The 57,671-nt window shown below is 68.8% G+C and carries 46 protein-coding genes (2 of these 46 running past the window's edge); 16 read left to right on the forward strand and 30 right to left on the reverse strand.

Features of this window, described 5'->3' with window-relative positions; genetic code table 11:
- From PGN16_RS18400 to PGN16_RS18410, 3 genes are all read right to left on the reverse strand, one after another.
- Positions 1-1,939 carry the 5' portion of a beta-mannosidase gene (locus tag PGN16_RS18400; RefSeq protein ID WP_335310804.1) on the reverse strand. Its footprint begins 647 nt before the window's first position, so 1,939 of the gene's 2,586 nt are visible here — the first part of the coding sequence; the start codon lies at positions 1,937-1,939; the stop codon falls past the left edge of the window.
- The gene (locus PGN16_RS18405; protein WP_335310805.1) at positions 1,939-4,254 is read right to left on the reverse strand and encodes a beta-N-acetylhexosaminidase; all 2,316 of its coding nucleotides are present in this window, start codon (positions 4,252-4,254) and stop codon (positions 1,939-1,941) included. The genes PGN16_RS18400 and PGN16_RS18405 overlap by 1 nt, the downstream gene beginning before the upstream one ends.
- A gap of 136 nt (positions 4,255-4,390) precedes the next feature.
- Entirely contained in the window at positions 4,391-7,150 is a 2,760-nt protein-coding gene (locus PGN16_RS18410; RefSeq protein WP_335310806.1) for a TonB-dependent receptor, read from the reverse strand.
- Positions 7,151-7,492: 342 nt separating this feature from the next.
- Between PGN16_RS18410 and PGN16_RS18415 the strand changes: the two genes are divergently transcribed.
- On the forward strand, positions 7,493-8,230 hold the full coding sequence (locus PGN16_RS18415; RefSeq protein WP_184034612.1) for a GntR family transcriptional regulator: 738 nt from the start codon (positions 7,493-7,495) through the stop codon (positions 8,228-8,230).
- A gap of 91 nt (positions 8,231-8,321) precedes the next feature.
- Here the strand turns inward: PGN16_RS18415 and nagE are convergent, their stop codons facing one another.
- From nagE to PGN16_RS18445, 6 genes are all read right to left on the reverse strand, one after another.
- Entirely contained in the window at positions 8,322-10,022 is a 1,701-nt protein-coding gene (gene nagE / locus PGN16_RS18420; RefSeq protein WP_335310807.1) for an N-acetylglucosamine-specific PTS transporter subunit IIBC, read from the reverse strand.
- The gene (gene ptsP / locus PGN16_RS18425) at positions 10,019-12,496 is read right to left on the reverse strand and encodes a phosphoenolpyruvate--protein phosphotransferase (RefSeq protein ID WP_335310808.1); all 2,478 of its coding nucleotides are present in this window, start codon (positions 12,494-12,496) and stop codon (positions 10,019-10,021) included. The genes nagE and ptsP overlap by 4 nt, the downstream gene beginning before the upstream one ends.
- A gap of 24 nt (positions 12,497-12,520) precedes the next feature.
- On the reverse strand, positions 12,521-13,651 hold the full coding sequence (nagA, locus tag PGN16_RS18430) for an N-acetylglucosamine-6-phosphate deacetylase (protein ID WP_335310809.1): 1,131 nt from the start codon (positions 13,649-13,651) through the stop codon (positions 12,521-12,523).
- Positions 13,648-14,682, reverse strand: a complete 1,035-nt coding sequence (locus PGN16_RS18435) for an SIS domain-containing protein (RefSeq protein WP_335310810.1) — start codon at positions 14,680-14,682, stop codon at positions 13,648-13,650. Before PGN16_RS18435 ends, nagA begins: the two co-directional genes overlap by 4 nt.
- An 84-nt stretch (positions 14,683-14,766) precedes the next feature.
- Positions 14,767-15,519, reverse strand: coding sequence for a copper homeostasis protein CutC (locus tag PGN16_RS18440; protein ID WP_335310811.1), 753 nt, complete (start codon positions 15,517-15,519; stop codon positions 14,767-14,769).
- Positions 15,516-16,517 (reverse strand): N(4)-(beta-N-acetylglucosaminyl)-L-asparaginase, encoded by a 1,002-nt coding sequence (locus tag PGN16_RS18445; protein ID WP_443019682.1) that lies wholly within the window; start codon positions 16,515-16,517, stop codon positions 15,516-15,518. The genes PGN16_RS18440 and PGN16_RS18445 overlap by 4 nt, the downstream gene beginning before the upstream one ends.
- Positions 16,518-16,751: 234 nt before the next feature.
- Here PGN16_RS18445 and PGN16_RS18450 point away from each other — a divergent pair, with 234 nt between their 5' ends.
- Positions 16,752-17,009, forward strand: coding sequence for a hypothetical protein (locus PGN16_RS18450; RefSeq protein ID WP_335310813.1), 258 nt, complete (start codon positions 16,752-16,754; stop codon positions 17,007-17,009).
- Here the strand turns inward: PGN16_RS18450 and PGN16_RS18455 are convergent.
- Positions 16,987-17,259 (reverse strand): DUF1488 family protein, encoded by a 273-nt coding sequence (locus tag PGN16_RS18455; RefSeq protein WP_335310814.1) that lies wholly within the window; start codon positions 17,257-17,259, stop codon positions 16,987-16,989. The genes PGN16_RS18450 and PGN16_RS18455 overlap by 23 nt on opposite strands.
- 213 nt (positions 17,260-17,472) lie before the next feature.
- Between PGN16_RS18455 and PGN16_RS18460 the strand changes: the two genes are divergently transcribed.
- Together PGN16_RS18460 and PGN16_RS18465 are read left to right on the forward strand one after the other, a co-directional pair.
- Positions 17,473-17,724, forward strand: coding sequence for a hypothetical protein (locus tag PGN16_RS18460; RefSeq protein WP_335310815.1), 252 nt, complete (start codon positions 17,473-17,475; stop codon positions 17,722-17,724).
- Between the two features lie 56 nt (positions 17,725-17,780).
- On the forward strand, positions 17,781-19,127 hold the full coding sequence (locus PGN16_RS18465; protein ID WP_335310816.1) for a L,D-transpeptidase family protein: 1,347 nt from the start codon (positions 17,781-17,783) through the stop codon (positions 19,125-19,127).
- 132 nt (positions 19,128-19,259) lie between these two features.
- On the opposite strand, the gene PGN16_RS18470 is transcribed toward PGN16_RS18465, so the two are convergent.
- Together PGN16_RS18470 and PGN16_RS18475 are read right to left on the reverse strand one after the other, a co-directional pair.
- Positions 19,260-19,805 (reverse strand): (2Fe-2S)-binding protein, encoded by a 546-nt coding sequence (locus tag PGN16_RS18470; protein WP_335310817.1) that lies wholly within the window; start codon positions 19,803-19,805, stop codon positions 19,260-19,262.
- An 85-nt stretch (positions 19,806-19,890) separates the two neighbouring features.
- The gene (locus PGN16_RS18475) at positions 19,891-20,247 is read right to left on the reverse strand and encodes a PilZ domain-containing protein (RefSeq protein WP_335310818.1); all 357 of its coding nucleotides are present in this window, start codon (positions 20,245-20,247) and stop codon (positions 19,891-19,893) included.
- A 127-nt stretch (positions 20,248-20,374) separates the two neighbouring features.
- Between PGN16_RS18475 and PGN16_RS18480 the strand changes: the two genes are divergently transcribed.
- Positions 20,375-22,507 (forward strand): histidine kinase dimerization/phosphoacceptor domain -containing protein, encoded by a 2,133-nt coding sequence (locus PGN16_RS18480; RefSeq protein ID WP_335310819.1) that lies wholly within the window; start codon positions 20,375-20,377, stop codon positions 22,505-22,507.
- 98 nt (positions 22,508-22,605) lie between these two features.
- On the opposite strand, the gene PGN16_RS18485 is transcribed toward PGN16_RS18480, so the two are convergent.
- The 4 genes from PGN16_RS18485 to PGN16_RS18500 are packed head-to-tail and all read right to left on the reverse strand — an operon-like array spanning position 22,606 to position 25,553.
- The gene (locus tag PGN16_RS18485; protein WP_335310820.1) at positions 22,606-23,124 is read right to left on the reverse strand and encodes a biliverdin-producing heme oxygenase; all 519 of its coding nucleotides are present in this window, start codon (positions 23,122-23,124) and stop codon (positions 22,606-22,608) included.
- 5 nt (positions 23,125-23,129) lie between these two features.
- The gene (locus tag PGN16_RS18490; protein WP_335310821.1) at positions 23,130-24,362 is read right to left on the reverse strand and encodes a M20 metallopeptidase family protein; all 1,233 of its coding nucleotides are present in this window, start codon (positions 24,360-24,362) and stop codon (positions 23,130-23,132) included.
- Positions 24,363-24,414: 52 nt separating this feature from the next.
- Positions 24,415-25,035: a peptidylprolyl isomerase gene (locus PGN16_RS18495; protein ID WP_335310822.1), complete on the reverse strand. Its 621-nt coding sequence runs from the start codon at positions 25,033-25,035 to the stop codon at positions 24,415-24,417.
- Positions 25,032-25,553, reverse strand: a complete 522-nt coding sequence (locus tag PGN16_RS18500; RefSeq protein WP_335310823.1) for a hypothetical protein — start codon at positions 25,551-25,553, stop codon at positions 25,032-25,034. The genes PGN16_RS18495 and PGN16_RS18500 overlap by 4 nt, the downstream gene beginning before the upstream one ends.
- 143 nt (positions 25,554-25,696) lie before the next feature.
- Here PGN16_RS18500 and PGN16_RS18505 point away from each other — a divergent pair, with 143 nt between their 5' ends.
- Complete coding sequence (locus tag PGN16_RS18505; RefSeq protein WP_335310824.1) at positions 25,697-26,035, forward strand: phasin family protein; 339 nt, start codon at positions 25,697-25,699, stop codon at positions 26,033-26,035.
- 99 nt (positions 26,036-26,134) lie between these two features.
- Here the strand turns inward: PGN16_RS18505 and PGN16_RS18510 are convergent, their stop codons facing one another.
- From PGN16_RS18510 to PGN16_RS18530, 5 genes are all read right to left on the reverse strand, one after another.
- Positions 26,135-27,691, reverse strand: coding sequence for an efflux transporter outer membrane subunit (locus PGN16_RS18510; RefSeq protein WP_335310825.1), 1,557 nt, complete (start codon positions 27,689-27,691; stop codon positions 26,135-26,137).
- Positions 27,691-30,981, reverse strand: a complete 3,291-nt coding sequence (locus tag PGN16_RS18515; protein ID WP_335310826.1) for an efflux RND transporter permease subunit — start codon at positions 30,979-30,981, stop codon at positions 27,691-27,693. Before PGN16_RS18515 ends, PGN16_RS18510 begins: the two co-directional genes overlap by 1 nt.
- Positions 30,982-30,987: 6 nt before the next feature.
- A complete protein-coding gene (locus PGN16_RS18520) occupies positions 30,988-32,214 on the reverse strand; it encodes an efflux RND transporter periplasmic adaptor subunit (protein WP_335310827.1) in 1,227 nt (408 codons plus the stop codon).
- Between the two features lie 109 nt (positions 32,215-32,323).
- Positions 32,324-33,091: an enoyl-CoA hydratase/isomerase family protein gene (locus PGN16_RS18525; protein ID WP_335310828.1), complete on the reverse strand. Its 768-nt coding sequence runs from the start codon at positions 33,089-33,091 to the stop codon at positions 32,324-32,326.
- Entirely contained in the window at positions 33,088-34,254 is a 1,167-nt protein-coding gene (locus PGN16_RS18530) for an acyl-CoA dehydrogenase family protein (protein ID WP_335310829.1), read from the reverse strand. The genes PGN16_RS18525 and PGN16_RS18530 overlap by 4 nt, the downstream gene beginning before the upstream one ends.
- Before the next feature lie 322 nt (positions 34,255-34,576).
- On the opposite strand from PGN16_RS18530, the gene PGN16_RS18535 reads away from it, so the two are divergent.
- The 5 genes from PGN16_RS18535 (at position 34,577) to PGN16_RS18555 (ending at position 45,660) form a co-directional block, all read left to right on the forward strand.
- Complete coding sequence (locus PGN16_RS18535) at positions 34,577-36,787, forward strand: autotransporter assembly complex protein TamA (protein WP_335310830.1); 2,211 nt, start codon at positions 34,577-34,579, stop codon at positions 36,785-36,787.
- Positions 36,787-41,016, forward strand: a complete 4,230-nt coding sequence (locus tag PGN16_RS18540) for a translocation/assembly module TamB domain-containing protein (RefSeq protein WP_335310831.1) — start codon at positions 36,787-36,789, stop codon at positions 41,014-41,016. The genes PGN16_RS18535 and PGN16_RS18540 overlap by 1 nt, the downstream gene beginning before the upstream one ends.
- Before the next feature lie 542 nt (positions 41,017-41,558).
- The gene (locus PGN16_RS18545; protein WP_335310832.1) at positions 41,559-42,869 is read left to right on the forward strand and encodes an EAL domain-containing protein; all 1,311 of its coding nucleotides are present in this window, start codon (positions 41,559-41,561) and stop codon (positions 42,867-42,869) included.
- Positions 42,866-45,232 (forward strand): ATP-binding protein, encoded by a 2,367-nt coding sequence (locus PGN16_RS18550; protein ID WP_335310833.1) that lies wholly within the window; start codon positions 42,866-42,868, stop codon positions 45,230-45,232. The genes PGN16_RS18545 and PGN16_RS18550 overlap by 4 nt, the downstream gene beginning before the upstream one ends.
- A 41-nt stretch (positions 45,233-45,273) precedes the next feature.
- Positions 45,274-45,660 (forward strand): response regulator, encoded by a 387-nt coding sequence (locus PGN16_RS18555; protein ID WP_159761048.1) that lies wholly within the window; start codon positions 45,274-45,276, stop codon positions 45,658-45,660.
- A gap of 126 nt (positions 45,661-45,786) precedes the next feature.
- Here the strand turns inward: PGN16_RS18555 and PGN16_RS18560 are convergent, their stop codons facing one another.
- The gene (locus tag PGN16_RS18560) at positions 45,787-46,626 is read right to left on the reverse strand and encodes a class I SAM-dependent methyltransferase (RefSeq protein WP_335310834.1); all 840 of its coding nucleotides are present in this window, start codon (positions 46,624-46,626) and stop codon (positions 45,787-45,789) included.
- Between the two features lie 48 nt (positions 46,627-46,674).
- Here PGN16_RS18560 and PGN16_RS18565 point away from each other — a divergent pair, with 48 nt between their 5' ends.
- From PGN16_RS18565 to PGN16_RS18575, 3 genes are read left to right on the forward strand one after another with little or no spacing between them, the layout of a single operon-like run.
- Entirely contained in the window at positions 46,675-47,388 is a 714-nt protein-coding gene (locus PGN16_RS18565; protein ID WP_335310835.1) for a ComF family protein, read from the forward strand.
- A 31-nt stretch (positions 47,389-47,419) separates the two neighbouring features.
- The gene (grxC, locus tag PGN16_RS18570) at positions 47,420-47,677 is read left to right on the forward strand and encodes a glutaredoxin 3 (protein WP_335310836.1); all 258 of its coding nucleotides are present in this window, start codon (positions 47,420-47,422) and stop codon (positions 47,675-47,677) included.
- Between the two features lie 7 nt (positions 47,678-47,684).
- Positions 47,685-48,110 carry a DUF1178 family protein gene (locus tag PGN16_RS18575; protein WP_335310837.1) on the forward strand — a complete coding sequence of 142 codons (426 nt, stop codon included), beginning with the start codon at positions 47,685-47,687 and terminating at the stop codon, positions 48,108-48,110.
- Between the two features lie 108 nt (positions 48,111-48,218).
- Here PGN16_RS18575 and PGN16_RS18580 read toward each other — a convergent pair whose 3' ends face one another.
- Both PGN16_RS18580 and leuA read right to left on the reverse strand, forming a co-directional pair.
- The gene (locus PGN16_RS18580) at positions 48,219-48,878 is read right to left on the reverse strand and encodes an HAD-IA family hydrolase (protein WP_335310838.1); all 660 of its coding nucleotides are present in this window, start codon (positions 48,876-48,878) and stop codon (positions 48,219-48,221) included.
- Entirely contained in the window at positions 48,875-50,533 is a 1,659-nt protein-coding gene (leuA, locus tag PGN16_RS18585; RefSeq protein WP_335310839.1) for a 2-isopropylmalate synthase, read from the reverse strand. The genes PGN16_RS18580 and leuA overlap by 4 nt, the downstream gene beginning before the upstream one ends.
- 216 nt (positions 50,534-50,749) lie before the next feature.
- Between leuA and PGN16_RS18590 the strand changes: the two genes are divergently transcribed.
- Together PGN16_RS18590 and PGN16_RS18595 are read left to right on the forward strand one after the other, a co-directional pair.
- Positions 50,750-51,163, forward strand: a complete 414-nt coding sequence (locus tag PGN16_RS18590) for a BLUF domain-containing protein (RefSeq protein WP_335310840.1) — start codon at positions 50,750-50,752, stop codon at positions 51,161-51,163.
- 68 nt (positions 51,164-51,231) lie between these two features.
- Complete coding sequence (locus PGN16_RS18595; protein WP_335310841.1) at positions 51,232-51,597, forward strand: hypothetical protein; 366 nt, start codon at positions 51,232-51,234, stop codon at positions 51,595-51,597.
- Between the two features lie 36 nt (positions 51,598-51,633).
- Here the strand turns inward: PGN16_RS18595 and PGN16_RS18600 are convergent, their stop codons facing one another.
- The 6 genes from PGN16_RS18600 to miaA form a co-directional block, all read right to left on the reverse strand.
- Positions 51,634-52,251 (reverse strand): YceI family protein, encoded by a 618-nt coding sequence (locus PGN16_RS18600; RefSeq protein WP_335310842.1) that lies wholly within the window; start codon positions 52,249-52,251, stop codon positions 51,634-51,636.
- Positions 52,252-52,346: 95 nt separating this feature from the next.
- Positions 52,347-53,135 (reverse strand): hypothetical protein, encoded by a 789-nt coding sequence (locus tag PGN16_RS18605; RefSeq protein WP_335310843.1) that lies wholly within the window; start codon positions 53,133-53,135, stop codon positions 52,347-52,349.
- Positions 53,136-53,437: 302 nt separating this feature from the next.
- Entirely contained in the window at positions 53,438-54,457 is a 1,020-nt protein-coding gene (gene ilvC / locus PGN16_RS18610) for a ketol-acid reductoisomerase (RefSeq protein WP_335310844.1), read from the reverse strand.
- Between the two features lie 126 nt (positions 54,458-54,583).
- On the reverse strand, positions 54,584-55,099 hold the full coding sequence (gene ilvN / locus PGN16_RS18615; protein ID WP_333914665.1) for an acetolactate synthase small subunit: 516 nt from the start codon (positions 55,097-55,099) through the stop codon (positions 54,584-54,586).
- 145 nt (positions 55,100-55,244) lie between these two features.
- Positions 55,245-57,020 (reverse strand): acetolactate synthase 3 large subunit, encoded by a 1,776-nt coding sequence (locus PGN16_RS18620; RefSeq protein WP_335310845.1) that lies wholly within the window; start codon positions 57,018-57,020, stop codon positions 55,245-55,247.
- A gap of 72 nt (positions 57,021-57,092) precedes the next feature.
- Positions 57,093-57,671: the 3' portion of a tRNA (adenosine(37)-N6)-dimethylallyltransferase MiaA gene (gene miaA / locus PGN16_RS18625; RefSeq protein WP_335310846.1), read on the reverse strand. It continues 327 nt past the right edge of the window; 579 of the gene's 906 nt are visible here — the last part of the coding sequence; the start codon falls outside the window, past its right edge; its stop codon occupies positions 57,093-57,095.

The following is a 57,671-nucleotide window of genomic DNA, read 5'->3' on the forward strand; positions in this document are numbered from 1 at the left end:
CCATCGTCACCGGACGACAGGCGCGATGATGCAGTGCCGCCAGCTCGATCGCCTGCGCCTGATTGACTTGGCTAAGGTACACGTAATCCGCCAGATTCTTCGGCTCGCCCAGCCGCTCGCGGATGTAGAACAGCAGCCGGTCGTTGCCCTCGCCGGCCAGAAACTTCTGATGCGCCTTCATGACCGGATCGGTCGGGGTTACGTTCAGCGTACCCGCGAAATCCTTGATCGTCGCGAGATCGGGCATCGCCTGAAAACCGAATTCCGACATGAAGCGCGGGCAGCTGTTCAGGTAATTGGCGACCGGCTTCGACCCCGACCACACATCCCAAAAATGGCGGTCGCCCGCGGCGTCGGTGTCCACCGGGCCTTCGTAGTCGGTCGAGGGTGAACCGGGCCAGTACGGCACCGCCGGGTCGAAATCGCGCACCGCCTGCCGCAGCACGCGGTCGAACAGCACCGCCATGCCGGCGCCGATCCGCTCCTGTTCGTCCGCGCCGACCGCTTTCTTGAACGCCTTGCGATCCGACCAGTTTTCCCAGCCCGACAGCACTTCGTTGCCGCCCGCCCACAAAACGATCGAGGGGTGACCGGCGACGCGCGCGACCTGTTGCTCGGCCTCGATGCGAACATTCTCGCGGAACGCCGCGTCGGGCGGGGTCACCGCGCCGCCGAACATGAAGTCCGACCAGATCATCAGCCCCAGCTCGTCGGCGGCGTCGAAGAAGGCGTCGGGCAGATAATAGCCGCCGCCCCAGATGCGGATCATGTTCATATTGGCCGACTTCGCATCGGCCAGCAGCCCGCGCATCTTCGCGGCCGTGACGCGCGCGGGAAAGTTGTCGAACGGGATCAGGTTCGCGCCCTTGGCGAAGATCGGCGTGCCGTTGACCTTGAACCCGAACGCGCCGTTGCCGCGGATCAACTCGACGGTGCGCAGCCCGATGCGGCGCTCGGCGCGATCGCTCTCCACGCCGCCTTCGACCAGCGCACCCGCCACCCGGTAGAGCGGCTGCGCGCCATAGCCGACCGGCTGCCAGCGCTGCGGCTGCGCGATCGTCAGGGGCACGATGACGCGATTGTCGCCTGCCGCCAGCGTTACCTGCTGTTCGGCGGTGACGACCTTGCCGTCCGGTCCGGTGACGGTGGCGCGGACCAGCGCCAGGCCGGGGCGATCGGCGAAGATGGCGAAGTTTGCGCCTAGACGCGCTTCGGCATCGTTCAGGGCGACCTGCTGGACCAGCATCCGCTCGAGACGGGCGTCGTCCCAACCCTCCAGACGCATCCCCTGAGTGGGTCCGATGTTAACGATCCGGGGCCCCCAGTCCCAGCTCCAGTCGTACTTGGGCTTGCGAATGTAGGGCGATGTTTGCTTGCCCTTCGGCTCGTCGCCGAATGCGGAATCATATTCGCCGGGCAGCGGGTGCGGATCGGCCAGCACCTTCGGCTGCATCGTCCTGATCGGCGAGGCGAAGGTGAGGGTGATGATATTGTCGCCCGGCTTCAGGAAGCGCTTGGCCTCGACCCGCCATTGTCGGTGCGCGTTGTCGGTGGTCAGCAATGGTTGCCCGTTGACCAAGACGGTGGCGAACGTGTCGAGCGTATCGAACACGAGGTCGAGATGGTCGCGCGCCATTTGCGCCGGCGTCAGACGCAGCGTGCGCCGATATTGCCAGCCGGTCAGCCCGGCCCATTGGATCGCCGCCTCGTTGGTGCCCTTGAAGGGATCGGGCACCTGGCCGGTCGCGATCAGCGCCTGTTGCACGCTGCCCGGCACGGTCGCCGCGAACCATCTGGCGGCGCGCGGATGGGCCTTTGCCGCGTCGGCATCCTTCGGGTCGATCCGCACCTGCCAGTCCCGATCGAGCGGCGTCACCGTCTTCGGCGCGGCGATCGCAGCCGTCGAGGCGAGCAGCAGTGGCAGCGCGAGCCACCGCATCAGCGGCGCTCCGTCAGCGTCACGCTGGCGACCGCGTAATAGGGTTCGTCGAGCGGCGAGGTGAATTGGAAGCAAATGTCCTGATCCCCGGTCATCTTCGGCAGCGTGCCGGTGAAGGTGAGACGTTGCGGCGCGGTCGCCGGATCGGGCAGCGGGAACGTGCCGATCGCCACCGGCTTTGCGGCCTTGTCGCCGGCATCCTGCGCCTTGGTCGCCGCAGCGCAGCCGAACTGCACCAGCAATTCGCCGTGCGGCGACACCGGATAATGCCGGCGCAGTTTCGGGATGTCGTGGCCCAAGGCCCAGTTGCGCACCAGCCGCACCACCTCGACCGTATAGCCACCCGCAATGTCGAGCGGCGCGGCCGGATAGACCGCGCAGGTGTTGAACAGGTTCAGGTTGAACGCGGGCGATGTCTCGGTCGCGTCCGGGGTCAGCGGCACACGCAGGCCGAACGGTCCGGTGCCGCATGGTGCCAGATCGCCGTTGCCGCGCGTCAACAGCGCGGCGCGCGCGGTGTCGAAGCGGCGCGCCGCCGCGGTCGGCCGACCGGCGGCATCAAAGGCGGCGGCCTGCACCACCACGCCGGGCGTCAGCGACAATGGACCTTTATACGCACGCGACCTGGACGACGGGGTGCTGCCGTCGGTCGTGTACCGGATCGTGCCATAGCCGGCCTGCGTCGCCAGCGTCAGCGACACGCGGTTCGCGCGCAAGGCGTCGCCGCGCGTGCCCGGCACGGTGAACCCGACCGCGAACGCGCTGTCCGCGACCGTCATGCCGCCGCGCGTCCAGCGCGCCGCCTGCTGCTGCACGCGCGGCAGGAAGCCGTTCAGGTCGCGCTTGTCCTTCGCCGACCAGGTGATCTCCGCCAGCGCCGCGGCGCGGGGGAAGACATGGAACTGCACCGCCGCGGGTGTGACGAGATACTCGCTCCACACATTGCCCTGCGCGCCCAGCACATGATGCGCACGCTCGGCAGGGATACCGGCCGGCATCGGATCATAGGCGTAGACGTCGGCCAGCGAGCTGACGACATTCTGCCCCGGCACCTCGCTGTCGAGGGTGCTCTGCACGCGGTCGAGATACAGCGGCGTGCCCGGCGACAGCACCACGTCGTGCCCCTGGTTGGCGGCGGCGACCGCGCCGGCCTCACCGCGCCATGACATCACCGAGGCGCTGGCGGGCAGCCCGCCCTCCAGGATCTCGTCCCAGCCGATCAGGCGGCGGCCCTTGCCTTGTAGATACTGGCCGAACTGCTCGATCATCCAGCCTTGCAGCGCGTCTTCGTCCTTCAGCCCCAGCGCCTTGATCTGCGCCTGCACGTCGGGGCTGCGCTGCCATTGCTCCTTCAGCGCCTCGTCGCCGCCGAGATGGACGTAGGTGCCGGGGAAGATGTCGATCAATTCGTCGAGCACGTCCTTGACGAACGCGATCCCCTTCGGCCCGGGATTGAACAGATACGGCTCGATCCCCCAGCGGTTGCCGACCGGCGGCTGGTCACCGAGGATGCCGAGTTCGGGATAGGCCGCCACCAAGGCGGTGGCGTGGCCGGGCAGGTCGATCTCGGGTACGATCGTGATCCCGCGCTCGCCGGCATAGGCGACCAGCGCGCGCAATTCGTCCTGCGTGTAGAAACCGCCGACCCGCGTCCTCGGCGCCGGGCCGCCGGTCGAGGGCGGGGTGCGCCACGCGCCGGTCTCGGTCAGCTTGGGATAGCGTTTCACCTCGAACCGCCAGCCCTGATCGTCGGTCAGATGCAAATGGAGCGTGTTGAGCTTCACCGCCGCCATCTGGTCGACGATCCGCTCCAGGTCGGCGACGGGCAAAAAGTGTCGCGCAGGATCGATCATCAGCCCGCGCCACCCGAAGCGCGGCGCATCGTCGATCGTCACCGCCGCGACGCGCACCGGCTGGCCGACGCGCGCATCGGGGCTGACCAATTGCACGAGCGTCATCGCGCCATGGACGAACCCGGCCGGGGTGCCGGCGAGGATGCGGATGCCGTCGCGTGCGGCGATCAGGCGATACGCCTCCGCGCCGGTGATGCCGGCATCCTGTTCGAAACGGATGCGCGCCACGCCATCGGTGCTTTCCAGCGTCAGCCCGCGCGCGGTGCGGACATGCGCGATCAGCAGCCGTGCGGCGGCGGCGGCGGGAGCGGCGGCGCTGACCGTCGCGCCGTTTGCGATCGTCACGCTTCCCGATCCGGCGACGACCGATTGCGGCAACGGGAGCAGGGATTGTGCCGAGCCGGGCGCGGCGAGGCACGTCATCGAGAATGCCGCAACCGCGGTCGCGAAAGGCCGGGGCATCGCTGTTCCTTGGTTCTGTTTTGGTATTGGCAGGCATCATGCCGCCGTGATTTCGGCACGTCCATGCCGCGGGCAAAAAAAATGGGCCCCCGCGGATGCGGAGGCCCAGGGTAGGAATTGAGACAAGTAACTGGGATTACATGCGGAATGTGACGCTACCGATGAAGGTGCGGCCATTCTTGTAGAAGGCCGACGGACGGTCGCGCGTGCCGTTGTACTGAATATAGGTTTCGTCGAGCAGGTTCTGCGCGTTGACCGTCAGCGAGATGTTCTTGGTCACCGCAAGCGAAGCCGAGGCATCGAGCTGGCTGTACGGCGCGACCGAGTCTAGCGAGTTCAGACGGCTCAGCGCACGGAAGTAAGACGAACGATAATTGTAGCTGACCCGCGCCTGGAACGGTCCCTTTTCGAAATAAGGAATCACGTTGACGGTGTGCTTCGACAGGTACGGCAAGTTCAGCGTACCGGTCACGCCGGGGATCACGTCGGTGGAGCTGTCCTGATAGGCGTAGTTCGCCTGCAGGCCGAACCCGCCCCAGATTTCCGCCTGACCGTTCACCAGCACGCCATTGACCTTCGCCTTGCCGGCATTGATCGGGCTGGACAGGCGATAGGTATCAACCACGCGGCCCAACAGCGAATTGTAGAAGCTCTGGTTCGCGATCGAGGTCGACACGATATAGTTGTCGATCTCGCGGCGATAGAGTTCGAGCGAGAGCAGCGCACCGGCGCGCGGGTAGAATTCTGCCGTGATTTCGTAGTTCGTCGACTGGTACGGCTTCAGGTTCGGGTTGCCGCCGCCTGCGTCCAGCGTGGTGTCGTTCTGCGAGATCGATGCCGCCAGATCCTGATAGCGCGGACGCGAGATCACCTTGGCCGCCGCGCCGCGCACGATGAACTGCGGCGAGATTTCGTAAGCGACGTTCAGTGCCGGCAGGAACTTCAGATAATCCGTCGCGGTGCTGGTCGGGACGGGCACGGGGTTCGGGTTCGCGGCGGTCGGCAGCGACAGCGCGTAATAGGAAACATCGCGGGTATAGACCAGGCGACCACCCAGGTTGCCGCGCAGGCCACCCTGGTCGAAGTTGACCTGCACGTAGCTGGCTGCGGTCCGCTCCTCGACGCGGGTCGAGGCGCCGACCTTGTAGAACAACGGCGTGTTGATGCTGTTCGCCAGGATGTCGATGACGGCTTCGCGCGGCAGGTTCAGATACTTGGTCGCGGTGCCCGAACCGCCGGTGCCGTCGAAGATCCCGTCCGGCGTGCTCAGCGTCGTCACGCCCAGCTGGTCGCCCAGCTTCGACGAGGTCAGGTACGTGTTGATGCCACGCGCGTCGATCTTGTTGACGTGATCGGTGATGCGCGCACCGATCAGGATCTGCTTGAAGAAGCCATCGCCGAGCGGAACGACCGCATCGAAGCCGCCGAAGGTGTCGCGATCGGTGGTGACGCTATAGTCAAGGCCGCCGATCTGCGCGGCGTTGAGCTGCGCGCCGTTGACGTTGTAGGGAACGCCCTCGATCGTCACCGGCTGGTTGCTCGGGTTGGTGAAGTAGTTCGCTGGGTTGGTCAGGTCGCCGGTGTAGTTGACCTCTGCCGAATTCGACGAGATCGCGTAGCTGAACGGCAGCTTGGTCTGGACGTTGAACAGATATTCGGGGTTGCGCCCGCCGGTCGCCTTGCTCCAGCCGCCGAGGAACGTCACCTTGGCGCCGTCGTCGCCTTCCCAATCGGCGAAGAAGTTCAGATTGTCGGTCTTCAGCTTCGTGGCGCGCACCAAAGTGTCGAGCTGCGCATTGCGCTGGCTGGTGGCCGCGCCGAACGTGGCGTTGGTGACGACGCCGTTCGAGATCGTCGCCGACTGCAGGTCCGCGCCGCTCCACGCACCCGGGATGGTGTACATCGACTGGCTGTAGTTGTTGTAATTGCCGTCGATGTGCAGCCCGTTCAGCGTCAGCGTCAGGTTGCTGGCCGGGCGATACTGCACCGTGCCCGACACGCTGGTGCGTTCACGCTGCTGCTGGAAATAGGCGTAGTTGATGCCGAACGGCGACGCTGCCTTATCGAGATCGGCGAGAGTGCCACCGCTGATCGTCGCATTCGGGTTCTTCAGAACGCGCTGGCCCGCGGCATTGGTCGTCAAGAACGGACTGCCCGAGCCATCGGCATTGTCGTACCCGAAGAATTCGACGCCGGCGCGGACCAGCTGCTGCTTGTCATAGGTGGCCGCGACGAGGAAGCCGAACGTCTCGTCCGCGTTCTTCCAGCTGTACAGCCCCGAGCCGCGGATGCTGCCCTTCTCGGAGCGGTCGTTGTAGGTGTAGCCGCCCGAAGCGAACACCGAATTGGCGTCCAGCTCCAGCGGTCGGCGCGTGCGCACGATCACCGTGCCGCCCAGGCTGCCGTCCTCAAGCCGCGCCTCGGGCGACTTGTAGACTTCCAGACGGTCGACCAGCTCGGGGGCGAGCAGCGAATAGTTGAAGGTCCGGCTCGACGGATCGTTGTCGTTGCCACCCCAATCGGCCGAGGCGAGCGCGTGGCCGTCGAGCAGCATCCGGTTCAGCGCCGGATCGGTGCCGAGGATCGCGACCTTCTCGCCCTCACCGAAGCGGCGGTCGATCGAGACGCCGGGAATGTGCGCCAGCGACTCGGCGACGTTGCGATCCGGGAACTTGCCGATGTCCTCGGCCGAGATCGCGTCGACGACGGCGTTGGCGTTCCGCTTCAGCTCGATCGCCTGACGAAGGCTGCCGGCATAGCCGGTGACGACGATGTCCTCACCGACGGTGCCGTCGGCCTGGGTGTCGGGCGCGGCGCTTGCCGGCGGCGTGGCGGGCGCCTGCTGCGCCTGCGCGCTGGTGGCGGCGAAGCCGACGATGGCGGTGGAAACCAGCATCATGTGACGCAAGCGCATACCTGAACCCCCTCATAAGCCCGTGGGCCGGGCACATTGATAAAATGGGCGGTGCATCAACGTAGTGCAAACTACGAACCACACCGGTCCTGGACTGGTCTTGTAACCAATCTGGGTCAGCTCGGACATAGGTTGTTACGAAATAGTTTCACGTACAAAAGCGATTTTCAGCGATTTGATCGGGAGTGTGGTTTTTGGGCGACATGGCCGCGTCGGCGATCTGTCGTTCCGGGGGCTGCGACGGGGTTGCGCGCCAGCGGGCTTGGGTTACGGTTGCCGTCAAGGGAAAGCCCTGCGCTCAAGCGGGGACAGGAAGGAACGCTGATGGCCTTTTCGGACGAGGTGGGACGGTTTCGGGAGGGCAATGCCGCGCCGCTCTATCTCCAGCTCCAACAGGTGATCCGCGAGGCGATCGACGGGGGCATCCTGAACCAGGGCGACGCGATCCCCGCCGAGCGCGATCTGGCGGTCGAATATGACGTGTCGCGGATCACGGTGCGCAAGGCGATCGGCGGGCTGGTCGAAGATGGATTGCTGACGCGGCGGCGCGGGGCGGGGACGTTCGTTGCCGGGCGGGTCGAGAAGAGCTTCTCCAAACTCTCGTCCTTCTCCGAGGACATGGCCGCGCGCGGCAAGACCGCGTCGAGCAGCTGGATCAGCCGCGTCGCCAGCACCGTGAACCCCGAGGAAAGCATGGCGCTGGGGCTGTCGCCGGGCGCGCCGGTGTTCCGCTTCCAGCGCATCCGCCATGCCGATAATGAGCCGATGGCGCTCGAGCTGTCGGCGATCGCGGGCTATTGCCTGCCGTCGGTCGAGGCGGTCGAGGATTCGCTCTACAGCGCACTCGACAAGGCCGGCAGCCGCCCGGTGCGGGCGCTCCAGCGGTTGCGCGCAGTGCCGTTCGGGCCGGACCATGCCAAGATGCTGGGCGTCGATGCCGGCCATGCCGGGCTGCTGATCGAGCGCCGCGGGTTCCGCCGCGACGGGCGTGCGGTCGAGTTCACGCGGTCCTATTATCGCGGCGATGCCTATGACTTCGTCGCGGAACTGTCGGACCTCTGACCTCCCGTCGTCCCGGACTTGATCCGGGACCCCGCTTCTTCTCGACGGTTGCGCCAAAAGCGGGACCCCGGATCAAGTCCGGGGTGACGGCTTATCGGGTCAGCGCCGCTGGATCCGCCACGAGCAGGTGCAGCGTGCCATCCGCAGGCCGTGCCACCGCGCGGACACCCAGCGCACGCAACGCCGCCTCATCGACCGACGCCGCGGTCAGCGTCACCCGCACGCGCCCCGGGTGGACGCTCGCCGCGCGCACGTTTGCCGCCCCGCCCAGCGCCGCCAGCGCCGGCTCGGACAGCACCACCGGCGCGTCGGTCGCGTCATCTACGACGTTGACCGCCGCGACCGTTACGCCGCCCGCCGCGAGTGCATCGCGGATTTCGACCGCGACGACATCGGCGATCGGCCCGAGCACGACCTGCAACGCGGTCGGCGAGGGGCGGATCAGCCCGCGCGCGCCGAGCGCCTTGAGCGCGGCATCGTCCACCGCCTGCTGGTCGCGGACGTTGAGCCGCAGCCGTGTGGTGCACGCGCCGACCTCGGTGAGGTTGGCCGCGCCGCCCAGCGCGCGCGCGAACGCCGAACCACGCTCGCCGACCGTGATGGTTGCGGCGGCATCACCCTCCACCGGCTCGCGCCCCGGTGTTTTAAGGTCGAAGCGCGCGATGAAGAAGCGGAACAGCCCGTAATAGAGCGCGAAATACACCGCGCCGACCGGGAGCAGCAGCAGCGGCCGCGTCGCGAGCCGGAAATTCAGCACATAATCGAGCAGCCCCGCCGAGAAGCCGAACCCGAGCTTCACCCCCAGCGCATCCATCAGCGCCATCGACACGCCGGTCAGCACCGCATGGACCGCGTAGAGGATCGGCGCGAGGAACATGAAGCTGAACTCTATCGGCTCGGTCACGCCGGTCAGCATCGAGGTGAGCGCGAGGCTGAACAGCATCCCGCCGATCGCCTTGCGCCTTTCCGGCAGCGCGGCATGGTACATGGCGAGGCAGGCGGCGGGCAGGCCGAACATCATCACCGGGAAGAAGCCGGCCATGAACGCGCCCGCGCTGGGATCGCCCGCGAAGAAGCGCCGCAGGTCGCCGGTGCTGCCGTGATAGTCGCCCATCACGAACCAGACGATGTTGTTGAGCAGATGGTGCAGGCCGGTGACGAGCAGCAGCCGGTTGAGCAGGCCGAACAGGAACAGCCCTGCGCCGCCCGACGCGGCGATGCCGTAGCTCAGCTGGTCGATCCCGCCCGCAATCGCCGCGAAGCCGGTGCCGATCACGACGGCGAGCACCAACCCGGCCAGCCCGCTGACGATCGGCACGAAGCGCCGTCCACCGAAGAAGGCGAGATATTCGGGCAGCTTGATCGTCGAGAAGCGGTTGTAGAACAGCCCGCCGACCAGTCCGGAGATGATCCCGGCCGGCACGTCGAGCCGCGCAATCGCCTTGGCCTTCCACGCCGCGATCGCCAGATCGGCGGACGGGCCGGTCAGCCCGGCGGTGACCTCGGGCGGGACGACCAGCAGCACCTTGGCCGCCTCGGTCGCGACGAGGAAGCAGACCACGCCCGCCAGACACGCCGCGCCATTGCCGTCGCGCGCGAAGCCGGTCGCGACGCCGATCGCGAACAGCAGCCCGAGGTGCGAGAAGATCGCGTCGCCCGCCGCGCTGACGAACGCGATGTCGAGCAGGTCGGGCTGGCCGAGCCGCAGCAGCAGCCCGGCGATCGGCAAGACCGCGATCGGCAGCATCAAGGCGCGGCCGAGCGGCTGGAGCGTGCCGAGGATCGACTTCATCGCGCAAACTCCCGTGCGAGGCGGCGGACGGCGGCGGCGTCCGGGCAGGCGAGCGCCGCGCGCGCATGGTCGCGCGCCGCCGACAGGTCGAGATCGCGCACCAGCGCTTTAATCTCCGGCACCGCGGCGGGCGCGACCGACAATTCGGTAACGCCGAGCCCGAGCAGGATCGGCACCGCAAGCGGATCGGAGGCGAGGCTGCCGCACACGCCGGTCCAGCGGTGGCGCAACGCCCCGCCGCGTACCGTCTCGCCGATCAGCCGCAGCACCGCCGGATGCAGCCCGTCGAGCGCGCCGGCAACCGCCGCATTTCCGCGGTCCATCGCCAGCGTATATTGGGTCAGGTCGTTGGTGCCGATCGACAGGAAGTCGGCCTCGGCGGCGAGCAGGTCGGCACCGATCGCGGCGGCGGGGGTCTCGACCATCACGCCCAGCTCGACGTCGCGCGCGCCGCCGGTCAGCCGGTCGAGGACTTCGCGGACCTTGAGCAATTCGTCGACGCCCGCGATCATCGGCACCATGATCCGGCACCGCCCGCGCGGCTGCACGGCGAGGATCGCCTTGAGCTGGTCTTCGAGAATGTGCGGGTGCGCGAGCACGACACGGACGCCGCGCAGCCCGAGCGCGGGGTTTTCCTCGCCGTCGATCGGCAGATAGGGCGCGGGCTTGTCGCCGCCGATGTCGAGCAGCCGGACGATCAGCGGCCGTCCGTCGAGCGCGTCGACCACCGCTTGGTAATCGGCGGTCTGTTCGGCGACATCGGGGGCGGTGTCGCGGTCGAGGAACAGCAATTCGGTGCGCAGCAACCCGCAGCCCTCCGCGCCGTTGCGCACCGCGACCTCGGCGTCGGCGGGCGAGCCGCAATTGGCGAACAGCTCGATCCGCGTGCCGTCGGCGGTGCGGCAATCCTCGCCGGCGCGGGCGAGCGCATCGGCGCGGCGCGTCGCGGCGGCGGCGACGCGGGCCTTCGCATCGGCGAGCAGGTCGGCGGACGGGGCCGGGTGGAGCCAGCCGGTACTGGCGTCGAGCACGACCGTCGTTCCGTCCGGGACCGCACGCAACGCGCTGCCAAGCGCGACCAGCGTCGGCACGCCGCGCGCGGCGGCGAGGATCGAGACATGCGAGGTCGGCCCGCCATGTTCGATCGCCAGCCCGGCGACACGGTCGAGATCGAGCGCCATGAATTGCGACGGCAGCAGATCGTCGGCCAGCAGGATCGCGCCCGCGGGCAGCGTCACCGCTTCCTCCTCGGCGCCCATCAGCCGCGCGATCAACTGACGTTCGAGATCGAGCATGTCGTCGGCGCGTTCGGCGAGCCGCGGGTCGCCACCCGCGCGCAAGGCGTCGGCCTGCGGGCGGATCGCCTCGCGCCACGCATGGGCTGCGCTGCCGCCACGCGTGATCGCCATCAGGGTATTCGCGATCAGCTTCGGATCGTCGAGGATCGCGGCGTGCGCCTCGAGGATCGCGCGCGCGCCGGCCGGGCCGGTGGCGGCGCGCTCGGTCAGCTCGGCGATCAGGTCGGTGCGGGCGGCTTCGAACGCCGCTTCCTCGGCGGCGACGCCGTTGCCGCTGGCGGCGACCGCCAGATCGGCCACCTGCCAACGGAACGCCGGGCCGATCGCCAGCCCGGGCGCGGCGGTGACGCCCGCGAGCGCGCCATCGGGCACGTCGCGCGGTGCCGGCGGGGCAGGGCGCGGCGGCGTGGGCGCGGCGTCTTCCTTGATGCCGTGGAGGATCAGCTCGGCGACCGCCTCGACGGCCGCTTGCGCCTGTGCGCCGGTCGCGGCGATCGTCACCCGGTCGTTATGCGCGACGATCAGCGACAGCAGACCGATCGGACTGGTCGCGCCGACCGGCTCGCCGTCCTTCGCCAGCGTCACCACCGCGTCGAAGCCGCGCGCTACCTCGGCGATGCGCGCCGCGGGGCGGGCGTGGATGCCGTGCGGGAGCGGCACGACGATCGTGCGCGTCGCTGCGGGACCGTCGCTCGCCGCCCGCTGCGCCTGCGCGTCATGCGCGGTCAGCGTCATCAGCGCATCGCCCTGCGCAACGATCGCGCCGCTCGCGCGGTGCGCGATCGTGAAGAGATCGCCGTTGGTGACGACGATCGGCGTCACCGCCGCGCGCGCGTCGCAGACGATCCGGTCGAGGTCGAAGCGGATCAGCGGCTGGCCGCGCGTCACCGCGTCGCCCGCCGCGACCAGCGTCTCGAAGCCCTGACCCTTCAGCCCGACCGTATCGAGCCCGATGTGGATCAGCAGCTCCGCGCCCTCGGCGGTGCGCAGCGTGATCGCATGGCCGGTCGGCTGCACCGTGACCACCTGCGCATCGCACGGCGCGACCAGCGTGTCGCCGGTCGGGTCGATCGCCACGCCGTCGCCCAGCATCCGCTCCGCGAACACCGCATCGGGTACCTCGTCGAGCGCGCAGGCCCAGCCGTCGAGCGGTGCGTAGAGCGAGAGGGAAGCCATGGCGTCTCCGGGAAACGATCGGGGTCAGGCGACCGGCTGCGCGCCGATCCAGGTGCTGGCGGGGTACAGGTCGCGGGTCAGGATCGCCCAGTCGGCGCGCTGCCCGACCGCGAGCGTGCCGCGTTCGTCGGAGAGGCCGAGGAACGCCGCCGGGCTGGTCGCCGCCAGCCCGGCCGCCGCTTCCAAGCTCAGCCCGAGCCGCGTCACCGCGCCGCGCACCGCGCCCGCCATGTCGAGGTCCGATCCGGCGAGCGTCCCGTCGGCACCGACGCAGCGCCCGCCCTCGACGTGGATCGGCTTGCCCTGCAGCACGAAGTCCTTGGTCTCCGCTCCGACGCACGGCATCGCATCGGTCACCAGCATGAAGCGGTCGGCCGGGCGCGCGCGGAGTGCGATGCGCAGCGCGGCATCGTCGACATGGAAGCCGTCGACGATGATCCCGCACCAGGCGCTGTCATTGTCGAGCGCCGCGCCGACCACGCCGGGCGCGCGGTGGTTCAGCGGCGACATGGCGTTGTAGAGATGCGTCACCCCGCTCGCGCCCGCCGCGAAGGCGGCGGTGGCGGTGGCGTAATCGGCGTCGGTATGGCCGAGGCAGACGCGCACGCCCGCCGCGACCAGCGCCGCGATCTGTTCGGTCGACACCCGCTCTGGCGCGAGCGTCACCATCACCCGCCCGCGCCGCGGCGCGGTGAGCAGCGCGAGCATGGCGTCGTCGAGCGCGCGGAACCGCGCCGGGTCGTGGATGCCCTTGCGCGCGACGTTGATGACCGGCCCCTCGACATGGATGCCGATCACCCCCGGCACGCCCGCGTCGATCGCGGCATCGACCGCATCGAGTCCGCGTGCGATCGCGTCCGGCGTGTCGCTGATCAGCGTCGGCATCGTCGCGGTGGTGCCGTAGCGCGCGTGCGCCAGCGCGATCGCGGCCAGCCCCTTGACGGTCGGCGTGTCGTTGAACAGCACGCCGCCGCCGCCATTGACCTGCGTGTCGATGAAGCCGGGCATCACCCAGCCGCCGTCGAGATCGGTCGCGCCGGCATCGGCCCCGGCCTCGATCGCGGTGATGATCTGGTTCTCGACCGTGATCGTCGCGGCGGACAGCGTGCCGCCGGGCGTGACGATCTGGCCGTTGGTGAAGCTGTGCCGCGTCATAGCGTGCGGGTGACCTTGCTCAGGTGGCGGGGTGCGTCCGGGTCGAGCCCGCGCGCGACCGACAGATCGTTGGCCATGCGATAGAAGCTCTGGATCGTCAGGATCGGCTCGATCGCCGGGTGATCGGCGAGCGCGGGCGGGTGGCTGGCGCCATCGGCGCGCGCATCGGCGAGCGCGACCCGCGCGCCGCGCGCCGCGAACTCCGCCGCCGCCTCGCGCACGCCGTCGCCGGCGACATCGGAGGTGGCGAAGGCGAGCAGCGGGAAGCCTTCGTTGACGATCGCCATCGGCCCGTGGCGGACCTCGGCGGCGCTGAACGCCTCGGCGTGGAGCGCGCAGGTCTCCTTGAGCTTGAGCGCGGCCTCCTGCGCGACGCCGAAGCCGAGCCCGCGCCCGATCACGAACAGGTTGTTGGCGCCGACCAGCAGATCGACCACCTCGCTCCAGTCGAGCGCCCAGGCGGCGGCGAGCCGGTCGGGGAGCGTATCGACCGCGGCACGCAGGCGTTCGTCGCCCGACCATTCGGCGACCAGCAGCGCCAGCGCGGCGAGCGCGGTGATGTACGATTTGGTCGCCGCGACCGACTTCTCCGGCCCGGCCATCAGCGGCACGACCGTGTCGGCGGCCTCGGCGAGCGGCGAGGTAGCGTCGTTGACGAGCGCGACGATCCGCGCGCCCGCCGCCTTCTGCGCGGCGACTGTGGCGAGCAGGTCGGGGCTGCGCCCGCTCTGCGAGATCGCGATGCACAACGGCGCGGTCGGGGTCTTCACCGCCGACTCGTACACCGACGCCACCGATGGCGCGGCGGAGGCGACCGGCACGCCGACGAACGTCTCGATCAGATATTTGCCATAGGTGGCGGCATGGTCCGACGAGCCGCGCGCGCAGGTGACCACCACTGCCGGCGGCGTCGCGCGCAGGTCGCGCGCCAGACCGCGCAGCGTGTCGCGATTGGTGGCGAGCGTCCGCGCCACAGCCGCAGCGGATTCGGCCGCCTCCGCGAACATCAACGTCTGATCGGCGTCGGGCATGTGGTGGCGCTTCCCTCGCGAATGGCGCGGACCCGGTGTGCCGCCCCCCTGTTGCAACCGGATTAAGTCATACATTGGTATTGTTCAAGTCTCTGCCGCGCGAAGCATCTTCGCCAGTGTTGCGACAGAGGCGACATCGGTGCGCCTGGCGACCGGCGGATCGAACCCGAAGCGCGCGAGCACCGGATCCTGCTGCGGCAGCGCGGCGCGGCACGAGGCATGGACCTCCGGCACTTCCGTGGCGAGGATCGCGGGCAACGTCGCCGCCGAGATGCCGCTACCCGCAAGGATCACGATCCGCCCGGCGGCACGTTCCACCAGCGTGGTCAGCATCGGCAGTGCGTCCACCGCCTGCGGCTGTCCGCCCGACGTCAGGATGCGATCGAAGCCCAGCGCCACCGCCGTCTCCAGCGCGGCGGGCAGGTCGGGCGCGAGATCGAAGGCGCGGTGCAGCGTCAGCGACAGCGAACGCCCGCGCGCCGCGCCGAGATCGCGGGCGAGCGCGATCCACGCCGCGAGCGTTTCCGCATCGAGCCGATGGTCGGGCATACTCGCACCGATCACGACCCCCGCCAGCCCCGCCTCGGCGGCGGTGCGGATGTCGTCGGCGACCAACGCGCGCTCGGCGGCGTCATGCACGAACCCGCCGGCACGCGGCCGCGCGAGCAGGTGGACGGGCAGGGGCGCCTGCGCGGCCGCGCGCACCAGCGAGGCGGGCGGGGTCAGCCCGCCGACGTCCAGCGCCGCGCACAATTCGAAGCGGTCCGCACCACCGGCGACCGCCGCGGCGATACCGCGCGAATCCTCGACGCAGACTTCGAGCAACCGGCGCGTCATGCCGCGAACAGCGACGGTGCCTTGTGGACGACGGTGCGCCCGGCGGTGTCGGTGACGGCGTAGGTGAAGCCGGGCAACAGGCAGAACGCCCCGACATTGCCGCGCGGATCGAGCGCGAGGAACCCGACCTGTACGCCCTTGATCGCGTCGCCACGCAGCTTGGCGATATGGCGGACCACTTCCTCGCACGCCCGCTGCGGCGAAAGGCCAGCGCGCAGCGACGCGACGACGCGCGCGCTGCCGGAGACGCGCGTCACTTCCTCGCCGACCCCGGTCGAGGTCGCGCCGCCGACGCCGCGTTCGACGTACAGCCCCGCGCCGACCTGCGGCGAATCGCCGACCCGCCCGCGCATCTTGAAGGCCATGCCCGAGGTCGTGCACGCCCCCGCCATCCGCCCGCCCGCATCGCGCGCCAGCAGGCCGATCGTGTCATGGTCCAGCGCACCGCCCGGCGTCACATGCCGCTGCGTGCCATAGGTGCCGGTCTCGCTATTGGCGACGGGCTGGTATTTCGCGGTCTTCAGCCAGTCGCGCCACGCCTGCTCGGCCTCCGGGGTCAGCAGCTTCTCCTGCGGAAAACCCTGATCGCGCGCGAAGCGCGTCGCGCCTTCGCCGACCAGCAACGTATGCGGCGTCTTCTCCATGACGCGGCGCGCGACCGAGATCGCGTGCGTGGTATTCTCCAGCGCCGCGACCGCGCCCACCCCGCCGGCATCGTCCATGATGACCGCGTCGAGCGTGACGTGACCGTCGCGATCGGGATAGCCGCTATAGCCGACCGAATGGTTGTTCGGATCGGCCTCGGGCACCTTCGCGCCGGCCTCTACCGCGTCGAGCAGCGTCCCGCCCGCCTTCATCGCCGCGAACGCCGCGTCGTTCGCCGCCGCGCCGAAGTCCCAGGTGGAAACGATCATCGCGGCGCCCCCGCGTGCTGCCGCTGACGGGCTCGCGGCCCCGATCGCCGCCATTCCCGCCAACACCGATCGCCTGTCCGTCATTCGGTCCGCCCCTCGCTTTGCTCGATGCCACCATGCACGTCCGGTCGGCGGTCGCAACGACAACCTGCATTGGTTCTGTGCGTGGGTCTATGCAGGTATTCACCGGCGGCACCTGCTACGCGCAAGACGGAGCGCAACCTTTCAGAGGGATCGATATCGATCCGCAGCAAAAAGGCCGCGGACGTCGCCCGCGGCCTCCTGCTTCATTCGCATCGTCATCGGGCGACGCCCGCGATGACCGGCGAGCGCAGTTCCTACCGCTGGGGCGCGCGACGGGCGAGAACCACCACCATCGCAAGCGTACCCAGAGCGCCGATCGCGCCGACACCGATCACCATAAAGCTCGGTACGTCCATTATCCTCTCCCTGCCGCATCGCGGCGGCTTTTCATTTTGTATGTGGGAGACTGTACTGAACGGGGCGCGGCTGCAACAGTTAAGTCAGTTTCGTATCATTATTGCGCGAGGGGTCATTCAAGATCGCTTTCGCTGACCACGATCGGCTGTGCATCGGCGTTGCGCGCCAGCGCCGACAACGCGGCATCGACAATCGTGTCAGAGAAGCGGTTGAACATGTCCACGGCATCGCCGTCGGGGGCGTCGCCGCTCAGCGCCTCCAGCACATCATATTGAACGGCAAACTCATATTCGTCGCCATCGGCCTCGCCACTGAACTCCACCTGACGCTCGTCGATGTTGTCGAGCAGCGTGCTCATGTCGATCTCAAGCCGGTCGATCGCCATTCATTCGTCCTTTCGCGTTGACAGCAGCGACAAAACGGCAGCGGCGACGATGTTCCCTCGGGCCGGCACGATGGCATTAACCATACTGGCGCGCGCCGCGCACGTCCGGTCGCAGCACGGATGGTTGACGGCATGGCGATGGATCAGCGATGCGTGCACAGGGGAGACAGGGACAACGGCCGCAGGTCGTTGATGTCAGAGGGAGAAAAGAACATGCGTCATCGTTCGATCATGCTCGCCGCGTGCGGCATGTTGATGCTGGGGGCCTGCGCCAAGAAGGCGCCGCCGGCACCGCCGCCTCCGCCGCCGCCGCCCGGTGCGGTCGCCGGCAGCCACGCCGCGGATCGTGACGGTGACGGGATCGTCGACGGCTATTACACGTCGGACGGGATCTACCACCCCTATGCGCCGCCGGCTCCGCCGCCGCCCCCGCCGGCTCCCACGCGCCGCGGGGAACGGGGCTGACCATTTGCTGGTCGGGAGGGTGGCGGTGCCACTCTTCCGTCGCCGGAATCGCGATCGTGCTGACGGTCGCCGCGCCACTGGCGTCGGCGGCCGTCGTCGCGCCGCGCGCTGTGAAGGCGGCGGTCGGCAAGTCCAAGGCGAAGGCCGTCGCCCGCAAGGCGAAGCCCGCCCCGGCCCGGTCCGCCGCCGATGTCGCGCGCGACCGCGCCGTCGCCACCCAGATTCGCGCCACGGCGGGTGGCTGGATGGCGCGCGTCTACGCCCAACGCAATTACGCGCCCTTGTGGACGGTCGGCGGACGGATTGGCGCGGCGGCCGATGCGCTGATCGCCTATCTGGGCGATGCCGATCTCGATAACCTCAAGCCCGCATCCTACGACGTCGCGAAATTGCGGCAGCGGATCGACACGGCGCGGAGCGGCGATCCCGCGCGGGTCGCCGCCGCGGAACTGGCGCTGTCCGACGTCTTCGTGCAGTTCGTCCGTGACCAGCGCAAACCGCGCGACGTCGGTATGAAATGGGCGGACGCGTCGCTGAAGCCGAAGCGTCCCAAGCCAGAAGCGGTGCTGCGCGCGGCGAGCTTCCCCAAATCCTTCGCCGGCTATGTCAAGGACATGGGCTGGATGAGCCCGCGCTACGTCGACCTGCGCAAGCTGTCGGCGCAGGCGCGACGCAACGGGATCACCCCTGCCGCGCTGATCCGGCTGCGGCTCAACCTCGATCGCGCCCGCATCCTGCCCGGCCCGTGGACCCGGCATGTCGAGGTCGATGCCTCGTCGGGGCGGCTGTGGTTCTACGAAGCCGGTGCGACCAAGGGCACGATGCGCGTCGTCGTCGGCACGCGCGAGACGCAGACGCCGATGCTCGCCGGTACGCTGCAATGGGCGATCCTCAATCCGTACTGGAACGTCCCCGATTATCTGGTACGCAAGAACATCGCGGCGAAGGTGCTCGCCGGGCGCACGCTGGCGTCGCTCCACATGGAGGCGCTCAGCGACTGGACCGCGCAGGCACGCCCCATCCCGGCGAGCGCGATCGACTGGCCCGCGGTGGCGGCGGGCAAGCGCGAGCTGCGGCTGCGGGAATTGCCCGGCCCGGCCAATTCGATGGGCAAGGTGAAGTTCCTGTTCCCCAATGACGAGGGCATCTACCTTCACGACACGCCGAACCGTGCGCTGCTGGCCAAGGACGACCGTCATTTCAGCAACGGCTGCATCCGGCTGGAGGACGCCCCGCGGCTTGGTCGCTGGTTGATGGGCAAGCCGCTCAGTCCGGGCAAGAAGCCGGAGCAGGCCGTCGCGCTGACCGCGCCGACGCCGGTATATCTGACGTATTTGACTGCCACCGGCGACGGTGCGCGCGGGCTGTCCTTTCGCGACGACGTCTACGGCCGGGATGGGTGAAACCATATCGTCGTTGCGCGCACGGCGAGGCAATGACGGACGGATTGGATCATGACGGGGTGAGGTGGAACGTCCCGTTGGTCATTGCTTCGCTACGCGCGCAATGCCGGATCAAGTTGACGTCATCCCGCTCTAGCGGCCCCCGGCCGGATCGAGCGCCGGCACCCGCCGCGCCGCTTCGGCGGGGTCGATCCCCGGACGTGTCGCGGCGGGCAGTCGCTCGTCGCCGCGGATCGCGCGGCCCGCGCGCTGGATCGTCTCCACCAGCCGCGGATAGATGCCGCAGCGGCAAATGTTCGTGATGCCGGCGCGGATCGCCTCGTCCGACGGCATCGGATCGCGCTTCAGCAAGGCGGCGGCGGCCATGGTGATGCCGGGGATGCAATAACCGCATTGCGGCACGTTCTCGGCGATCAGCGCCAGCTGCACGGGATGCGCCCGCTCGCGCGACAGCCCCTCGATCGTGGTGACGAACGTGCCCTCGACCGCGCGCAGCGGCACCTGACACGATCGGACCGCCTTGCCGTCAACATCGACGGTGCACGCCCCGCAACTTCCGGTGCCGCAACCATATTTGGTGCCGGTCAGATTGGACGCGTCGCGCAGCGCCCACAGCAGCGGCGTCTCCGGTGGCATCCGGTATTCGACGGCCTCGTTGTTGACGGTCAGGCGGGTCATCGGACGGGGTTATCGTCGCACGATGCGCGCAACAAGCCGTCGATCGCGCCGGGTTCCTCTTCCCGCCCTGCGTTCGACCGGTCGCTCAGTCGTCGCGGCGGCGATAGGCATGCTGGATGTTGTTGATCCAGCCCGCGCTCGCCTTGGGCGCGTTAGCGCCGCGATCGCGCGGCTTTCGCGCCTCGGCCAGGTCGATCGCGCCCTTGGTGAAGTGCAGCCCCGCCAGCTTCGGCGACGTCCACATTACCTCGGCGGTCAGGTCGCTCAGCGATCCCATCGTCACCGACAGTTCATCGCCCTTGGTCAGCTCACCCGGATTCTCGATACAGGCGCCCGTCGCCGACAGGTTGCGCACGCGCACCTCGACCGACCGATCGCGATGGTCGATGCGCGCATACAGGATGACGCTGCTGCGCGGTTCGCGGGGAGGAGATTCGGACATCGGGCTGGCCCTAGCACGTTCACGGCAAACAGGCGGTTAATGTTGCTCCGGTCCTGATCTCGCCGGAATGCGCTAATCTGCGTAAGAACGGTTGCCAGCCGTGACGGCAGTGCCATAGTGCCGCACAATGGACCCGCAACCGGCGTCGGACGACGCGTTTTCCCCGGCGCCAATAGCCCTTACGCCGTGCGATCGCGAGCCGATCCACCTCTCTGGCGCGGTGCAGCCGCATGGCATCATGCTCGTCGCCGATCCGCGCACGTTGCAGGTCGTGGCGGGGGCGGGCGCGATCGAGGCGGTGTTGTCGGCGGACTGGCTGGGGGCGGACCTGTCGGCGCTGCTGGATCAAGACGTGGCCGCGTTGCGCGACGCTGCGCCGGGGCCGGGCGGCACCGTGCTGGGCGCGACCGTGGCGGGGCACGATGTCGCGCTGCACCGCGCCGGACCATGGCTGATCGCGGAGCTGGAGCCGACCGAGGCGCAGCCGGGCACCGTCGCGGCGACGCTCGGGTGGCTCGACGCCATCGCCGCCGGGTTCGAGCGGGCGGGCACGCGGCGGATGCTCGCGGATCGCGCGGCGGTGGCGTTCCGGGCGCTGACCGGCTTCGATCGCGTGATGATCTATCGCTTTCTGGACGACGACGCGGGCTGCGTGATCGCCGAGGATCGCGATCCGGCACTGCCGTCGTTCCTCCACCATCATTTCCCGGCGAGCGACATCCCGCGGCAGGCGCGCGCGCTCTACGTCCGCAACCGCACCCGCGTGATCCCCGACGTCGGCTATGCCCCCGCGCCGTTACGCCCGGCGGGGTTCGAGCAGGTGGATCTCAGCGACGTCGCGATCCGCAGCGTGTCGCCGGTGCATGTCGAATATCTGCGCAACATGGGCGTGCAGGCGTCGGCGTCGATCTCGATCGTCAAGGACGGGCTGCTGTGGGGGCTGGTCGCCTGCCACAACATGACGCCGCAGCTGATGCCGCGCAGCATCCGCGCCGCGGCGGCGGCGATGGCGAGTGCGCTGGCCCGCCAGATCCTCGCCAAGGAGGAAGCGGAGGCGTATCGCGTCCGGCTGGCGCTGCGCAGCGAGGAGGACGCGCTGCGCCCATTGCTGCAACAGAGCGATCCGTTCCGCATATTGGGCGAGCGTGCCGACGAACTGCGCAAGATGCTCGACGCCGACGGGGTCGCGCTCGTCCGCGATCGGACCGTCACCGTCAGCGGCGTGGCCCCCGACGATGCGGATGTGCTCGAATTGTTGCGCTTTGCGGCGTTGCGGGAGGACGGCCCGGTCTTCGCGACCCGCGAGCTGGCGGCCGAATGGCCCGGTGCCGCTGCGTTCGGGCCGATCACCGGCGTGCTGGCGCTCCGGCTCGACGATCGACACACGTTGATGTGGCTACGCGTCGAGCAGATCGAGGAAATCGAATGGGCCGGTAACCCGCATAAGGCGGTACCGCACGATCCCGATGCGACCCTGCACCCGCGAGCTTCGTTCGAATCGTGGCACGAAACGGTACGCGGGCGCACCCGGCGCTGGACGCTGGAGCAGATCGAGGGCGCCAACCGCCTTCGTCGTCTGTTCCGCGAGGCCCGGGCGTCGAACGAATTGCGCCGCCTGAATCAGGAGCTTGAGCGGACGGGCGCCGAAAAGGACGGGCTGCTCGCGCAGAAGGACCTGCTGATGCGCGAAGTCGACCATCGCGTGCAGAACAGCCTGCAACTCGTGTCGTCGTTCCTGGCGATCCAGGCCCGCGATGCCGGACCGGGCGTGGTCGCGGACCAGTTGCGCGAGGCGCGCTCGCGGCTGTCGGCGGTAGCATTGGTCCACCGCCGCCTCTACCGCGACGACCAGATCGAGACGATCGACCTCAGCCGTTATCTGGGCGAATTGATCGACGACCTGAAGCAATCGCTGGGCGAGGAATGGTCGCGGCACATGATGCTGTCGATCGCGCCGGTGCTGATCCCGACCGACCGTGCGGTGAACATCGGGCTGATCGCTGCCGAACTGGTCATCAACGCCACCAAATACGCCTACCCGGGGCAATCCGGCGGGCCGATCGAGATCACGCTGGAGCAACATCGCAACCGCCTGCGCTTGATCGTCGCCGATCAGGGCGTCGGCAAGCAGGGCGACGGCGAGGGGTTCGGCAGCCGCATGATGCGCGCGGTGATCCAGCGCATCGACGGCGAAATGGACTATCTGGATAACGAACCCGGCCTGCGCGCGGTGCTGACGGCGCCGATCGAGGCGGCCTGATCCTTTTCGTCGCCCCGGACTTGATCCGGGGCCCCGCTTCTTGTCGACCGCGCTGAAAAGCGGGACCCCGGATCAAGTCCGGGGTGACGATAAATGGCTCAGTCCACTTCTGCCGCCTCGGCATAAAGCGCGAAGGTCGCCAGCGCGCCTGCGATCATTCGTGCCGTCCAGTCGCTGTCCTTACCCGCTGCCGCCTCGTCCAGCGCGGCGCGGATCGCACGCCATTGGCCGGGCGCATGGACCGCGCCGAGGTAACGCCCCGGCAGCGCGTCCGGCACCTGTCGCGCGAGCATTGCGCCACCCAGCCGCGACCCTTCCACGACATAGAGCACGCCCCATAGCGTCGCTTCATCGCCGCCGGGGGCGAAGGGCAGGGGTGCCGGCTGGGCGGTGCCAACGTCGGCCAGATCCGCCGCGAGCAACGCCGCGCGCGTCGGCAGCGTCCGCGCGAACGGCAGCGCTGCCATCACCCGCTCCGCCGCCGGCAGCGCGCGACCGTGCGCCAGCAGGAAGCGCTGATACGCCCCCGGCAACGCCAGATCGTGCGCGCCGAACGCGGCGTCCACCGCCTCATGCGCCGCGCCGGTCGCGTCGCGCAGCATCGCCATCGCAGACATCGGCGTCAGTCCAGCCCGCGCTCCAGGAAGCGCTCGGCGACCGCGCAATGCATCGCCACGCCGGTGGCGAGCACATTCTCCTCGATCGTCATCCGCGTATTGTGGAGCGGCGGGTTGGTGCGCCAGTCGCTGCCCGGCGCGGCGACCCCGACGAACGCCATCGCGCCCGGCACCTCGCGCAGCACATAGCTGAAATCCTCGCCACCCATCATCGGCGCGGGCATCGCGGTCCAGCCCGCACCACCCGGCACCTCGGACGATAGTTCGCGCAGCAGCCGCGTCGCGCGCGCGTCGTTGACCGTCACCGGATAGCCCTCGTCGATCGTTGTCTCGGCGACGCAGCCGTGCGCGGCGGCGATCCCCTGCGCGATCTGGTGGAACGCGTCGCGCATCGCGGTGCGTGTCGCCTCCGACAGCGTGCGCAGCGTCCCCATCAGCTGCACCTCTTCGGGGATGATGTTGTGCGACGATCCGGCGTGGATCTGCGTCATCGTCAGCACCGCCGGATCGGCGACCGGCACGCGGCGCGCGACATGCTGTTGCAGCGCGGTGACGATCGCGCAGGCGACCGGGATCGGGTCGATCGCCTCGTGCGGCATCGCGGCATGGCCGCCCTTGCCGCGGATCGTCGCCAGCACCGTGTCGGTCGAGGCGAGCATCGCCCCCTCGCGTCCGACGAACATCCCCGCGGGCGCATTGGGGAGGATGTGGAGCGCGAACGCCGCCTCGGGCCGCGCGACGTCGAGCAGGCCATCGGCGATCATGTGGCGCGCGCCGTGATGGCCTTCCTCGCCGGGCTGGAACATGAAGACGATCGTCCCCGCCAGCTCGTCACGCCGCGCGCTCAGCGCCCTGGCGGCACCGACCAGCATCGCGGTATGCGCGTCATGCCCGCAGGCGTGCATCTTGCCGGGGACGGTCGAGGCGAACGGCAGCCCGGTCTCCTCGCTCATCGGCAGCGCGTCCATGTCGCCGCGCAGCAGCACCGTACGCCCGTTCGACCCCGCGCCGCCGCTCCGCCCGCCGCGCAGGATCGCGACGAAGCCGGTGGTGCTGGTGCTGTCGTGGATCTCGAGCGGCAGCCCGGCGAGCGCCGCCTTCGCCTTGGCGGTGGTCAGCGGGCAGTGCAGCCCGACCTCGGGCTCGGCATGGATCGCCCGGCGCAGCGCGATGACGTCCGCCAGTTCGGCGGCGCCGATCGCGGTCCAGTCGGTTCGGGTGGCGAGCGTGCTGGTCATGACGGACTCCTTTGGTCACCGCTGTAACCGATCCGTCATGCCGGCGGAAGCGTCAGGGGGCGCGGCGCGCGCTGGTGATGCGGATCGCAGGCGCGAGCATCTGGCCCTTCATCGCGCCTTCACCCAGCGTGGGCGAAGTGGGAGCGAGCAGGATCTTCCGGATCACGTCCATCCCCTCCAGCACGCGCCCGAACGCGGCGAAGCCGGGCTGGCCGTCCTTGGCGTCCATCGAGGTCAGGTCGCCGACCACCACGAAGAAGTCGCCGGTCGCGGTGTTCGGCGCGGCCATCGCCATCGAGATCGTGCCGTCGGTGTGGCTGAGCCCGGTCTGGGTGGTCGGCTCGAACTTGATCGGCGGCAGCGTGCGCTTGGCGTCGTTGCGCGTCCCGAACTGGACGAGCCCGAAGCCGTCTGCAACCTTCACCGCACGGTAGAAGGACACGCCGTCCAGCTTCTTGCCGTCGACATATTTCAGGAAGTTGGCGGCGGTGATCGGCGCGGCCTTGGCGTCGACGCCGATCACGATCGGGCCGACGTCGGTGGTCAGCACGACGCGCGTCAGCGTGGACGGGGCAGGCGCGGCCGGCGTCGTCGACACCGGCGGCGGCGCAGCCGGGGTGGCGGGGGCGACCTGCGGCGCGGCGAGCGCCAGCGCGACGAGTGTCGCTATCATGCCGCACCCTGCGCGGCAGGCGCGATCAGCACCGGCAGCGTGCTCGCCGCTGCGCCGGTGAGTTGCAGCACGTAGCGGCCCGGCGCGAGCCGGTAATCGACGATCTTGCGAATCCCGCTGCACGCTGGCCCGTGGCTGTGCGCGGCAGACGGCAGGGCGCGCCCGCCGCGCACCACCTCGATCCAGGCCGGCCCGCCCAGCGCGATCCGGTAGGTGCCGGGACGCGTGACCTGGAACAGCGCCATGCCCGCATTGCTCCCCGCCCCCAGATCGCGCGTCGGCGGAGCGACGGGCGCGAGCCGGTCGAGCGGCACCAGCCGCAATTCCGTCGCGCGTCCGACCGCGATCACCGGCGCCCCGCGCGTCGCCGCGCCCGCCTCCAGCGCGACGCGCGTGCCCCAATTTGCGAACCCGATCGGCAAGGCCGGTCGGGTGGCGGTGCACGACGGCTCGGGCGCGGGCGGCTCCTGCGCGGAAAAGGATGCCGATGCGAGCAGCAGGGACAGGACGAACGACATTCTCGGGCTCCAGGTATATCGGCTCCATACTCTCGTGTGCCCGCCGCCACCAGCCTGTCGCGCGACGCTCGCGGCAACCAACGACCGGCTTGCCGGGTTCAGTGCGAAGGTGCAGCCTGACGCGACGTCGAGGGAGAGTGATGATGACCGACCAACGCAACGACATGGGCAGTGCCGCCGCCGATGCGGCGCAACAGGCCACGGACCGCATCCGCGCTTCGGGTCAGCACATGCTGGAGAGCGGCCAGACGATCAGCACCAAGATCCTCGATCAGGTCGAGGCGAACACGCAGGAAGCGTTCGCCGCGATGCGCGCCGCCGCGCAGGCCAAGGACCTGTCGCAGGTGATGCAGATCCAGAGCGATTTCCTGCGCAGCCAGAGCCAGCGCTCGATGGAGCAGGCGCGCGAGATCGGCCAGCTCATCATGCAGTTCGGGCGTGCGGCGGTGTCGCCGGGCAGCGGAAATGAGTCCAACACCTGATTTCTGTCGCCCCGGACTTGATCCGGGGCCCCGCTTTTTCTTCTTCGCAGCGAGGAGAGAAGCGGGGTCCCGGATCAAGTCCGGGACGACGAACTAAGGTTAGTTTGCTGTCGGTCGCGGCCCCTGATCGGTAACCTCGAGCAGCGAGTCGCCGCCCAGCGTCCGATACAGCGTCACCAGATTGGTCGCGCGCACCAGCTGCGTCGCCACCAGCGTCCGCTGCGCCGAATACAATTGCCGCTGCGCATCGAGCGACGTCAGGTAGGTATCGATCCCGCCGCGATAGCGTGCGTTGGTCAGGTTCAGCGTGTCGACCGCCGCGGTATAGAAGCGCTGGTTGGCGGCCAGCTGCTCGGTGATCGTCCCGCGCCGCGCGAGCGCGTCGGACACCTCGCGGAACGCGCTCTGGATCGTCAGCTCGTAATTGGCGAGCGCGGCGTCGCGTTGCGCCACGCTGTAGTCGACGTTCGCGCGCCCCGCACCGGCGCGGAAGATCGGATAGCTGGCGTTGGGCGCCACCGACCAGTTGAACGAATCGCCCGAGAACAACGTGCGCAGCGCGGTGCTGGCGAACCCGACCAGCCCGGTAAGCGAGATGCGCGGGAACAGCGCCGCACGCGCCGCGCCGATCTCGGCATTGAAGGCGCGCAGCGAATATTCGGCCTGCACGACGTCGGGGCGACGCAGCAGCACGCCCGAGTCGATACCGGCGGGCAGCTCGCCGATCGTCTGCGCGGCCTGCTCGATCCCTGCCGGCAGTTGCGCAGGATCGATCGGAGCGCCGACCAGCAGTTGCAGCGCGTTGACATCCTGCGCCAGCAGGGTGCGCTGCTCGGCGAGATCGGCCTCGGCGGTGGCGAGGATCTGCTCGGCCTGCCGCACGTCGGTGCGCGGCGATACGCCGCCGCGGCGGCGCGCATCGGTCAGCCGCACGCTGGCGCGCGCCGCGACCGCGGTCTGCTCGGCGACGGTCAGCAGGCTCTTGTCGGCGGCATAGTTGAGCCACGCGCTGGCGATGTCGCCGATCAGCGTCAGCCGCGTGGCACGCGCGGCGGCCTCCTGTGCGAAGTAACGCGACAGCGCCGCGCCGGTCAGCGAGCGGACGCGCCCGAACAGGTCGATCTCGAACGCGGTGACGCCGAGCTGCGCCTGAAAGGTGCTGTTCGAACCGGACACGACAGTCGTTCCGCCGGTCCCGGTCCCGGTCCCGGTCCCGCCGGTGCCCGTGCCGCCGGTCCCCCCGGTGCCGGTCCCACCCGTCCCGGTGCCACCGGTGCCGGTCCCGCCGGTGTTGACCCCGGTGTTCACTCCCGAGCGGCTGTTCTCGCGATAGCTATAGGCGCCGGTCGCATTGAGCTGCGGGAACAGGTCGGCGCGCTGGATGCGATATTGCGCGCGTGTCGCCTCGATATTGGCGACGGCGACGCGCAGGTCGCGGTTGTTGGCCAGCGCCTGTTCGATCAGCGCCTGCAACCGCGCGTCGCGGAAGATGTCGCGATAGGTGACGCTGGGCAGCGCCGCCTCGCTCTGGCGCAAATAGGCGTCGCCAACCGGCCAGGACGTCGGCACCGGCGGTGTGGGGCGGACATAGGTGGGCGCGAGCGAGCAGCCGGCGAGCGCGGCCGAGGCGCAGAGCGCGGCGATCAGGCGAGTCATCATGCCCCCTCCGGCGCGGGCAGCGCGGGCTTGTCGATCGGGCGGGGCAATTGCTTGGGCGCATCCTGCGCCGCCGCCCCGCCATGGTCGTCTCCGTCATCGTCGGGGCTGGGATCGGCTCCGCGCCGCAGCCCCTTCCAGCCGTCGCGAAAGCCGCGCCGCACCAGCACGAAGAACAACGGGATGTAGAAGATCGCCAGCACCGTCGCGGTAATCATCCCGCCGATCACCGACGTACCGATCGCGATGCGGCTGTTGGCGCCCGCGCCGGTCGAGATCGCCAGCGGCAGCACGCCGAAGATGAAGGCGAGGCTGGTCATCAGGATCGGGCGCAGGCGGATGCGTGCCGCCTCCAGCGCAGCGTCGATGACGCGCTTGCCCTTCTTCTCCTCCTGCTCGGCGAACTCGATCATCAGGATCGCGTTCTTCGCCGCCAGTCCCATCGTCGTCAGCAGCCCAATCTGGAGATAGACGTCGTTGACGAGGCCGCGCAGCGTCGTGAACAGGATCGCGCCGATCAGCCCGAGCGGGATCACCAGCAGCACCGCGAACGGGATCGACCAGCTTTCGTACAGCGCCGCGAGGCACAGGAAGACGACGAGGATCGACAGCCCGTACAGCAACGGCGCCTGACCCGACGACAGCCGCTCCTGGAACGACAGCCCGGCCCAGGACACGCTCGTCCCCGGCACCTGACCCGCCAGTTCCTCGATGCGCGCCATCGCATCGCCCGAGCTCTTGCCCTCGGCCGCCGCGCCCTGGAATTCGTAGGACGGGATGCCGTTGAAACGCGACAGCGTCACCGGCGCCTGGCTCCAGCCGATCTGCGCGAAGGCAGCGAACGGCACCATCTGCCCGTTCGATCCGCGCACGAACCACTGGTTGAGGTCGGTCGGCGCGGCGCGATACGGCGCGTCGCCCTGCACGAACACGCGCTTGACGCGCCCGCGGTCGACGAAGTCGTTGACGTAGCGGCCGCCCCATGCGGTCGAGAGCGTGGTGTTGACGTCGGCCTGCGTCAGTCCGAGCGCGGCGAGCTTCTGCTGGTCGATGTCGATCTTCAGCGTCGGCGTGTCGGGCAATTCGGTCAGTCGCACCGAGGCGAGCGCCGGATCGGCATTGGCGGCGGCGAGCAATTTGTCCTTGGCCGCGCCGAATTCTTCCTGCGTCAGCCCGCCGGAATTCTGCAATTCCATCGTGAAGCCGTTCGACTGGCCCAGACCCCGCACCGCCGGCGGCACCAGCGCGAAGACGCGCGCGTCGCGCAGGCCGCGGAACGCCGCCGAAGCGCGCGCCACGATCGAATCGGCGGTATTCTCCTTGCCCTTGCGATCATCCCATGGCGCGAGATTGACGAAGCCCTGACCGGTGTTCTGCCCGCTCGCGCCGCCACCGCCGCCACCGCTGACCGTGAACATCGTGCGGACGTTCTTGCCCTCGCTGCTGGCGAGATAATCCTCGACCTTGTGCTGCACCTCCTCGGTGCGCGACCGGGTGGCACCCGCCGGCAGCTGGAATTGCACCAATGCCGCGCCCTGATCCTCGGTGGGCAGGAAGCCGGTCGGCATCCGCATGAACAGCACCGCCAGCAAGGCGACCGTCAGCAGATAGATCAGCAGGAACAGCGCCTTGCGGTCGATCACCCGCCGCACGCCCGCGACATAGCGCGCCACGCCGCGATCGAAGGTGTTGTTGAAGCCGTCGCGTGCGCGCTCCAGCCCGTGCGCGACGCGCGGGAATTTGCGACCGATCCAGCTTTCCTCGATCGGGTCGCCATGCTGGTCGTGCGTCTGCTTGAGCAGCGTCGCCGTCAGCGCGGGCGACAGGATGACCGCGACCAGCACCGACAGCACCATCGCCGACACGATCGTCAGCGAGAACTGGCGGTAGATCACCCCGGTCGATCCGCCGAAGAACGCCATCGGCATGAACACCGCCGACAGCACCAGCGCGATCGCGACGAGGGCGACCGTGATCTCCTTCATCGATTCGATCGTCGCCTCGCGCGGGGTCATGCCGGGATTTTCTTCCAGCAAGCGCTCGACGTTCTCGACCACGACGATCGCATCGTCGACCAGCAGACCGATCGCGAGCACCAGCCCGAACAAGGTCAGCGTGTTGATCGAGAAGCCCGCGACATAGAAGACCGCGAAGGTGCCGAGCAGCACCACCGGCACCGCGATCGCCGGCACCAGCGTTGCGCGCCAGCTTTGCAGGAACACGAACATGACGATAACGACGAGGATAATCGCCTCGATCAGCGTCTTGACCACTTCCTCGATCGACAGCTTGATGAAGTCGGTCGTGTCGTTGGCGAAGGCATAGGTCAGCCCGGCCGGGAACGCCTTCGACGCCTGTTCGACCTGCGCCTTGACCAACTCGGCGGTCTTCAGCGCGTCGGCGCCCGGCGCCAGCAGCACCGCGATGCCCGCGCCGGGGTGACGGTTGACGCGGCTGAACGCATTGTAGCTTTCCGCGCCCAGCTCGATCCGCGCGACGTCGGACAGGCGAACGGTGCTGCCGTTCTGCTGGGTCTTGAGGATGATCTGCGCGAATTGCGCCGGGGTCTGGAGCCGCGACTGCGCGGTGACGACCGCGTTGAGCATCTGCGTCGACGGGCTCGGCTGCCCGCCGATCTCGCCCGCCGCGACTTCGGTATTCTGGTTCTGGATCGCGGTGATGACGTCGCCCGGCATCAACTGGAAGCTGTTGAGCCGGGCCGGATCGAGCCAGATCCGCATCGCATATTGCGAGCCGAAGACGTTGGTGTCGCCGACGCCCTGGATGCGGCCCAGCGGGTCCTGCAGGTTCGAGACGAGATAGTCTGAGACGTCCTGATTGGTCAGCTTGTCGGTGGTGTCATAGACGCCGACGATCAACAGGAAGTCGGGGTTCGACTTGCGGACCACCAGCCCCTGTTGCTGGACCTGCTGCGGCAGGCGGCTGAGCGATTGCTGGACCTGGTTCTGGACCTGCACCTGCGCGATGTCGGGATCGGTGCCCTTGTCGAAGGTGGCGGTGATCGTCACCGATCCGCGGCTCGACGAACTCGACTGGAAGTACAGCAGCCCGTCGATGCCGGTCAGCTGTTGCTCGATGACCTGCGTGACGCTGTTCTGGATCGTCTGGGCGTTCGCGCCGGGAAAGGTGGCGCGGATCGACACCTGCGGCGGCGCGACGTCGGGATATTGCGCGATCGGCAGCGACAGGATCGCGCCGACCCCCGCCAGCATGACGATGATGGCCAGCACCCATGCGAAGATGGGGCGGTCGATGAAGATGCGGGACATGCCGGCTTAGCCCGCCTTGCCCTGACCGCCACCACCGGATTGTTTCTTCATTTCCTCTGGGGACGGGGCCTTGACCGGTTGCGGCGCATTGGCGGGCACCGCGCGGATCTGAGCGCCGGGGCGCAGATTGGCGAGGCCCTGCGTGATGATCTTCTCGCCCGGCTTCAGCCCGTCGGTGACGATCCAATAGGCGCCCTGCGTGCGATCGGCCTTCACGTTGCGCTGCTCGGCCTTGCCGTTCGCGCCGACCACGAACAGCGTCGCATTGCCCTTCGCGTCGCGGCTGATCGCGGGCTGCGGCACGAGGAAGGCGTTCTTCAGGATCGACTGCGCGAACTCGGCGCGGACGAACATGCCCGGCAGCAGCAGGCCCTGCGGGTTGGGGAAGCGCGCGCGCAGCGTGACGGTGCCGGTGCTCTGGTCGACGACGACCTCGGCGAATTCGACCGTGCCCTTGATCCCGTAATCGGTGCCGTCCTCCAGCTTCAGCGTCACCTCGGCGCGCGCCGGGGCGGCACCCCCGGCGGCGAGCGCGCGGCGCAGCGCGAGCAGGTTGGTGCTCGATTGCTGGATGTCGACGAACATCGGGTCGAGCTGCTGGATCGTCGCCAGCGGATCGGCCTGCGTCGCGCTGACCAGCGCGCCGACCGTGAACAGCGAACGCCCGATCCGCCCGGTGATCGGAGCGGGGACGGTGGTGAAGCGCAGGTTGACGCGCGCGCTGTCGAGCTGCGCGCTGTTGACGCCGATCTGCGCCGCGGCCTGCCGCTGCTGCGCGACCGCGTCGGTATAATCCTGCGCGCTGATCGCCTCCATCTCGGCGAGCGGCTTGTAGCGGTCGGCGCGGATCTTGGCGGCGGCGAAGGTCGCCTGCGCATTGGCGACATTGGCCTGCGCCTGATTGGCGGCGGCGCGATAGAGCGATGGGTCGATCTGGTAGAGCGGCTGCCCGCGCTTAACCAGCGCGCCCTCGGTGAAGAAGCGCTTCTGGATCACGCCGGTGATCTGCGGGCGGACCTGCGAGCTTTCATAGGCGACCGTCCGGCCGGGCAGTTCGCTGATCGTCGGCACCGCGGTCGGCTGGACCACGACATAGCCGACCGTGGTCGGCCCGCCACCGCCGGGGCCGCCCGCGCCGCCTTTGCCCTTGGCCTGTCCGCTGTCGCTGCCACCGCCGCAGGCGGACAGGGCAAGCGCCGCCGCAAGGCTCGCCAGCCCGGCTGCGTCGCGCATCCGCCGTACCATCAAACGTGTTGTCACTTTGTGCCTTGTCCGAACGCGGGATGCCGAGTGGCTAAGCGCTATTTGTCGCAAATGTTTCGCACCGCCGAACATTTATTCGTCACCCGCGCCGGAACTGCCCCGGCCGCCGTTCCGCCACCGCCCGCAATCCTTCCCGGAAATCCTGCGTTTGCATCAGCCGGTCCTGCTCGGCGCGCTCATGCTCGGTCCGCTCGCGCACTGCCTCGGCCAGCCCGGCGCGCAACGTCGCGCGCGTCGCCTCGACCGCCAGCGGGGCGTTGGCGGCGATCTCGGCGGCGAGCGCCTGCGCGGCGGCGCGCGCATCGGGAGCGATCTGGTCGACCAGTCCGAAGCGGAGCGCCTCGTCCGCCTTCACGCGCCGCCCGGTCAGCAGCATCAGACTGGCGTGCTGCCCCCCGATCACGCGTGGCAGCGTCAGGCTGATCCCGAACCCAGCATGGAAGCCGAGCGTCACGAAATTCGCCGAGAACTTCGCCTCGGGCGCGGCGACGCGGAAGTCGGCGACCAAGGCGAGCCCGAGCCCGGCGCCGACCGCCGCGCCCTGAACCGCCGCGACGATCGGCTTTTTCGCCGAGAACAGCCGGAAGGCGCCACGGTAGAGCGCAGGTGTCTCGCTCTCGCCGTCCTCGGTGGTGAGCGGTTTGTCGCCGGTCAGGTCGGCACCGCCGCAAAACACGCGCCCCTCGGTGGCGAGCACCACCGCGCGCACTTCGTCGTCGGCGTCCAGCTCGTCGAGCACATCGGCCAGCGCATGGATCAGCGCGGCGTTGACGTGGTTGTGCGGCGGGCGGTCGATGACGACGGTCGCGACATGACCCTCGCGGGTGATGGACAGATGTTGCTTCATGCGCGGGTTCCCAGAAGGTTGCGGGCCACGACCCAATTGTGGATCTCGGTCGGGCCATCGTAGATCCGCATCAGCCGGATGCGCGCCGCCATCTGCGCCAGCGGCAACTCGCGGGTCATCCCCATCGCGCCGAACGCCTGCATGACATGGTCGAGCACCTCCCACGCCATCTCCAGCGCGAAGCTCTTGAGCATCGACACCTCGGTGCGCGCGTCGCGGCCCTGATCGATCTTCCACGCGCAATCATAGGCCATCAACCGCGCGGCATGGATGCGGATCGCGGCATCGGCGACCCAGTTCTGCACCGTCTGCCGCTCGCTCAGCGGCTTGCCGAAGGTCGTGCGCTGCGGGGCATAGTCGACCAGCATGTCAAGCGCGCGCGCCGCCATCCCGATCGCATTCGCCGCCATCTCGGCGCGCCGCGTGTTCAGCCGCAGCTGCATCGGCGCGAAGCCCTGCCCCTCGGTGCCGAGCAACTTCCACCCCGCCACGCGGCACTCGTCGAGCGCGACCTCATAGGTGGTCTCGCCGCCGATCATCGGGATCGGGCGCACCACCGAGAAGCCCGGCGCGTCGCGATCGACCAGGAATGCGCTCATCCCGCCGCGCTGGCGCTTCTCCTTGTCGGTGACCGCGATGACGATCGTGAAGTCGGCGCGATCGGCCTTGGTGATCCAGATCTTGCGCCCGTTGAGCACCCAGTCGTCGCCGTCGCGCACCGCGGTGGTCTTCATCCCCGCGGGGTCGGAGCCCGCGCCCGGCTCGGAAATGCCGATCGCCGAGATCGTCTCGCCGCGCACATAGGGGGCGAGATACGCCTCGCGCTGGCGGTCGTCGACGGTCGCGGCGAGCATCCGCAGGTTCGGGCTGTCGGGCGGCAGCGTCCACGGCACGATCGTCCGTCCCAACGCCTCGTTGACCGCGACCATCGCGACCGCGGGCAGGTCGGTCCCGCCGACATCGGCCGGCGCATCGAGCCCCCACAGCCCCAGTTCGCGCGAGACACGGTCGACCTTCGCGCGCTCGTCGACGGTCAGTTCCAGCCCTTGCCCGGCGGCGTCACGCTCCAGCAGGCCGTTCTCCAGCGAGACCAGCTCGTCATCGACGAAGCGCTGCACCAGCTCGGCGATCATGCGATGATCGTCGTCGAGATCGAAATTCATGCGCTCTCCCAGCGTTCGTTGCGGTGGGCTCTAAGCTGTTGGCCGGGCGTGCGCCAGCGGTGTCGATGATGGTTCCCCCGACCGTCATCCCGGACTTGATCCGGGATCCCGCTTCTTCTTCTCGAGGGTCGCAGGAAGAAGCTGGACCCCGGATCAAGTCCGGGGTGACGAGGAAGGCAGAGGGAATGACGGCGGGCCGTAACGGCATCCCGGACGTCACCTAGGCCCAAATCGAGGCAACTGTTTCGTCGGTGGATCGTTGCCGTGGGACGGGAGATCAGAACCGGATTGCCGGACTCTCCCGCGCAAAGGGGCGTTGTTCTTGGTTTCTTCGGTTCGTCATTCCCGACTGCTCCTGGCCAGCGCCGGGATCGCGTTGATCGCCGGACAGGCGCAGGCGCAGGCCCAGATCCAGACGCCGGGCACCGCGCCGGCGCAGGGTCCCGATGCGCCGCGCGACACGCCCCCCGCCGCCGATCCGCAAGGCGACGCGCCGATCGTCCCCGATGCCGAGTTCGACAAGGCGCTGCCGCCGCTCTCTGGCGACATCAACGCGCCGCTGGAGCCGATGCCCGCCGACACCACGGCGCCCGCGACCACGCCCGCCGCCGACGCCGCCGCGCAGCAGCCGATCACCCCCGGCACGCTGCCGCCGCCGCCCGCGGTCGACCCGGCGCTCGCCCAGCCGCTCGAACCGCTGTCGACCTTCAACACCGAGCCGCTGCGCTCGGTCGCCGACGTCAAGGACGAGGACGCACCCGACATCCGCTACACCAACGAGGTGCGCGGGCTCGATCCGCTCGGGCTGACCGACGAGTTCAACTCGCTGTCGGCACTGCGCGAGGGCAAGGGCAAGGCCGACAATGCCACGCAGGTCGCCGCGCGTGGCCGCGAAGACGAGCAACTGGCGGTGCGGCTGATGAAGTCGCTCGGTTATTATGACGCCACCGCGATCTCGACGATCGAAACGGTGCCCGGCGGCGAGCAGAAGCTGAAGGCGATCGTCAGCGCGACGCCCGGCCAGCAATATAAGCTCGGCACGATCACGGTGAAGGCCGATCCGACCACGCCGCCCGATCTGGTCCGCCGCGAACTGCCACTGCGCACCGGCGACCCGATCGAGGCGCTGCGCGTGCAGGGCGCGGAGGCCAACGTCAGCCTGAAGCTGCCGCAACAAGGCTATCCGTTCGTCAAGGTCGGCGAGCGCGACATCCTGCTCGACGAACAGACTGCGCGCGGCGACTATACGCTGCCGGTCGACACCGGCCCGCGCTCGTCGTTCGGCGTGCTGCGGACGGAAGGCGATCCGGTCTTCGACCTCAAGCACCTGAACGTCTTCCCGCGCTTCGATCAGGGCGAGCTGTACGACAATCGCAAGGCGGACGATCTGCGCGAGGCGCTGGTCGCGACCGGCTTGTTCAACGGCGTCGGCGTCCAGCCGGTCCGCACCGGCACGATCCTCCCCGACGGCACCGAACAGGTCGACCTGATGGTCCGCCAGACGCGCGGACCCGCCAAGAGCCTGTCGGGCGGCGCGGGCTTCCAGACCGGCCAGGGCGTGACGGTCGAAGGCACCTTCACCAACCGCAACCGCTTCCCGCCCGAGGGCGCGCTGATCCTCGGCGCGATCGCCGGCACGCAGCAGCAGGGGTTGTCGGCTACCTTCCGCCGCCAGAACGCCGGCAAGCGCGACCGCACCGTGACGCTGGTGGCGAGCGCGCTGCGCGCCAATTACGACGCGTTTGAGGCGTTCACCGGCACGCTGTCGGGGCGGATCTCCTACGATTCGACCCCGATCTGGCAGAAGAAGTTCACCTATGCCTACGGCTTCGAGCTGGTCGGCACGAACGAAAGCGTCTTCGACTTCGCCGAGAATGACCGCGTCCGCCGCACCTATGGCGTGCTGGCGCTGCCGGGCCAGGTGCAGTTCGACACCTCGGACAATCTGCTCAATCCGACGCGCGGCTATCGCCTCAAGCTGAGCCTCAGCCCCGAAACGTCGGTGCAGGGATCGGTGCGGCCGTATGGGCGCAGCCTCGTCGAGGCGACCGCTTATTACCCCGTTTCCGACAGCCTCGTCATCGCCGGCCGCCTCCGGGCGGGGAGCATCTTCGGGATCGCGCGCGACGACATCGCGCCGTCGCGGCGCTATTACGGCGGCGGCGGCGGATCGGTGCGCGGCTATGGCTTCCAGCGGCTCGGGCCGCTCGAACCCGAAAGCTCGCTGGTGCCAGACGACAAGGATCGCGACGAGGTCAAGGACCTGCGCCCGATCGGCGGACGCAGCCTCAACGAATTCTCGATCGAGGCGCGCTATCGCTTCGGCAATTTCGGGATCGTGCCGTTCATCGACGGCGGCAATACGTATGAAAGCACCCTGCCGAACGGCAGCGACCTGCGCTTCGGCGCGGGCATCGGCGGGCGCTTCTACACCAATTTCGGCCCGATGCGCGTCGACGTGGCGACGCCGCTCAACCCGCGACCCGGCGATGCCAAGGTCGCGCTCTACATTTCGATCGGGCAGGCGTTCTGATGACTGACGAGACGCTGGCACCGGGCGAGGGCACGATCGTGGCGGAGCGCCGCCCCTTGTGGCTGCGCATCCTCAAGTGGATCGGCATCGCGATCCTCGGCCTGCTCGTGCTGGTCGTGGCGATCGTGCTGGGGATCAACACCGATCCCGGCCGCCGCTTCGTCGCGGACCAGATCGGCGGCTACACCACCGCCTCGGGGCTCAACATCAAGGTCGGGCGGATCGACGGTTCGCTCTACGGCCGGATGCGGCTCAGCGACGTGCGCGTCAGCGATCCCAAGGGCGTGTTCCTCACCTCGCCGCGGCTCGACATCGACTGGCGGCCGTTCGCGTTCGTCAACAACCATGTCGACGTCCGCTCGGTGGCGAGCCAGCTCATCACGCTGCGCCGCAATCCCGAGCTGAAGCCGTCGACCGAGCCGACCGACCCCAACGCACCGCTGCTCCCCGATCTCGACATCGACATCAACCGCCTGCAGGTCGCGCGCTTCGTCATGGAGCCGGCGGTATCGGGTGCGCGGCACATCGCCCGCTTCGACGGGCAGGCGCATATCGCCGATCGCCGCGCGCAATTGCAGGTCAATGCGGTCGCATTGCGCGCCCCCGGTGTCGCCGGCGGCGATGTCGCGCGGGTGAAGATCGACGCGGTGCCCGACGACAACAAGCTCGACGTCGACGTGCGCCTCACCGCCCCGGCAGGCGGCATGGTCGCGCAGCTCGGCGGGCTGAAGGCGCCGCTGACCGCGACGATCACCGGCCGCGGTAGCTGGGCGTCGTGGCAGGGCCGCGCGCTCGCCACGCTCGGCGGCGGGCAGCTTGCCGATCTCGCGCTCACCGCGCGCAACGGCCATTTCGAGGTGCGCGGTCCGACGCGCCCCGGCCTCTATCTCGAAGGCCCGGTCGAGCGGCTGACCGCGCCGGCCTTGCAGGTCGCCGCCGACGTCACGCTCGGCGAGCGCAGCGCTGATACCCGCATCAAGCTGACGTCGAACGCGCTGGCGGTCGATGCGGGCGGGATGCTCGACCTCAAGAACAGCCGCTTCGGCAATTTCGCGGTCGACGCCAAATTGCTGACCCCCGGCGCGATCGCGCCCAATCTGCGCGGGCGCGACGTGCTGGCACGCCTGGTGCTGAACGGCGCGTTCGCGACCCCGACGGTGGACTATAAGGTCCGCGCCACCTCGCTCGGCTTCGGCGAGATGAGCGTCGAGAACCTGTACGCCGAGGGGCTGGCGCGCGTGAACAGCGACCGCATCCTCGTGCCGGTCCATGCGCGCGCCAAGCGCGTCGCGGGGCTCAATCCGGCGCTCGGCGGCCTCACCACCAATGCGCGGATCGACGGCGATCTGGCGATCCAGATGCCCAACATCCTGTCGGACAATCTGCGGATCCGCTCCGACACGATTGACGCCACCGCGATCATCGCCGCCAATATGGAGACCGGCCGCTACACCGGCGGGTTGCAGGGGCGCGTCAACAATTTCCGCGTCGACAGCGTCGGCATCCTCAACATCCAGACCGATGCCAAGCTGGTCCCCGGCGCACGCGGCGGGTTCGGGATCACCGGCCGCGTCGCGGTGCAGACCAAGCAATTGTTCAACGAGGGTGCGCGCAACTTCCTCGGCGGCAATGCGGTGCTCAGCACGCGCTTCGGTTACTCGCCCGAGGGGGTCGTCACCTTCGAGAGCCTGAAGATGAACGCGCCGCAGTTCCGCATTACGCGCGGGCAGGGGCGGTTCGATCCGGCGAGCGGCGCTTTGCTGGTCGATGCTGACGCCTATTCGACGCAATATGGCCCGCTGTTCGCGCGCGTCACCGGCTCGGCGACCGCGCCGGTCGTGCGGCTGCGCGCGCCGCGCCCCGGCGTCGGGATCGGGCTCGCCAATCTCGACGCGCGCGTCGTCGGGCGTGGCGGTTCGTATCAGGTCAACGCGACCGGCGGCACCAATTACGGGCCGTTCAGCGCCGACGTGCTGGTGACGCCAGGCAAGCAGCTCGCGGTCGACATCCGGCGCGTGCTGTTCGCGGGCGTCCAGTTCGCGGGCCGCGTCGTCCAGACCGCCGCCGGGCCGTTCGCCGGGCAGGTGCGATTCAACGGTCAGGGGCTCAACGGCCTCGCGACGCTGGGTGCCGAGGGCAAGTATCAGCGCGCCAGCGTCAATGCGCGCGCACTGGCGGCGAAGATCCCGGGCACGGTCGACTTCACGATCGGGCGCGCGCTCATCAACGCCGACGTCGTCCTCTACGACAAGCCGCAGGTCCGCGCCGACGCGCAGATCGCCGACATGCGCTACGGCGCGACGGTGATCGAGGCCGGGCGCGTGCGCGTGAACTACGCCAACGGCTCGGGTACCGCGCAGGCGTTGCTGACCGGCTCGAACAGCGTACCGTTCCGCCTCGCCGCCAACGCGCGGCTGTCGCCGTCGCAATATCTGGTAGCGCTGCAAGGCGCGGCCAACGGCGTCAACTTCCGTACCGCCGCCCCGGCGCGGATCGTCCCCGACGGCAAGGGCTATCGCCTCGATCCGGCGCGGCTCGACTTCGACAAGGGGTCGATGCGGCTGGCGGGCAAGTTCGGCGGCGGCGCGACCTCGGCGCAGCTGCGGCTCGACCGGCTCGATCTCGCCTTGCTCAACGCGCTCGTCCCCAATCTTGGGCTCGGTGGGCAGGCGACCGGCAGCGTCGACTATGTCCAGCAGGCAGGTCAGGCGTTCCCGACGGCCGATGCGCGCGTCAACATCGCCAATTTCACCCGTTCCAGCCTGACCTCGGTGTCCGAGCCGGTCGACGTCGTCTTCCAGGGCCGGCTGACCAGCGCGGCGGGCGAGGGCCGTGCGCTCATCAAGCGTGGCGGCACTCCGGTCGGCCGGATGGTCGCGACGCTGACGCCGAGCGGCAGCGGCAGCTGGACGACGCGGCTGATGCAGGGGCCGCTGTCGGGCGGGATTCGCTATAACGGGCCGTCGGGCGTGCTGTTCAGCCTCGCCGGGCTCGCCGAGCAGCAATTGTCGGGGCCGATCGCGATCGCGGCGGACTTCGGCGGGACCGTGGGCGCGCCGCGCATCAACGGCCTGATCCGCGCCGACAACCTGACCTACACCAACGAGACCTATGGCACCCGCCTGACCAACATGCGGATCGGCGCGCGCTTCAACAACGACCGGCTGGAATTGTCGCAGCTTCAGGCCAAGGCTGGCGACGGCACGGTGCAGGCGCAGGGCAACGTCAGCCTCGCGGCCGCGCAGGGCTTCCCGCTCGACGTCCGGGTGGCGATGCGCAACGCGCGGCTCGCGCGCTCCGACGCGCTCGGCGCGACCGCGACCGGCGACATCCGTATCCAGAACAACGCCAATGGCGGGCTGATCTCGGGCGACATCCTCGTTCCCAACGCGCGGTACGAGATCATCCGTCAGGGCGCCGCCGAAGTGCCCGAGCTGACCGGCATCCGCCGCAAGAGCGATGCGCCGCGACCTGCGAAGCCGACCGACCGGCCGGCGGCTCCGGCGGTGGGGCTGTTCAAGCTCGACCTGCGCGTCCACGCCGACAACCAGCTGTTCGTCTCGGGCATGGGGCTGGAGAGCGAATGGTCGATGGACCTGCGGATCGGCGGCACCAGCGCGGCGCCGACGATCGGCGGCGGGCTGGACCTGGTGCGCGGCACCTATTCGTTCGCGGGCAAGCGCTTCGAGGTGTCCCGCGGGCAGGTGCGCTTCCGCGGCGGCGCGGCGCTCACCGATCCGGACATCAACATCCTCGCCACCACCAGCAACGATGGGGTGACGTTCAACATCAACATCACCGGCACCGGGCAGCGCCCGCAGATCGCCTTCACCTCGACCCCGTCGCTGCCGCAGGACGAGGTGCTCAGCCGCCTGCTCTTCGGCACCAACCCGGAGAATCTGTCGGCGACCGAGGCGCTGCAACTCGCCTCCGCGCTCAACTCGCTGCGCGGGTCGGGCGGCGGGCTCAACCCGCTCGGCAAGCTGCGCTCGGCGACCGGTTTCGACCGGCTGCGCATTCTCGGCGCCGATGAGGCGAGCGGGCGCGGCTCGGCGCTGGCAGCGGGCAAGTATCTGACGAACGATATCTATATCGAGATCGTCACCGACGCCCGCGGCTTCACCGCCACCCAGCTGACGATCGCGCTGACCAAGTCGATCAGCCTGTTGTCGCAGGCCGGGTCGTTCGGCGGATCGAACGTCCAGCTCCGCTACTCGCGCGACTGGTAACATCCACCCGTGTCGTCCCGGGCTTTGACCCGGGACGCCGCTTCTACACCCATGTCGCAATAAGGGCGGGCACGTTCCCCCACCGTGTCGGCCCGGACTTGATCCAATGCTCCCCTTCAAGCGAGGGGCGTGACGAAGCGGGCTTCCGGACCAGGTCCGGGATGACGGAAGGGGAGGGTAAACGAAACGCCCCGGTCGCTCTGTTTTCGCAGAGAGCGATCAGCCGGACGTCAGCTGAATATCCGAGGACCACCTCGACGGCCGCGGATCGCTGGCCGGATCGCCCACATTCGCGCGGGTAGCACTGCGCCACCCCTTCATCGCTGGTTCGGCGGCCCCACCACTGGCAGGACCGCCGCTGGAATTACCAGGGCTTGACGACGATACCAACGGCAAGCGCGACGATGAAGGCGATCATGGGTCTCTCTCCCTTTTGTGACCCCCCGAAGGGTCACTTCTTCTTAATGGATCGTTAGGCATCGCTCAATGGCGTTAACTCTTTATTCACCATCGAGCGCGACGACTTAAGTCATTCTTCAAGAGTGGGTTCTACGACCGGGAAGGACATGGCCAGCCTGTACCATCTTGCCCCGCCGGCGCCGCTTGACGGCGGCATCGCGCCCGTGACGCGGGAGCAGGGATGTTTGTTGTTGAAATTGAGCAATTACAACGCGCTGCGCCGAGATGTTGGGACCGCCGCGATGCGGGGGCTGATGCGCCGGCTGGCCGATCGGCTGCTCGCCGCCGTGCCGGAGGCGGTTGTCGAGCCGTTCGGTCGGGACGTGATCGAGCTTGGCTTCACCGCCGCCGGCCCCGATTCATTGTCGCAGATGGTCGCGCAATGCCGCGCCATTTGCGGTGTCCCATTATTGGTCGAAAATTTTTCCTGCGCGCTCAAGGTGGTGATCGCCGGTGCGACCACGCCGCTTCCCGGCGATTCGACGACGCTGGTCGAGCGCGCCGAAGCGGCGCTGGCCGACGCAGAAGCGGCGCCGGCACCGCTGCTGGCGCCGCCGGCCGCCCCCATCGAGGAAGCGGTGGTGGCCGCGGTCGACCGCGCGCTCGATCGCGGCGAGATGGCGCTCCATTACCAGCCGAAGGTGCATATACGTCGCCAGGCGATCGATTGCGTCGAAGCGCTGGTGCGCTGGCAGCATCCCCGGCGCGGGCTGATCCTCCCCGGCGATTTCATCCCCGCCACCGAACGCGCGCAGCGCATGGAACGGCTGACGCTGTGGACGATCGCGCAGGCGATCGCCGATCAGCGGATCCTGCGCGCGCAGGGACATGACGTTCGTATCTACATCAACATCTCCGGCCATCTGCTCGCGGATGCCGAGTTCGTGCGTCTCGCCTGCGCCTGCATCGCCGCGGCACCCGATGCGCGACTGGGGTTCGAGGTCACCGAAACCTCGGTGATCCGCGATCCCGAAGGCGCGATCGCCCATCTTCGCGCATTCGACCGGATCGGCGTCCGCATCTCGATCGACGATTACGGCGCGGGTCTGTCGAGCCTAGCCTATCTGAAGCAGCTACCCGCGTGCGAGCTGAAGATCGACAAGTTGTTCGTCACCCAGCTCACCAGTTCGAACCGCGATCCGCTGATCGTACGCTCGACGATCGATCTGGCCCATGCGCTCGATATGGAGGTGGTTGCCGAGGGCGTCGAGACGCAGGCGGCGCTTGCGTTGCTGTCGGTGATGGGGTGCGACATGGCGCAGGGATATTTCATCAGTCCGGCACTTGCGCTCGCCCCGCTATCCGCCTTCCTCGCTGCCGAACAGCATCGGCCGGCGGTCGAGGACGTGCGCGGCTCCTTCACGCGCCGCGCCGCCGGCTGGAAGCGCGGATGACGCAGGTGGTGCGGATTGCGCTCGGCGCCATCCTCGCCCCGCTGTTGCTCGCGGCGTCGCCCGCGCCCGCCGACGTCGCCGCCATCGAACAGCGTATGGCGAGCGATCCCGAAGCGGCGCTGGTGATGGCGCGGGCGGCGCGCGCGCGACTCTCGCCGCCCGCGCTGCGCACGGCGGAAGGCGCAACGCTGCTATGGCTGGCCGGCGAGGCGCAGGTGCGCATCGGCGATCCGCGTGGCGGGCTGCGCACGCTCGATCAGGCACAGGCCGCCGCCGCGCGCGCGACGGCGCCGGCCAAGCTGCTCGCCGACATCACGCTGTCGAAGGGCGGTGCGCTCACCGACGCCGGGCAGATCGCCGACGCGCTGACCACGCTGCAACGTGCGCATCGCATGTTCGTCGCGCTTCACGATCATCGCAGCCAGGCGCGCGCGCTGATCCTGATCGCGCTGCTTTATGCCAGCGCGCAGGATCATGCGAACGCGCTGCGCTATTTCGATCAGGTCGATGGCCCGTATCCCAACGATCCCGGGCTGGCGATGGCGGTTGAAAACGGGCGCGGCAACGCCCTGCTCGCGCTCGGGCGCGTCGTCGAGGCGCAACAGGAGTTTCGCGAAGCGCTCGCCGCCGCCCGTCGCGCGCGCAGCAATCCGGTGATCGCACAGTCGCTGGGCGATCTGTCGCTCGCGCAGTTGCGGGGCGGGGACGTCGCCGGGGCGGCGCGCAGCGTCGAGACGGCGCTCTCGGTCGCGCGGCGGCCGGATGCGGCAGCGATCCGGCCGCAATTGCTGGCCGCGGCGGCCGATGTGGCGCTGCGTGCGGGCGACCTCCCCCGCGCCCGGAAACTGGTCGAGGAGCGGTTCGCCGGGGTCGACCTGCGGCATACCATCCTTGCCGACCGCCATGCCCATGACGTCGCCCATCGTACCTTCGTGGCCACCGGCGATCCGGCAGCGGCGTTGCCGCATCTCGCCGCCGTGCAACGGCTCGACGCGCAGGCGACCGACATCGCGCGGTCGACCAGCGCGGCGCTCGCCACCGCGCGCTTCGATTATGCCAATCAGGAATTGCGGATCGCGCGGCTGAAGGCGGCGGACCTGGCGCGAACGATCGCTTTCCAGCGTGCCACCGCCCGTTCGCAGCGCGTGATCCTCTATGGTGTGGCCGGCGCGACCTTGCTGGTCATCGCCCTGCTCGTCACCGGGCTGGCGCTGATCGGGCGCAGCCGCAACCGCGAACGCGCCGCGAACCGCGATCTCGCCGCCAGCAATGCGCAACTGGAAAAGCTGTCGCTGGCCAAGACCGAGTTTCTCGCCACCACCAGTCACGAAATTCGCACCCCGCTGAACGGCATCCTCGGCATGACGCAGGTGATGATCGCGGACCGGACGCTCGACCCGGTCGTGCGCGAGCGTCTGAACGTGGTGCATGGTGCCGGGCAGACGATGCGGACGCTGGTCGACGACATCCTCGACATGGCGAAGATCGAAACCGGGCGGCTCACGCTGGAGGTCGCGCCGTTCGACCTCCACGAAACGATCGACGCGGCGGCGCGGCTGTGGCGCGATCCGGCGGTCGCCAAGGGACTGCGCTTCGAAGTCGATGCCGCCGACGCACCGCGCTGGATCCTCGGCGATGCGGCGCGGCTGCGGCAGATCGTCTTCAACCTGCTGTCGAACGCGGTGAAGTTCACCGAGGCGGGGCTGGTCTCGCTGCGCGTCGCGGCGGCGCAGGACCGGCTGGTGATCGCGGTGACCGATCACGGCATCGGGATGGACGGCACGACGCAACGAATCATCTTCGAATCCTTCCGTCAGGCCGATGCCAGCACCACCAGGCGCTTTGGCGGCACCGGGCTGGGTCTGGCGATCTGTCGCAACCTCGCACGTGCGATGGGCGGTGACGTCACGGTCGCCAGCCGGCTGGGGGAGGGATCGCGCTTTACCGTCGATCTGCCGCTGGTCATCGCCGAGGCGCCGGTCGAAACCGTCGACAAAGGCGGCCTGCTGATCGTCGAGCGGCAGCCGATCACCCGCGCGATGCTGCGCACGCTCTTCGCCGCCGAGCCGGTCGTCGTCTTCTGCGACGCCGATGAGGCGATCGCGCGCACAGCGGCGCTCCGCCCCGAAGGGGTGCTGGTCGACGCAGGCACCTACGGTCATGCCACGCCCGATCTCGCCGCGTTGGTGGCGGCGGCGCAGGGCGCGCCGATTGCGTTGCTGACCAAGGGGTTGGCCGACAGCGAACGCGAAGCGGCGCTCGCCACGGGTATCACAAATGTTATCGAAAAGCCTGTTTCCAAACAGGTCCTGGTAGACGCAATAGGTGCCATGCTCAGGCGCCCCGTTCGGGATGCTGCGTAACGGGCGGATGGCGTAGGCAGGAAAGGCGGGACATGGCAGCGATGACGGTGCTGTTCATCGAGGACGACAGGATGAACCGCCGGGTCGTACGCGACATGCTGGACGTCGCCGATGTCGAGATGGTCGAGGCGGAAAGCGCCGAGATCGGGCTCGCGCTGATCGACGAGCATGATTTCGCCATCGCCCTGATCGACCTGCGGATGCCCGGTATGGACGGGCTGACCGCGATCGGCCACATCCGCGCGCGCACCGACGCGAAGGCCCGGCTGCCGATCATCGTCGTCACCGCCGACACCGCGGTCGACCTGCGCCAGCGCTGCGTTGCTGCAGGGGCCAATGACGTGATCTTCAAGCCGGTGGCGATGGATGAATTGTTCGACGCCATGGGCCGGCTGCTCGCCGAGGATGGCGACGCCGCGCTGATTTAAGGGACGTTCGTCGTAGCGCGCGCGTCATTGCGAGCGTAGCGAAGCAATCCGGGGCGTCCTGATCCGGCTCTGGATTGCAAAGGTGTGCTTACAATCATGAGATGCAGGAGCCCGCGCTATTGCTCTTTAACCCTCCGTCCGCCGCAGCGCCGCTGCCAGCGACGCCCCCGCGCTGCCGCGCCGCGCCGGCTTCGGCTGATCGGGGGAGGGCGACCAGCCGGTCAGGAAGATCAGGTCGAACCGCTCCGCCGTCCGCCCGTCGGCGGCCGCGCGCGCCCCGAATGCCGCTGCCGCCCGCGCCAGCACGTCGCGGCGCAGCGGATGCCGCGTGCCGAGCACGTTACTCCCGGCCATTCCGCGCAGATCGTCGAGCAGCCGCCCAAACGCGCCATATCGCACCGTCAACGTCTCGCTGTCCGCCACGGGCAAGGTCAGCCCGGCACGCACCAGCAGATCGCCCGCCGAGCGGAGATCGACTTGCGGATGCAGCCGCGCGACCGGTCGTTCCCCCTCGGCCTCGCGCAGCACCGTGCGCAGCGTCGACAGGCTGTTGCCGCCGACGAACGCGCCCAGGAACAACCCGTCCGGGCGCAAGGTCCGCCGGATCAGCGTCAGCGCGCCGGGCAGGTCGCCGACGCTGTCGAGCGTCCCCGCCGCCACCACCAGATCGAACGCGCCGTCCGCGAACGGCAGCCGGTCCTCGTCGCCCTGCACCCCGCCCGCCGCACGCGCGAACACGAAGCCGGGATCGAACCGCGCTACCCGCGTGCCGGCGGGCGGCACGAACGACGCGTCGAAACAGCCGAGATCGAGCACGTCGGTGAAGTCGCGCTTCACTGCGTCCAGCCGGTCGGCAATCCCCTCGATCATCGCGGCGCGCAGGAAATCGTGCGCGGCATAATCGGCGACGGCACGGTCGCGGCGGAGGCGCCGGGCGGCGCGGTCGAAGATCTCGGGAGCGGACATGGGATCGCCGGCTTGTGCCCGTTCACGGCGCTTGCCACAAGGCCGGGCGTGCTCCGCCGCCTGCTCGATCTTGCCTTGCCGCCGCGCTGCCCCGGCTGCGGTGCGACCGTCGCAGGGCAGGGGCGTTTCTGCACCCCTTGCTGGTCGAGCCTCCGCTTCCTCGCACCGCCATGGTGCGCCGCCTGCAACCTGCCCTTCGCGCACGATCGCGGGGAGGGGGCGTGCTGCGCGGCCTGTCTTGCCGATCCACCCGCTCATGCCGGCGTCCGCGCGGCGGTCGCTTACGGCGCGGTGGCGCGGACGGTCGCGCTGCGGCTGAAATATGGCGGACGGCCGTTCTTCGCCGGAACGATGGCCGCGCTGATGGTGCGACATGTGCCTCCGGAGGCGTCGCTTCTGATCCCGGTGCCGCTGCATCGCGGGCGTTTGTGGTCACGGGGCTATAATCAGGCGGCACTGATCGCGACCGCGCTCGGCCGTCATGCGCACCTGCCCGTCGATCTGCACGCGCTGGAGCGGCACCTTGCGACCCCACCGTTGCGCGATCGCTCCGCACGGGAGCGTCGCGCCACCGTAACGGGCGCGTTTCGCGTCACCACGCGGGGCCGCAGCGCGATCCATGGCCGCTCCCTGGTGCTGATCGACGACGTCTACACCAGCGGCGCGACGGCGGAGGCGTGCGTGAACGTGCTGCGTGCCGGCGGCGCCGCATCGGTGACGATCCTGGCCTGGGCGCGCGTGATCGAGGGCGCAAGCGATTGACAGCGCGGGTTGTCGCCCACACCTAGGAACGATGGCACAGGTCGAAATCTACACCAAGGCATTCTGTCCGTATTGCGCGCGCGCGATGAACCTGCTGGCGTCGAAGGACGTCGCGGTCGAGGAAACGGACATCGGCATGAACACCGCCAAGCGCGGCGAGATGATCGAGCGTGCCGGCGGCCGCACCACCGTCCCGCAGATCTTCATCGACGGTAAGCACGTCGGCGGCTCCGACGACCTCGCCGCGTTGGAACGCGCGGGCAAGCTCGACGCGCTGCTCGGCCGCTGACGATGCGATGATCGTCTTCGACCTGCGCTGCGCCCGCGACGGCCATGTGTTCGAGGCGTGGTTCGCGTCCTCGGCCGCCTATGACGACCAGCAGGCGCGCGGCCTGCTCGCCTGTCCGTCGTGCGGTGCGGGAGACATCGAAAAGGCGGTGATGGCGCCGAACGTCGCGCCCAAGGGCAATCGCGGGATCGCGCCCGCGGATGCCAAGGTGCTGCTCGCGAAGGTGGCCGAGGCACAGCGCCGTGCGCTGGCGGGATCGCGCTGGGTAGGGAGCGACTTCGCCGCCGAGGCGCGCGCGATGCACGCCGGCGACAAGCCCGACGCGCCGATCCACGGCCAGGCGAGCCTCGCGGAGGCGAAGCAACTCGCGGAGGAGGGCGTGCCGATCGCCCCGCTGCCGCTGCCGGTCACCCCACCCGAGACGGTGAACTAACCGGTCCCAGTTTCCCCGTCATCCCGGACTTGATCCGGGATCCCGCTTCTTCCGTCCGGTAGAATGAAAGCGAGGCCCCGGATCAAGTCCGGGGCGACAGAAGGCAGGTTACCCCGCCGCTACCCGCTCGTGCAGCAACAGCGCACCGTCGTTCGCGACCTCGACCGACAGCGCGCCATAATCGACGACGCTGCCATGCGCCGTCTCCAGCCGCGCGTGATGCGTCGCGGTGATGACCATCACGTCCGCCCCGGCCGCCTCGCCCGCTGCGATCCCGGCCGGAGCATCTTCCCACACCAGACAGTCGCTTGCCGCGACGCCCAGCCGTTCGGCGGCAAGCAGGAAGCAATCCGGGGCGGGCTTGCCGCGTTCGATATCGTCGGCCGTCACCATCACTGTCGGCGCCGCCAGCCCGGCGGCGCGCAACCGCACCTGCGCCAGCGAGCGCGGCGCGGACGTGACGATCGCCCAGCGATCCGCGGGCAGCGCGCGCGTGAATGCCGCGGCGCCCGCGATCTCGACCACATCGGCGACATCGTCGATCTCGGCCTGCAACAATGCCTCGAACTCTGCCTGCGGGTCGACCCCCGGTGGCGCGAAGCGGCGGATCGTCTCGATCGCGCGGACGCCGTGCATGACCGCCATCAGCGCGTCGACATCGATCGCGTGCTTCTCGGCCCAGGCCGTCCACGCGCGGATCGCCGACGGAATGCTGTTGATCAGCGTCCCGTCCATATCGAACAGAAAGGCGGCGTAGCGGCGCGTCATGCGCGGTTCGCCGCGGAGAGCACCGCGCGCACGCTGGCGGTGGCGATGTCGCTGTCGATCCCGACCCCCCATACCGTCCGTCCGTCGCCGGTCCGGCATTCGAGATAGGCGACCGCCTGCGCGCCCGCGCCATGCCCGATCGCGTGCTCGCTATAATCGACGACGTCCAGATCGGGGCCGGTGCTGTCGGCCAGTGCCGCGATCACGCCCGAGATCAGGCCGTTGCCGCGCCCGGACAGCGAGCGCTCCTCACCGTCGATCGCGACGCGCCCGACGAACACGCGCTCGCCGGTCGCGCCGGTCTCCTCGTAATCGCGCAGCACGAAGCGGTCGGACGCGCCCGGCAGATACGCCTGCTCGAATGCACCCCAGATATCGGCGGCGTTCAGCTCGCGGCTGCTCTCGTCGGCCAGCGCCTGGACGTGACGGCTGAAATCGGCCTGCATCCGCTTGGGCAGCTTCAACCCCTTGTCCTGCTCCAGCACCCAGGCGACCCCGCCCTTGCCGCTCTGCGAATTGACGCGGATCACCGCCTCGTAGCTGCGACCCAGATCGGCCGGGTCGATCGGCAAATACGGCACTTCCCACAACGTGTCGTTGCGCGCGGCCTGCGCGGCGAAGCCCTTCTTGATCGCGTCCTGATGGCTGCCCGAAAAAGCGGTGAACACCAGATCGCCGGCATAGGGCGTGCGCGGATGCACCGGGATGTTCGTCGCATATTCGACCGTCTTCACGATCTCGTCGATGTTCGACAGGTCGAGCTGCGGGTCGGTCCCTTGCGTGTACATGTTGAGCGCGACGGTCACGAGATCGCAATTCCCGGTCCGCTCGCCATTGCCGAGCAGACAGCCCTCGACACGGTCCGCGCCCGCCATCAGCCCCAGTTCGGCGGCGGCGACCCCGGTGCCGCGATCGTTGTGGGTGTGCAGCGAGATCACCACCGCCTCGCGGTTCGGGATGTTGCGCCCGAACCATTCGATCTGGTCGGCATAGACGTTCGGCGTCGCGCACTCGACGGTCGCGGGCAGGTTGAGGATGATCGGCGCGTCGGCGGTCGGGCGCAGCACCTCCATCACCGCCGCGCAGACCTCAACCGAGAAATCCAGCTCGGCGGTCGAGAAGGTCTCGGGCGAATATTCGAACTGCCAGCGCGTGTTCGGGCGCTTGGCCGCCTCGTCGCGCAGCACCTTCGCGCCCTCGACCGCGATCGTCTTCACCTCGTCGCGGGTCATGCCGAACACGATCTTGCGCCACGCCGGGCTGACCGCATTGTAGAGGTGGACGATCGCGGTCGACGCGCCTTCCAGACTCTCGAAGCTGCGCGCGATCAGGTCGCGGCGCGACTGCGTCAGCACCTGGATGGTCACGTCGTCGGGGATGCGCCCGTCCCGGATCAAACCGCTGATGAAGTCGAACTCGGTGGCGCCCGCGCTCGGGAAGCCGACCTCGATCTCCTTGAGCCCCACCTTCACCAGCAGGTCGAAGAAGCGCGTCTTCTTCTCGGCATCCATCGGGTCGATCAGGGCCTGATTGCCGTCGCGCAGATCGGTCGACAGCCAGCGCGGCGCGCGCGTGATCGTGGTCGACGGCCAACGCCGGTCGGGCAGGTCGACGGCCGGGAAGGGACGGTATTTCTGGCTAGGATCGCGCAACATCACGGGCTCTCTTGTGCAGGAGCGTCAGGGAAAGTCGGAACAGCCCTTAGGCGCGTCGCGCGTGCGATGCACGCGTCGGCAGGTCCGCGCCTAAGGGCGCGTAAGTCGCAGAAGGAGGGCCGGCTGGCGCGTCATCGCGGCCGTGCCTAGCGCGCGGGGCGGGCCGCTGTCCAGTCCGTCGGAAAGGTTGAGAGAAATGCAAGCTTTTCCCGTCATTTGCCGGCGATCACGGGAGTTTGTATGTTACAGATCGTCTACATCAGTTCGGCAGTCGGCGCGATCGACACCGCCGCGATTCTTGCTGCCTCGCGCCGCAACAATGCGCGCGATGGACTGACCGGGCTTCTTTATACCAATGGCAAACGCTTCCTACAGGCGCTGGAAGGCGACGCGGCGAACGTCGAGCGCGCGTTGGCGCGGATCACCGCCGACCCGCGGCACCGCGCGATGGTCACGCTGTCGTGTCGCGACGTGGGCGCGCGCGAGTTCGGCGACTGGGCCATGGCCGAGCGCGTGGCCGGCGACGATGCCGATGCCTTCATGGAACGGGTCCGTGCGTTGGTGGCCGGCGCCGCGCCCTCGGTGCGCGCGACGTTCGACGGCTTTGTTCAATTGCCCCGCGCCGGCTGATCTCGCCGCTTGCCCGGCGCACGGACCGGCGCGATAACTCCCGCGATCAACGAAGGGGGGGGGTGACGATGCGCACGATCATCATGGCGGCGGCGATCGCGGCAACCGCCGCAAGTGCGGCACCGGCGGCGGAGACCGGCGACTACGGGCCCGCGCTGCGGCGGATGCTGACCGAAGCGGCGGGCGGACGCTGTCCCGACGATCTGATGGCGGAGCCGTTGTTGTCGGCGTGTCGCGCGCAATTGCCGCAGATGCAGCCCGGCCTGACCGCGCTCGGCACAGTCGGCGATCTGTCGTTCATCAAGGCCGAGGGCGACGGCGACACGCGCGTCGAAACCTACGCGGTGAAGTTCGCCGGCGGGACGACCGCGATCTGGAGCATCGGCCACCGCAAGGCCGGCAAGTTCGGCGTGACCTACTCGCTCGGACAATGACGTCCGGCCCCGCGCATCGCGGGGCCGGAGCGCCGGTCAGGCGGTGAACGCCGCCTGCACCGTCAGCTTGACATTGTCCGAGACGACCGGCGCGGCATAGCCGAGCCCGAAGTCGCTGCGCTTGATCGTGCCGGTGCCGGTGAAGCCGAAGTTGACCTTCTTGCTCATCGGGTTGGTGCCTGCGCCGACGAAGGTGACGTCCAGCGCGACCGGCTTGGTGACGCCCTTGATCGTCAGATCGCCGTTCAGTGTCGCGCGGTTCGGCCCGCGCGGCGTCACCGAGGTCGAGACGAAGCGCGCGGTCGGGTTCGAAGCGGCGTCGAAGAAGTCGCCCGACTTCAGGTGCTTGGCGAACTGGGGCGAAGTGGTCGACAGCTCGTCGATCGCGAAGGTCACCTCGACCTTGGTCGCGGCGGGCTTCTTCGGATCGATCGTGATCGAGCCGCCCTGCGCGCCGAACTGACCCTGCAGCATCGAGAAGCCCATGTGGTTGACCTCCCACGTCACCTGCGTGTGCGCCGGGTCGACCTGATACGTGCCGGCGGCGACCCGCGCCGCCTGTGGCTGGCCGGGCTGCTGCGGGGTGGTCGCGAGCTGCGCGACCGCGGGAACCGCGAGCGTCGTGGCGAGAATGGCGGCGATGATCGGACGCATGTTGTTGATCCTCCTGTTGTGCGCGCGGTTGCACCACAGTTTCGCGTCGTTGCGAAGACGCCGCGCGCGAAACGGATCATTTCGCGGCGGGGCCGCTATTCGCCCCCGGGCTCCTGATCCGGGTCGTTGCCTCCCGTGGGGATGATGTCGAAGCGGATCCGTACCCAAGCGCCGATCAATTCGGTCCCGCCCTTGCGCGGCGGGCGCACGAGGAACTGCCACGCCGCCTGCCGCAATCCCCGTCCGATCCCGGAGCCCGGCGTCTCGCCCAGCTCGCGGCAATCCTCGACATGGAAGCGCGGCGCGGTGCGGCACGCGACCATCCCCCACCCGGTCTTGCCGCGCGGCATGTACGGCTGCGTCTCGGCAGGGCGCGGGCGGCGATACCATTCGGCGGCGTAGAGCGGCTCGCCGCCCGGCCCTAGTCCGACGGTTTGCGTGTCGTCGCCGCGCCCGCTGTCGCCGCTTCCGCTGGCAGATGGACCGGCCGTGCCCTTGATCGTGCCGATGTCCGAGGCGGCATAATCCACGCGGTTGAGGATCATCACGCCGGGCAGGTGCAGCGGCTGTTCGGGGAGCGGCGGCAACGGCACCGGGCGCGGGGTGACGACGCGCGGCGGGGTGATCTCGCTGCGGGCCGGCGCGGCCTGCTGGCGCTCGGCCTTTTGCGTTTCCGACTTCTGTTGCTTCGCGCCCTCGTTGCGGACATCGAAGCTGACCAGCCGGCGCCCGTTGCCGAAGTCGCCATGCACCACGCCGCCCATGGTGAGCAGCGCGAGAATGATCGCGATCGCGATGCCGATCGCCAGCAGCACCGACGCGACGCGGCTGCCCGTGTCCTGACGGGTCCGGTACGACGAAGCTCGGTACGTCGCCGTCCGCATCTGCGCGCGATTACAGGAGGTGGCCGCAGGCGGCAATCGGCTTCGGGGTTACAAAGCGGTTAGGTGAGAGCCGCTGTAAAAGCTCCTCCCTTTCAAGAGTGACAGGTAAACGATGCGTCGCATCGTTTAGGTCATGCCGGGGGCATGACCAACCTGTCACTCTTGAAAGGGAGGGGAGCAGCGCGGCCCACCCGCCGGCCCGTCGGACCCGGCAAAGCCGTGCCCGAAGGGCCGGCTCTGCCGTGCCGGCCGAGCTGGGGCGAGTCAGGCGCTCGGCCTTGCCGACGCCTGCCGCCCTTCGCTTAGTTCTTCTCCTTGTCCACCAGCTTGTTCGCGCCGATCCACGGCATCATCGCGCGCAGTTCGCTGCCGACCTGTTCGATCGGGTGGCGCTTGGCGGCGATGCGGCTGGCCTTCAGTTCGGGCTGACCGGCGCGGTTGTCGAGCACGAAGTCACGGACGAAGCGGCCCGACTGGATGTCGGCGAGCACCCGCTTCATTTCCTTCTTGGTCTCTTCGGTGATGATGCGCGGGCCGGTCTTGATGTCGCCATATTCGGCGGTGTTCGAGATCGAGTAGCGCATATTGGCGATGCCGCCCTCATACATCAGGTCGACGATCAGCTTCAGTTCGTGAAGGCACTCGAAATAGGCCATTTCGGGGGCGTAGCCCGCCTCGACCAGCGTCTCGAAGCCCGCCTGGACCAAAGCGGTCGCGCCGCCGCACAGCACGGCCTGCTCGCCGAACAGATCGGTTTCGCACTCTTCGCGGAAGTTGGTTTCGATGATGCCCGAACGGCCGCCGCCGACGCCCGACGCATAAGCGAGCGCGACGTCATGCGCGTTGCCGCTGGCGTCCTGATGGATCGCGATCAGGCACGGCACGCCGCCGCCGCGGACATATTCGCTGCGCACGGTGTGGCCCGGGCCCTTCGGCGCGATCATGATGACGTCGATGTCCGCCGGCGGCTCGATCAGCCCGAAGTGGACGTTGAGGCCGTGCGCGAAGGCGAGCGCGCTGCCCGGCTTCATCCGGCCCTTGATATCGTCCTCGTAGATCGCGGCCTGATGCTCGTCGGGGGCAAGGATCATCAGGATGTCGGCCCAGGCCGCGGCGTCCTTGGTGCTCATCACCTTGAACCCGGCGCCCTCGGCCTTCTTCGCGGTCGCCGAGCCCTCGCGCAGCGCGATCGCGACCTCGGCGATCCCGGAGTCGCGCAGGTTCTGCGCATGGGCGTGGCCCTGCGAACCGTAGCCGACGATGGCGATCTTCTTGCCGGTGATGAGATTCAGATCGGCGTCGCGATCGTAATAGACCTTCATGTTCTTCTACTCCCTTCTTCGTCACCCCGGCCTTGCGCCGGGGTCCCGCTGTTCGCCGGAGTGGCAGAAGGAGCGGGACCCCGGATCAAGTCCGGGGTGACGTGGTGTTGATGTAAAACGATAAACTCAGGCCGCGTCCTTGCCGCGCGCGATCGCGACCACGCCGGTGCGCGCGACCTCGATCAGGCCGACCTCTCCCATCAGCTCGACGAACTTGTCGATCTTCTCGATCCCGCCCGTCACCTCGAACACGAAGCTGCTGGTGGTCGCGTCGACCACCCGCGCGCGATAGACCTCGGCAAGCCGCAGCGCCTCGATACGATGGTCGCCGGTGCCGCGTACCTTCACCAACGCCAGCTCGCGCTCAACGTGATCGCCCTCGGCGGTCAGGTCGTGGACGCGGTGGACGGGCACCAGCCGGTCGAGCTGCGCGACGATCTGCTCCAGCGTCGCCGGGCTGGCGCTGGTGACGATCGTGATCCGGCTGACCGCCTTGTCGGCGGTGATCTCGCTGACGGTCAGGCTCTCGATATTATAGCCGCGCGCGGTGAACAGGCCAGCGATCCGGGCGAGGATGCCCGGTTCGTTGTCGACGATCACCGCCAGCGTGTGGCGTTCGGCTTTCTCTTCACGGATGTGCATATAACATTCCTGACTCCCCTCCCTTTCAAGGGAGGGGCCGGGGGTGGGTTAGCGGCCTGGCGATGTAAGGAGGGCGGGGCGCGCCTTGCGCCGTATCAAGAGCACGCCACTCACCCCCAGCCCCTCCCTTGAAAGGGAGGGTGCCTCAAACCAGCGCCTTGGCCTCGTCGTCCATGGTGCCGCTGACCTCATTGGCCTGCAGGATCATGTCGGTGTGCGCCGCGCCGCTCGGGATCATCGGGAAGCAATTGGCGAGCTTCGCCACCATGCAATCCACCATCACCGGGCCGTCATGCGCCAGCATCTCCGCGATCCCCGCGTCCAGCTGGTCCGGCCGCTCGATCCGGATGCCCTTCCAGCCGTAAGCCTCGGCCAGCTTCACGAAATCGGGCAGCGAGTCCGAGTAGCTCTCGGCATAGCGGCTCTCATAGGTCAGCTCCTGCCACTGGCGGACCATCCCCATATATTCGTTGTTGAGGATGAACACCTTGACCGGCAGGCGATATTGCGTCGCCGTCGCCAGTTCCTGGATGTTCATCTGGATCGACGCCTCGCCCGCGATGTCGATCACCAACGCATTGGGATTGCCGAGCTGCGCGCCGATCGCGGCGGGCAGGCCGTAGCCCATCGTACCGAGCCCACCGCTCGTCAGCCACTTGTTCGGCAGATCGAACCCGAAATGCTGCGCGGCCCACATCTGGTGCTGGCCGACCTCGGTGGTGATGATCGGCTGGCGGTGATGCGTGGCATCGTACAGCGCGCGGACGGCGCGCTGCGGCATGATCTCGCCATTGTTCTCGTTCGGCCCGGTCTCGGGGAAGTCGAGGCACTTGCGCGCCCGCCAGCCCTCGATCCGCCGCAGCCATTCGGCGATGTCGGGCTTGGGATGCTGGCGCGCCTTCCAGACGTGGATCATGTCCTGCATCGCATGGCCGGCATCGGCGACGATCGGCAGGTCGATCCGCACCGTCTTGTTGATGCTCGACCGGTCGATGTCGATATGCACCTTGCGGCTGTTGGGCGAGAAAGCATCGAGCCGCCCGGTGACCCGGTCGTCGAAGCGCGAGCCGATCGCGACGACCAGATCCGCCTGGTTCATCGCCATATTGGCTTCATAGGTGCCGTGCATCCCCAGCATCCCGAGCCATTGCGGCCCGGTGGCGGGATAGGCGCCCAGCCCCATCAGCGTCGAGGTGACCGGCGCGCCGGTGATCTTCGCCAGTTCCTGCAACAATTGCGATGCCGCCGGGCCGGAGTTGATGACTCCGCCGCCGGTATAGAGCACCGGACGCTCGGCGGCCGCCAGCATGTCGACGACCTGCTCGATCGCGGCGCGATCGGCCTTCAACTGCGGACGATAGGTCTTGTGCTGGATCGGGCCGGGCTTGGCATAGCCAGCGGTCGCGACCTGCACGTCCTTCGGGATGTCGACCACGACCGGGCCGGGGCGGCCCGAGGTGGCGATATGAAACGCCTCGTGGATGACAGGCCCAAGCCGCGCCGGGTCCTTCACGAGATAATTGTGCTTCGAGCAATGACGCGTGATGCCGACGGTATCGGCCTCCTGAAACGCGTCCGAGCCGATCAGCGCGGTCGGGACCTGCCCGGTGATGACCACCATCGGGATCGAGTCGAGCAGCGCGTCCGTGATCCCGGTGACCGCGTTGGTCGCGCCGGGGCCGGAGGTGACGAGCACGACCCCGGGCTTGCCGGTCGACCGCGCATAGCCTTCCGCGGCGTGGGTGGCGGCCTGTTCGTGACGCACGAGAATGTGGCGAATGCGCTTCGAACGGAACAGGGCGTCGTAGATCGGCAGGACGGCACCGCCCGGATAGCCGAACACGACCTCCACGCCGAGATCGCACAGCGCCTCGACCAGGATGTCTGCTCCGCTCTTCTCGGTCACGTCACGTCTCCTCATTGGGAAAGGGCGAACGTCTTAGCCCGCCGGGTCCGGGGGCGCTACGGCATAGAAAGTTACGCGTCAACAGCTTTATGCGAAATAAAATTGCAAGTTTGGCGCGGTGCAGCATTGCCAGTCGCGGGGTAACTGATTGCGAAACCAGGTATATTGCCGCTTGGCGTAGCGCCGCGTGGCGAGCTGCGCCGCCGCCAGTGCGTCCGAACGCGATAACGCGCCGGAGAGAGTGGCCGCGATTTCCGGCACCCCGATCGCCCGCCGCACCGGCGCATCCGCGGGCACGTCGGCGCGGGCGAGCAGCGCCGCGACCTCCTCGATCCCGCCCTCGTCGAACATCTGCACCAGCCGCGTGTCGCAGCGCGCCATCAGCATCTCGCGGTCGGGCAACAGCACCAGTCCGCGCACGTCGACCGTGTCGCCGATCCCGCCGCTTCGGTCGGCCTGCCACGCGGATAATGTCCGTCCGGTCGACCGCACGACCTCCAGCGCGCGCGCGACCCGCGTCGTATCGCGCGCGTTCAGCCGTGCCGCCGCTGCCGGGTCTTCCCGCGACAGTGCCGCATGCGCTTCGGCAACCGGCAGCGCACGCACCGCTGTGCGGACCTCGGCGTCGATCTCCGGCACCGGCGCGATCCCGTCGAGCAGCGTGCG

The sequence above is a fragment of the Sphingomonas phyllosphaerae genome (assembly GCF_036946485.1).
Lineage (GTDB): Bacteria > Pseudomonadota > Alphaproteobacteria > Sphingomonadales > Sphingomonadaceae > Sphingomonas > Sphingomonas phyllosphaerae_E.

Excerpts from the sequence above, each read along its gene's own strand:
- PGN16_RS18415 (WP_184034612.1), top strand. The coding sequence starts at position 7,493 with ATGGCCTTTTCGGACGAGGTGGGACGGTTTCGGGAGGGCAATGCCGCG.
- PGN16_RS18410 (WP_335310806.1), bottom strand. The coding sequence starts at position 7,150 with ATGCTGGTTTCCACCGCCATCGTCGGCTTCGCCGCCACCAGCGCGCAG.
- PGN16_RS18550 (WP_335310833.1), top strand. The coding sequence starts at position 42,866 with ATGACGCAGGTGGTGCGGATTGCGCTCGGCGCCATCCTCGCCCCGCTG.
- PGN16_RS18500 (WP_335310823.1), bottom strand. The coding sequence starts at position 25,553 with ATGTCGTTCGTCCTGTCCCTGCTGCTCGCATCGGCATCCTTTTCCGCG.
- PGN16_RS18605 (WP_335310843.1), bottom strand. The coding sequence starts at position 53,135 with ATGCGGACGGCGACGTACCGAGCTTCGTCGTACCGGACCCGTCAGGAC.
- PGN16_RS18455 (WP_335310814.1), bottom strand. The coding sequence starts at position 17,259 with ATGGCGATCGACCGGCTTGAGATCGACATGAGCACGCTGCTCGACAAC.
- PGN16_RS18555 (WP_159761048.1), top strand. The coding sequence starts at position 45,274 with ATGACGGTGCTGTTCATCGAGGACGACAGGATGAACCGCCGGGTCGTA.
- PGN16_RS18560 (WP_335310834.1), bottom strand. The coding sequence starts at position 46,626 with ATGTCCGCTCCCGAGATCTTCGACCGCGCCGCCCGGCGCCTCCGCCGC.
- PGN16_RS18525 (WP_335310828.1), bottom strand. The coding sequence starts at position 33,091 with ATGAAGCAACATCTGTCCATCACCCGCGAGGGTCATGTCGCGACCGTC.
- PGN16_RS18485 (WP_335310820.1), bottom strand. The coding sequence starts at position 23,124 with ATGTCTGCGATGGCGATGCTGCGCGACGCGACCGGCGCGGCGCATGAG.
- PGN16_RS18495 (WP_335310822.1), bottom strand. The coding sequence starts at position 25,035 with ATGATAGCGACACTCGTCGCGCTGGCGCTCGCCGCGCCGCAGGTCGCC.
- PGN16_RS18490 (WP_335310821.1), bottom strand. The coding sequence starts at position 24,362 with ATGACCAGCACGCTCGCCACCCGAACCGACTGGACCGCGATCGGCGCC.
- PGN16_RS18575 (WP_335310837.1), top strand. The coding sequence starts at position 47,685 with ATGATCGTCTTCGACCTGCGCTGCGCCCGCGACGGCCATGTGTTCGAG.
- PGN16_RS18440 (WP_335310811.1), bottom strand. The coding sequence starts at position 15,519 with ATGACGCGCCGGTTGCTCGAAGTCTGCGTCGAGGATTCGCGCGGTATC.
- PGN16_RS18580 (WP_335310838.1), bottom strand. The coding sequence starts at position 48,878 with ATGACGCGCCGCTACGCCGCCTTTCTGTTCGATATGGACGGGACGCTG.
- PGN16_RS18435 (WP_335310810.1), bottom strand. The coding sequence starts at position 14,682 with ATGCCCGACGCCGATCAGACGTTGATGTTCGCGGAGGCGGCCGAATCC.
- leuA (WP_335310839.1), bottom strand. The coding sequence starts at position 50,533 with ATGTTGCGCGATCCTAGCCAGAAATACCGTCCCTTCCCGGCCGTCGAC.
- PGN16_RS18510 (WP_335310825.1), bottom strand. The coding sequence starts at position 27,691 with ATGACTCGCCTGATCGCCGCGCTCTGCGCCTCGGCCGCGCTCGCCGGC.
- PGN16_RS18470 (WP_335310817.1), bottom strand. The coding sequence starts at position 19,805 with ATGACCCGCCTGACCGTCAACAACGAGGCCGTCGAATACCGGATGCCA.
- PGN16_RS18460 (WP_335310815.1), top strand. The coding sequence starts at position 17,473 with ATGCGTCATCGTTCGATCATGCTCGCCGCGTGCGGCATGTTGATGCTG.
- PGN16_RS18595 (WP_335310841.1), top strand. The coding sequence starts at position 51,232 with ATGCGCACGATCATCATGGCGGCGGCGATCGCGGCAACCGCCGCAAGT.
- PGN16_RS18600 (WP_335310842.1), bottom strand. The coding sequence starts at position 52,251 with ATGCGTCCGATCATCGCCGCCATTCTCGCCACGACGCTCGCGGTTCCC.
- PGN16_RS18480 (WP_335310819.1), top strand. The coding sequence starts at position 20,375 with ATGGACCCGCAACCGGCGTCGGACGACGCGTTTTCCCCGGCGCCAATA.
- PGN16_RS18405 (WP_335310805.1), bottom strand. The coding sequence starts at position 4,254 with ATGCCCCGGCCTTTCGCGACCGCGGTTGCGGCATTCTCGATGACGTGC.
- grxC (WP_335310836.1), top strand. The coding sequence starts at position 47,420 with ATGGCACAGGTCGAAATCTACACCAAGGCATTCTGTCCGTATTGCGCG.
- PGN16_RS18505 (WP_335310824.1), top strand. The coding sequence starts at position 25,697 with ATGACCGACCAACGCAACGACATGGGCAGTGCCGCCGCCGATGCGGCG.
- PGN16_RS18520 (WP_335310827.1), bottom strand. The coding sequence starts at position 32,214 with ATGCGCGACGCAGCCGGGCTGGCGAGCCTTGCGGCGGCGCTTGCCCTG.
- PGN16_RS18475 (WP_335310818.1), bottom strand. The coding sequence starts at position 20,247 with ATGTCCGAATCTCCTCCCCGCGAACCGCGCAGCAGCGTCATCCTGTAT.
- PGN16_RS18445 (WP_443019682.1), bottom strand. The coding sequence starts at position 16,517 with ATGACGGACAGGCGATCGGTGTTGGCGGGAATGGCGGCGATCGGGGCC.
- nagE (WP_335310807.1), bottom strand. The coding sequence starts at position 10,022 with ATGAAGTCGATCCTCGGCACGCTCCAGCCGCTCGGCCGCGCCTTGATG.
- PGN16_RS18530 (WP_335310829.1), bottom strand. The coding sequence starts at position 34,254 with ATGAATTTCGATCTCGACGACGATCATCGCATGATCGCCGAGCTGGTG.
- ilvN (WP_333914665.1), bottom strand. The coding sequence starts at position 55,099 with ATGCACATCCGTGAAGAGAAAGCCGAACGCCACACGCTGGCGGTGATC.
- nagA (WP_335310809.1), bottom strand. The coding sequence starts at position 13,651 with ATGACGCGGCACAGCTTCACCAACGGCCAGATCGTCACGCCCGGCGGC.
- PGN16_RS18620 (WP_335310845.1), bottom strand. The coding sequence starts at position 57,020 with ATGAGGAGACGTGACGTGACCGAGAAGAGCGGAGCAGACATCCTGGTC.
- ilvC (WP_335310844.1), bottom strand. The coding sequence starts at position 54,457 with ATGAAGGTCTATTACGATCGCGACGCCGATCTGAATCTCATCACCGGC.
- ptsP (WP_335310808.1), bottom strand. The coding sequence starts at position 12,496 with ATGGCTTCCCTCTCGCTCTACGCACCGCTCGACGGCTGGGCCTGCGCG.
- PGN16_RS18540 (WP_335310831.1), top strand. The coding sequence starts at position 36,787 with ATGACTGACGAGACGCTGGCACCGGGCGAGGGCACGATCGTGGCGGAG.
- PGN16_RS18515 (WP_335310826.1), bottom strand. The coding sequence starts at position 30,981 with ATGTCCCGCATCTTCATCGACCGCCCCATCTTCGCATGGGTGCTGGCC.
- PGN16_RS18450 (WP_335310813.1), top strand. The coding sequence starts at position 16,752 with ATGACCGGCGAGCGCAGTTCCTACCGCTGGGGCGCGCGACGGGCGAGA.